Annotated in this window: 57 protein-coding genes, 1 tRNA gene and 1 pseudogene (2 of these 59 cut by a window edge); 38 read left to right on the top strand and 21 right to left on the bottom strand. The window is 66.6% G+C overall.

The window, feature by feature from the left end; all coding sequences use genetic code 11:
* Positions 1-519 carry the 5' end (the start) of an NAD(P)/FAD-dependent oxidoreductase gene (locus AC1DIN_RS08360; protein WP_476809353.1) on the bottom strand. Its footprint begins 768 nt before the window's first position, so only the first 519 of its 1,287 coding nucleotides appear in the window; the start codon lies at positions 517-519; the stop codon falls past the left edge of the window.
* Positions 520-618: 99 nt separating this feature from the next.
* Positions 619-2,967 carry a molybdopterin guanine dinucleotide-containing S/N-oxide reductase gene (locus AC1DIN_RS08355; protein WP_476809352.1) on the bottom strand — a complete coding sequence of 783 codons (2,349 nt, stop codon included), beginning with the start codon at positions 2,965-2,967 and terminating at the stop codon, positions 619-621.
* Between the two features lie 171 nt (positions 2,968-3,138).
* On the opposite strand from AC1DIN_RS08355, the gene AC1DIN_RS08350 reads away from it, so the two are divergent.
* On the top strand, positions 3,139-3,927 hold the full coding sequence (locus AC1DIN_RS08350; protein ID WP_476809351.1) for an enoyl-CoA hydratase/isomerase family protein: 789 nt from the start codon (positions 3,139-3,141) through the stop codon (positions 3,925-3,927).
* On the opposite strand, the gene AC1DIN_RS08345 is transcribed toward AC1DIN_RS08350, so the two are convergent.
* Complete coding sequence (locus AC1DIN_RS08345) at positions 3,891-4,370, bottom strand: MarR family winged helix-turn-helix transcriptional regulator (RefSeq protein ID WP_476809350.1); 480 nt, start codon at positions 4,368-4,370, stop codon at positions 3,891-3,893. The genes AC1DIN_RS08350 and AC1DIN_RS08345 overlap by 37 nt on opposite strands.
* A gap of 143 nt (positions 4,371-4,513) precedes the next feature.
* Here AC1DIN_RS08345 and hmgA point away from each other — a divergent pair, with 143 nt between their 5' ends.
* From hmgA to AC1DIN_RS08330, 3 genes are all read left to right on the top strand, one after another.
* Positions 4,514-5,872, top strand: a complete 1,359-nt coding sequence (gene hmgA / locus AC1DIN_RS08340; protein WP_476809349.1) for a homogentisate 1,2-dioxygenase — start codon at positions 4,514-4,516, stop codon at positions 5,870-5,872.
* 183 nt (positions 5,873-6,055) lie between these two features.
* Positions 6,056-6,361 carry a hypothetical protein gene (locus AC1DIN_RS08335; RefSeq protein WP_441471562.1) on the top strand — a complete coding sequence of 102 codons (306 nt, stop codon included), beginning with the start codon at positions 6,056-6,058 and terminating at the stop codon, positions 6,359-6,361.
* A gap of 86 nt (positions 6,362-6,447) precedes the next feature.
* Positions 6,448-6,624 carry a hypothetical protein gene (locus tag AC1DIN_RS08330; RefSeq protein ID WP_476809348.1) on the top strand — a complete coding sequence of 59 codons (177 nt, stop codon included), beginning with the start codon at positions 6,448-6,450 and terminating at the stop codon, positions 6,622-6,624.
* A gap of 386 nt (positions 6,625-7,010) precedes the next feature.
* Here the strand turns inward: AC1DIN_RS08330 and AC1DIN_RS08325 are convergent.
* A tRNA-Leu gene (locus AC1DIN_RS08325) sits at positions 7,011-7,097 on the bottom strand.
* 278 nt (positions 7,098-7,375) lie between these two features.
* Here AC1DIN_RS08325 and AC1DIN_RS08320 point away from each other — a divergent pair.
* Both AC1DIN_RS08320 and AC1DIN_RS08315 read left to right on the top strand, forming a co-directional pair.
* The gene (locus tag AC1DIN_RS08320; RefSeq protein WP_476809347.1) at positions 7,376-8,380 is read left to right on the top strand and encodes a complex I NDUFA9 subunit family protein; all 1,005 of its coding nucleotides are present in this window, start codon (positions 7,376-7,378) and stop codon (positions 8,378-8,380) included.
* Between the two features lie 22 nt (positions 8,381-8,402).
* Positions 8,403-9,083: an HAD family hydrolase gene (locus AC1DIN_RS08315; protein WP_476809346.1), complete on the top strand. Its 681-nt coding sequence runs from the start codon at positions 8,403-8,405 to the stop codon at positions 9,081-9,083.
* Between the two features lie 112 nt (positions 9,084-9,195).
* Here the strand turns inward: AC1DIN_RS08315 and AC1DIN_RS08310 are convergent, their stop codons facing one another.
* Complete coding sequence (locus AC1DIN_RS08310; RefSeq protein ID WP_441471559.1) at positions 9,196-10,191, bottom strand: 2-hydroxyacid dehydrogenase; 996 nt, start codon at positions 10,189-10,191, stop codon at positions 9,196-9,198.
* Between the two features lie 173 nt (positions 10,192-10,364).
* Between AC1DIN_RS08310 and AC1DIN_RS08305 the strand changes: the two genes are divergently transcribed.
* Entirely contained in the window at positions 10,365-10,895 is a 531-nt protein-coding gene (locus tag AC1DIN_RS08305; RefSeq protein WP_441471558.1) for an SH3 domain-containing protein, read from the top strand.
* Between the two features lie 19 nt (positions 10,896-10,914).
* On the opposite strand, the gene AC1DIN_RS08300 is transcribed toward AC1DIN_RS08305, so the two are convergent.
* Both AC1DIN_RS08300 and irrA read right to left on the bottom strand, forming a co-directional pair.
* Positions 10,915-11,691: an META domain-containing protein gene (locus tag AC1DIN_RS08300; protein ID WP_476809345.1), complete on the bottom strand. Its 777-nt coding sequence runs from the start codon at positions 11,689-11,691 to the stop codon at positions 10,915-10,917.
* Positions 11,692-11,718: 27 nt separating this feature from the next.
* Entirely contained in the window at positions 11,719-12,183 is a 465-nt protein-coding gene (gene irrA, locus AC1DIN_RS08295) for an iron response transcriptional regulator IrrA (RefSeq protein ID WP_441471556.1), read from the bottom strand.
* A gap of 292 nt (positions 12,184-12,475) precedes the next feature.
* On the opposite strand from irrA, the gene fabA reads away from it, so the two are divergent.
* The 5 genes from fabA (at position 12,476) to AC1DIN_RS08270 (ending at position 15,879) form a co-directional block, all read left to right on the top strand.
* Positions 12,476-12,988 carry a 3-hydroxyacyl-[acyl-carrier-protein] dehydratase FabA gene (gene fabA, locus AC1DIN_RS08290; RefSeq protein WP_476809344.1) on the top strand — a complete coding sequence of 171 codons (513 nt, stop codon included), beginning with the start codon at positions 12,476-12,478 and terminating at the stop codon, positions 12,986-12,988.
* A 111-nt stretch (positions 12,989-13,099) separates the two neighbouring features.
* Entirely contained in the window at positions 13,100-14,326 is a 1,227-nt protein-coding gene (fabB, locus tag AC1DIN_RS08285; RefSeq protein ID WP_441471554.1) for a beta-ketoacyl-ACP synthase I, read from the top strand.
* Positions 14,327-14,333: 7 nt separating this feature from the next.
* Entirely contained in the window at positions 14,334-14,603 is a 270-nt protein-coding gene (locus tag AC1DIN_RS08280; RefSeq protein ID WP_476809343.1) for a DUF3303 domain-containing protein, read from the top strand.
* A 142-nt stretch (positions 14,604-14,745) separates the two neighbouring features.
* Positions 14,746-15,579, top strand: coding sequence for an enoyl-ACP reductase FabI (gene fabI, locus AC1DIN_RS08275; RefSeq protein WP_476809342.1), 834 nt, complete (start codon positions 14,746-14,748; stop codon positions 15,577-15,579).
* A gap of 54 nt (positions 15,580-15,633) precedes the next feature.
* On the top strand, positions 15,634-15,879 hold the full coding sequence (locus AC1DIN_RS08270; protein ID WP_441471551.1) for a DUF2188 domain-containing protein: 246 nt from the start codon (positions 15,634-15,636) through the stop codon (positions 15,877-15,879).
* Positions 15,880-15,972: 93 nt separating this feature from the next.
* Here the strand turns inward: AC1DIN_RS08270 and AC1DIN_RS08265 are convergent, their stop codons facing one another.
* Entirely contained in the window at positions 15,973-16,323 is a 351-nt protein-coding gene (locus AC1DIN_RS08265; protein ID WP_476809341.1) for a hypothetical protein, read from the bottom strand.
* 102 nt (positions 16,324-16,425) lie between these two features.
* Entirely contained in the window at positions 16,426-17,658 is a 1,233-nt protein-coding gene (locus AC1DIN_RS08260; protein ID WP_441471549.1) for an argininosuccinate synthase, read from the bottom strand.
* Positions 17,659-17,902: 244 nt separating this feature from the next.
* On the opposite strand from AC1DIN_RS08260, the gene AC1DIN_RS08255 reads away from it, so the two are divergent.
* Complete coding sequence (locus tag AC1DIN_RS08255) at positions 17,903-18,511, top strand: DsbA family protein (RefSeq protein ID WP_476809340.1); 609 nt, start codon at positions 17,903-17,905, stop codon at positions 18,509-18,511.
* A 10-nt stretch (positions 18,512-18,521) separates the two neighbouring features.
* A complete protein-coding gene (locus tag AC1DIN_RS08250) occupies positions 18,522-19,424 on the top strand; it encodes an NHL repeat-containing protein (protein WP_476809339.1) in 903 nt (300 codons plus the stop codon).
* On the opposite strand, the gene AC1DIN_RS08245 is transcribed toward AC1DIN_RS08250, so the two are convergent.
* Together AC1DIN_RS08245 and AC1DIN_RS08240 are read right to left on the bottom strand one after the other, a co-directional pair.
* Positions 19,425-20,498 (bottom strand): M48 family metallopeptidase, encoded by a 1,074-nt coding sequence (locus AC1DIN_RS08245; RefSeq protein WP_476809338.1) that lies wholly within the window; start codon positions 20,496-20,498, stop codon positions 19,425-19,427.
* A 38-nt stretch (positions 20,499-20,536) separates the two neighbouring features.
* Positions 20,537-21,089, bottom strand: a pseudogene (locus AC1DIN_RS08240) (LemA family protein).
* 352 nt (positions 21,090-21,441) lie between these two features.
* Here AC1DIN_RS08240 and rpsA point away from each other — a divergent pair.
* The 6 genes from rpsA to lhpI all read left to right on the top strand — a co-directional run bounded on the left by rpsA (position 21,442) and on the right by lhpI (position 27,438).
* Positions 21,442-23,145, top strand: coding sequence for a 30S ribosomal protein S1 (gene rpsA, locus AC1DIN_RS08235; protein ID WP_441471544.1), 1,704 nt, complete (start codon positions 21,442-21,444; stop codon positions 23,143-23,145).
* Between the two features lie 221 nt (positions 23,146-23,366).
* Complete coding sequence (locus AC1DIN_RS08230) at positions 23,367-24,656, top strand: Hsp70 family protein (RefSeq protein ID WP_476809337.1); 1,290 nt, start codon at positions 23,367-23,369, stop codon at positions 24,654-24,656.
* A 173-nt stretch (positions 24,657-24,829) separates the two neighbouring features.
* Positions 24,830-25,801, top strand: a complete 972-nt coding sequence (gene sppA / locus AC1DIN_RS08225) for a signal peptide peptidase SppA (RefSeq protein ID WP_476809336.1) — start codon at positions 24,830-24,832, stop codon at positions 25,799-25,801.
* A gap of 28 nt (positions 25,802-25,829) precedes the next feature.
* Entirely contained in the window at positions 25,830-26,114 is a 285-nt protein-coding gene (gene ihfB / locus AC1DIN_RS08220; RefSeq protein WP_149133844.1) for an integration host factor subunit beta, read from the top strand.
* A 38-nt stretch (positions 26,115-26,152) separates the two neighbouring features.
* Positions 26,153-26,491, top strand: a complete 339-nt coding sequence (locus AC1DIN_RS08215) for a LapA family protein (RefSeq protein WP_476809335.1) — start codon at positions 26,153-26,155, stop codon at positions 26,489-26,491.
* Positions 26,491-27,438, top strand: a complete 948-nt coding sequence (gene lhpI / locus AC1DIN_RS08210) for a bifunctional Delta(1)-pyrroline-2-carboxylate/Delta(1)-piperideine-2-carboxylate reductase (RefSeq protein WP_476809334.1) — start codon at positions 26,491-26,493, stop codon at positions 27,436-27,438. Before AC1DIN_RS08215 ends, lhpI begins: the two co-directional genes overlap by 1 nt.
* Positions 27,439-27,481: 43 nt before the next feature.
* On the opposite strand, the gene AC1DIN_RS08205 is transcribed toward lhpI, so the two are convergent.
* Complete coding sequence (locus AC1DIN_RS08205) at positions 27,482-27,652, bottom strand: DUF3309 family protein (protein WP_441471539.1); 171 nt, start codon at positions 27,650-27,652, stop codon at positions 27,482-27,484.
* Between the two features lie 263 nt (positions 27,653-27,915).
* Between AC1DIN_RS08205 and mepA the strand changes: the two genes are divergently transcribed.
* Positions 27,916-28,854 (top strand): penicillin-insensitive murein endopeptidase, encoded by a 939-nt coding sequence (gene mepA, locus AC1DIN_RS08200; RefSeq protein WP_476809333.1) that lies wholly within the window; start codon positions 27,916-27,918, stop codon positions 28,852-28,854.
* Between the two features lie 9 nt (positions 28,855-28,863).
* On the opposite strand, the gene AC1DIN_RS08195 is transcribed toward mepA, so the two are convergent.
* Entirely contained in the window at positions 28,864-30,015 is a 1,152-nt protein-coding gene (locus AC1DIN_RS08195; protein WP_476809332.1) for an extensin-like domain-containing protein, read from the bottom strand.
* Positions 30,016-30,599: 584 nt separating this feature from the next.
* Complete coding sequence (locus AC1DIN_RS08190) at positions 30,600-30,899, bottom strand: hypothetical protein (protein ID WP_441471536.1); 300 nt, start codon at positions 30,897-30,899, stop codon at positions 30,600-30,602.
* A gap of 194 nt (positions 30,900-31,093) precedes the next feature.
* Between AC1DIN_RS08190 and AC1DIN_RS08185 the strand changes: the two genes are divergently transcribed.
* The 3 genes from AC1DIN_RS08185 (at position 31,094) to AC1DIN_RS08175 (ending at position 33,770) form a co-directional block, all read left to right on the top strand.
* Complete coding sequence (locus AC1DIN_RS08185) at positions 31,094-32,080, top strand: Tim44 domain-containing protein (RefSeq protein ID WP_476766831.1); 987 nt, start codon at positions 31,094-31,096, stop codon at positions 32,078-32,080.
* A gap of 263 nt (positions 32,081-32,343) precedes the next feature.
* Positions 32,344-33,150, top strand: coding sequence for a 4-hydroxy-tetrahydrodipicolinate reductase (gene dapB, locus AC1DIN_RS08180; RefSeq protein ID WP_476809390.1), 807 nt, complete (start codon positions 32,344-32,346; stop codon positions 33,148-33,150).
* Between the two features lie 2 nt (positions 33,151-33,152).
* Positions 33,153-33,770, top strand: a complete 618-nt coding sequence (locus AC1DIN_RS08175; RefSeq protein WP_476809331.1) for an alpha-ketoglutarate-dependent dioxygenase AlkB family protein — start codon at positions 33,153-33,155, stop codon at positions 33,768-33,770.
* 9 nt (positions 33,771-33,779) lie between these two features.
* On the opposite strand, the gene AC1DIN_RS08170 is transcribed toward AC1DIN_RS08175, so the two are convergent.
* The 3 genes from AC1DIN_RS08170 to AC1DIN_RS08160 form a co-directional block, all read right to left on the bottom strand.
* Positions 33,780-34,394: a trimeric intracellular cation channel family protein gene (locus AC1DIN_RS08170; protein WP_441471533.1), complete on the bottom strand. Its 615-nt coding sequence runs from the start codon at positions 34,392-34,394 to the stop codon at positions 33,780-33,782.
* Positions 34,395-34,398: 4 nt separating this feature from the next.
* Complete coding sequence (grpE, locus tag AC1DIN_RS08165; RefSeq protein ID WP_476809330.1) at positions 34,399-34,998, bottom strand: nucleotide exchange factor GrpE; 600 nt, start codon at positions 34,996-34,998, stop codon at positions 34,399-34,401.
* A 114-nt stretch (positions 34,999-35,112) separates the two neighbouring features.
* Positions 35,113-37,881, bottom strand: coding sequence for a [protein-PII] uridylyltransferase (locus AC1DIN_RS08160; protein WP_476809389.1), 2,769 nt, complete (start codon positions 37,879-37,881; stop codon positions 35,113-35,115).
* 588 nt (positions 37,882-38,469) lie between these two features.
* Between AC1DIN_RS08160 and AC1DIN_RS08155 the strand changes: the two genes are divergently transcribed.
* Positions 38,470-39,180: an ATP-binding cassette domain-containing protein gene (locus tag AC1DIN_RS08155; RefSeq protein ID WP_476809329.1), complete on the top strand. Its 711-nt coding sequence runs from the start codon at positions 38,470-38,472 to the stop codon at positions 39,178-39,180.
* Positions 39,181-39,222: 42 nt separating this feature from the next.
* Positions 39,223-39,732 (top strand): OsmC family protein, encoded by a 510-nt coding sequence (locus AC1DIN_RS08150; RefSeq protein WP_476809328.1) that lies wholly within the window; start codon positions 39,223-39,225, stop codon positions 39,730-39,732.
* Here the strand turns inward: AC1DIN_RS08150 and AC1DIN_RS08145 are convergent, their stop codons facing one another.
* Positions 39,733-40,917, bottom strand: a complete 1,185-nt coding sequence (locus AC1DIN_RS08145; protein ID WP_441471529.1) for a DNA recombination protein RmuC — start codon at positions 40,915-40,917, stop codon at positions 39,733-39,735. It lies immediately after the preceding gene.
* Positions 40,918-41,030: 113 nt separating this feature from the next.
* On the opposite strand from AC1DIN_RS08145, the gene def reads away from it, so the two are divergent.
* The 3 genes from def (at position 41,031) to truA (ending at position 43,571) form a co-directional block, all read left to right on the top strand.
* Positions 41,031-41,570, top strand: coding sequence for a peptide deformylase (gene def / locus AC1DIN_RS08140; protein WP_476809327.1), 540 nt, complete (start codon positions 41,031-41,033; stop codon positions 41,568-41,570).
* Positions 41,571-41,744: 174 nt separating this feature from the next.
* Entirely contained in the window at positions 41,745-42,674 is a 930-nt protein-coding gene (gene fmt / locus AC1DIN_RS08135; protein ID WP_476809326.1) for a methionyl-tRNA formyltransferase, read from the top strand.
* 156 nt (positions 42,675-42,830) lie between these two features.
* The gene (truA, locus tag AC1DIN_RS08130; protein WP_476809325.1) at positions 42,831-43,571 is read left to right on the top strand and encodes a tRNA pseudouridine(38-40) synthase TruA; all 741 of its coding nucleotides are present in this window, start codon (positions 42,831-42,833) and stop codon (positions 43,569-43,571) included.
* Between the two features lie 7 nt (positions 43,572-43,578).
* Here truA and AC1DIN_RS08125 read toward each other — a convergent pair whose 3' ends face one another.
* From AC1DIN_RS08125 to AC1DIN_RS08115, 3 genes are all read right to left on the bottom strand, one after another.
* Positions 43,579-44,163, bottom strand: a complete 585-nt coding sequence (locus AC1DIN_RS08125; RefSeq protein ID WP_476809324.1) for a hypothetical protein — start codon at positions 44,161-44,163, stop codon at positions 43,579-43,581.
* 68 nt (positions 44,164-44,231) lie between these two features.
* Entirely contained in the window at positions 44,232-45,443 is a 1,212-nt protein-coding gene (gene dapE, locus AC1DIN_RS08120; protein ID WP_476809323.1) for a succinyl-diaminopimelate desuccinylase, read from the bottom strand.
* A 25-nt stretch (positions 45,444-45,468) separates the two neighbouring features.
* Positions 45,469-45,894, bottom strand: coding sequence for a DUF805 domain-containing protein (locus AC1DIN_RS08115; protein WP_476809322.1), 426 nt, complete (start codon positions 45,892-45,894; stop codon positions 45,469-45,471).
* Between the two features lie 234 nt (positions 45,895-46,128).
* Between AC1DIN_RS08115 and AC1DIN_RS08110 the strand changes: the two genes are divergently transcribed.
* From AC1DIN_RS08110 to AC1DIN_RS08070, 9 genes are all read left to right on the top strand, one after another.
* Entirely contained in the window at positions 46,129-46,743 is a 615-nt protein-coding gene (locus tag AC1DIN_RS08110; RefSeq protein ID WP_476809321.1) for a ribonuclease D, read from the top strand.
* Positions 46,744-46,900: 157 nt separating this feature from the next.
* Complete coding sequence (gene lptC / locus AC1DIN_RS08105) at positions 46,901-47,677, top strand: LPS export ABC transporter periplasmic protein LptC (RefSeq protein ID WP_476803959.1); 777 nt, start codon at positions 46,901-46,903, stop codon at positions 47,675-47,677.
* 1 nt (position 47,678) lies between these two features.
* The gene (locus tag AC1DIN_RS08100) at positions 47,679-48,377 is read left to right on the top strand and encodes an LptA/OstA family protein (protein WP_441471520.1); all 699 of its coding nucleotides are present in this window, start codon (positions 47,679-47,681) and stop codon (positions 48,375-48,377) included.
* Between the two features lie 55 nt (positions 48,378-48,432).
* A complete protein-coding gene (gene lptB, locus AC1DIN_RS08095; protein WP_441471519.1) occupies positions 48,433-49,281 on the top strand; it encodes an LPS export ABC transporter ATP-binding protein in 849 nt (282 codons plus the stop codon).
* A 162-nt stretch (positions 49,282-49,443) separates the two neighbouring features.
* The gene (gene rpoN, locus AC1DIN_RS08090) at positions 49,444-50,976 is read left to right on the top strand and encodes an RNA polymerase factor sigma-54 (RefSeq protein WP_476809320.1); all 1,533 of its coding nucleotides are present in this window, start codon (positions 49,444-49,446) and stop codon (positions 50,974-50,976) included.
* 88 nt (positions 50,977-51,064) lie between these two features.
* Complete coding sequence (hpf, locus tag AC1DIN_RS08085; protein WP_441471517.1) at positions 51,065-51,691, top strand: ribosome hibernation-promoting factor, HPF/YfiA family; 627 nt, start codon at positions 51,065-51,067, stop codon at positions 51,689-51,691.
* Positions 51,692-51,777: 86 nt separating this feature from the next.
* Positions 51,778-52,245: a PTS IIA-like nitrogen regulatory protein PtsN gene (gene ptsN / locus AC1DIN_RS08080; protein WP_441471516.1), complete on the top strand. Its 468-nt coding sequence runs from the start codon at positions 51,778-51,780 to the stop codon at positions 52,243-52,245.
* Positions 52,246-52,412: 167 nt separating this feature from the next.
* Positions 52,413-54,029: a fumarate hydratase gene (locus AC1DIN_RS08075; RefSeq protein ID WP_476809319.1), complete on the top strand. Its 1,617-nt coding sequence runs from the start codon at positions 52,413-52,415 to the stop codon at positions 54,027-54,029.
* A protein-coding gene (locus AC1DIN_RS08070) for a hypothetical protein (RefSeq protein WP_476766822.1) crosses the window boundary here: on the top strand, positions 54,026-54,122 show its start. 233 nt of this gene lie beyond the right edge of the window; only the first 97 of its 330 coding nucleotides appear in the window; its start codon is at positions 54,026-54,028; the stop codon falls past the right edge of the window. The genes AC1DIN_RS08075 and AC1DIN_RS08070 overlap by 4 nt, the downstream gene beginning before the upstream one ends.

The following is a 54,122-nucleotide window of genomic DNA, read 5'->3' as shown; positions in this document are numbered from 1 at the left end:
CGCCGCGTGGTATTTCGGCGAGCGCAGCAGCGCGCGCGTCTCCTCCCGGTCGAGATAGCGCAGATTGCGGCCGAACCGCTTTTTCTGCGCGTCGCGCTCCTTCTGCAGCGCCGCGCCGCCATCGTAGCGCACGACCCGCATGATGCCGGGCGATGGCGCTGCATCGTCGATGCCGAGGCTTTCGATGTTGCGCCGGACGATGCCGACGCCTTCGAGCGTCAGCCGATAGAGTTCCTCGGCCTGCTCGCGTCCCGCCTGGCGTTCGATGGCCGAGAGCGAGGTCGCATAGCCGGCGCTGACGAAGCCGCCATTGCGTCCCGAAGCGCCCCAGGCGACACGCTGCGCCTCCAGCAGCACGACCGAGCGGCCGGACCGTGCCAGTTCGAGCGCGGCGGTCAGTCCTGCCAGTCCGCCACCGACGATGCAGATCTCCGCTTTGATCTGCCCCTCGGCAGGCGGGTAGCCGTCCGCCGAAGCGAGGGTACGGCGGTAGTAGGTATCGATATAGGAGGGGGACATCAGGGCTCGCGGCAGGCGGAAGACGACTTCGGTGGACAGCTATCGCGCGATCCGCCGGCGCTCTTCAGCACAGCGGATCGCGCTTCAAGCCGCGATAGCTTATTCCGCCGCTTCGGCGGTCGATGCGCCCGGCGGATCATAGGCCTGGATCGGCGGCAGATTGCCGTCGAAGCGCTCGACCTGCACCGTCGTCAACTGCCCCGTGCAACCCTGCGCCAGGGCCGAGGTGCCGATATCGCGCGTCAGGACATTCGGATTGCCGTGGACGCAGAGCGGCTTGTCCTCGTCCGGGTCGGCGGGATCGTACCAGGCACCGGTCGGCAGCTGGACGACACCTTTGCGGATGCCGTCGGTGACGATGACGCCAGCAAGGCAGGCGCCGCGTTCGTTCGAGATGCGGATGATATCGCCATCGACGATGTCGCGTGCGGCGGCATCCTCCGGATGCATGCGCGCGACCTCGCGGCCGCGAAGCTTGCCCTCGCCGCTATGACCGCCGAAATCGAACTGGCTGTGCAGCCGGGTTCGCGGCTGATTGGCGACGAGGACGTAGGGGTTGGCCGCATCGGGAACGTTCGTCGCGCCGAGCCAGGCTGGGTGACCCAGGCAATCGGTTTCGCCGAAGCTCGCAATGGTCTCTGAAAAAATCTCGAGCTTGCCGCTCGGGGTCGGCAGAGGCGAAGCGGCCGGATCCTGCCGGAAGGCGCGCAGCTTGCCGCCATCGTCGGGCTGTTGCGGCAGCTCATAGCCTTCGCTCGCCCAGAATTCGGCGAAGGTGGGCGCCGGCAGCCCCTTCTCGGCGAGGCCGGCGCGGGTCGGCTCGTAGAGATACTCCAGCCACTGCCGCACGCTGCGGCCTTCGGTGAAGGCTTCGGCCGTGCCCAGCCGCTCCGCAAGATCGGCGAAGATGGCGTAGTCGTCGCGGGCCTCGCCATAGGGCGCGACGACCGGGTGCATCGGCACCAGCAGCGGATCGTTGGAATTGCCGCCGATATCCTCGCGCTCCAGCGTCATCGTGCAGGGCAGCACGATGTCCGCATGGCGTGCCGTCGCCGTCCAGGCGAGTTCATGAACGACAAGCGTGTCCAGGCGGGCGAAGGCCTGCCGCAGCCGGTTGAGATCCTGATGGTGATGGAACGGGTTGCCGCCGGCCCAGTAGACCAGCTTGATCTCAGGGTAGGTCCGGGTCTGGCCGTTGTAGCGATAGGTCGTTCCCGGATTGAGCAGCATGTCGGAGATGCGTGCGACCGGGATGTAATCGCTGATCGGGTTCTTGCCCTGCGAGAAGGTCGGCATCGGCACGGCATTGTAGCGCCGGCCGTAATAGGCGATGGCGCCGAGCCCGTAGCCGTAGCCGCCGCCGGGCAGGCCGATCTGGCCGAGCGCCGCCGCCAGCACCATGCCCATCCAGACCGGCTGCTCGCCATGCTCGGCGCGCTGCAGGGCGTGCGCCACGACGATCAGCGCGCGCTTGCCGTGCAGGCGCTTCGCCAGCGCCACGATGTCCTCAGCCGGCATGCCGGTGATGGGAGCGGCCCAGGCCGCATCCTTGGGCTGCCCGTCGTTTTCGCCGAGCAGATAGCGCTCGAAGACCGGCCAGCCGACCGTGTAACGCTCGAGGAAGGCGCGGTCATGCAGCCCGTTGACGACGAGCGTGTGGACGAGCGCCAGCATCAGCGCCGCATCGCTGCCCGGGATGTTCGCGACCCATTCCGCGCCTGCCTCGGCCGGGAGATCGCCCCGCAGCGGGCTGACCAGCACGAACTCGCAGCCGCGCTCCTGCGCGCGCTCCATCGCGCCACGCTCGACGTGGCGGCTGATGCTGCCGCCGGCGACCATGCTGTTCTTGAGCGCCATCCCACCGAAGGCGAGCACGATCTCGCTGTGCTCGGCGATCTGCTCCCAGGAGACGTTGCGCTTCACCAGATCCTCGTAGTCGCCGATGATGTGCGGCACGAGGACGGAGGAAGCCCCCGAGGAGTAGCTGTTGACCGACTTCACATAGCCGCCGGTCGAGGTGTTGAGGAAGCGGTGGATCTGGCTCTGGGCGTGGTGAAAGCGTCCGGCGCTCGCCCAGCCATAGGAGCCGCCGAAGATCGCGCCCGGGCCATGGTCGTCGCGCACGCGGCGCAGTTCCGCGGCGAGCTTGTCGAGCACCGCCGACCACGACATCGGCACGTATTCGTCGCGCCCGCGGCGATCGTCCGGGCCCGGCCCGTTCTCCAGCCAGCCGCGGCGCACCATCGGCTGCGCAATGCGGGCGCGGTGGCGCAGCGCCCCGGGGAAATTCTGGATGATGTCGTTCGGATCGGGATCGCCCGGATGCGGCCGCACCTCGAGCTCCCCGTCCTTCATCCGGGCCGAAAATACGCCCCAGTGCGAAGTATGCGGACGAAAGGCTTCGTTTTCGGTCGAAGCCTCGGGTGCCTGGCCGGCAGGGCTCGTCATCGCCGCGATCCTTGGAATGTTAGCTGGGAACGACGATCCGTCATCCGCCGGTCCATGGCGGATCGCAAGAAAAATCCACGATCGAGCGATGCGTTGGGAGCAGACCCCTTCTGCTGGTCTTCACGAGCCTGGCGGGGCAGAGTTGGCGGCGCATCATCTGGAAGGTGTACAATGCAGGATTCCTCCGGCGACGTGGTGGTCGTTGACAGAAAGGGCGCCGTGCTGACGGTGACCATGAACCGGCCGAAGGCGCTGAATGTTCTCGACGAGACGCTGGCGGACGCGCTGATCGCGGCATTCGAGCCGATCGCCGCGGATTCAAGCATCAGGGCGGTCGTTCTGGCCGGTGCCGGCCGTTCTTTCATGGCGGGCGGGGATCTTTCCCGCTTCCATGCCGATCTCGCGGCCGCAGCGGCGACGGCTGGCCAGCTCATCGGCCGCTTTCATGCCCTGATGCGCCTGATCAAGGCCTTGCCGCAGCCGGTGGTCGCCGCGGTGCAGGGGCCGGTCGCGGGTGGCGGCGTCGGTCTGGCGCTGGCCTGCGACTTCGTCATTGCCGCACAGGGCGCGAGCTTCCTGTCAGCCTACACCAGGCTCGGAACCAACCCGGATGGCGGAACGACATGGTCGCTCGCGAGGCTGCTCGGCCCGCGGCGTGCGCTCGAATTCGTGCTGCTGAACGAGGCGATGGACGCCGAGACCGCGCTGCGCCTCGGCCTCGTCAACCGGGTGGTGCCGGACGGCGAGCTCGCGGAGGCGGTGCAGGCGATGGCCGAGCGGCTGAGCCAGTGCAGCTTCGGCGCCAACAGGGCGAGCAAGGCGCTCGTTCAGGCCGCGATGGAGGGCTCCTTCGACGCACAGCTCGATCTGGAGAAGCAGGCCTTTATTGCCAATGCCGGGACAGCCGACTTCAAGGAAGGAATTCAGGCCTTCTTCCAGAAGCGCGCCCCGCGGTTCTGACGGGCTTCCTCAGGCGGCGACAATCGCGCCTCCAGCCGGTCCAGCCCCTGCAGCAACAAGGCGGCGTCGGGGCCGAGCGCGGTCAGGATCTCCGCCTCGAAGGCGAGCGCACGCGGCACGATCTCGCCATAGGCGCGCAGGCCCGCCGCCGTCAGGGTGAGGCTCTCCTCGCGCCGGTCCGCCTCGTTCTCGCGCCGTGTCAGCCAGCGACGCTCCTCGAGCGCGCGCACGGCGCGACTGACCTTGGTCTTGTGCATTGCCGAATGCGCGCCGATCGCTTTTGCGGTCATCGCGCCGAACTGGCCGATTGTCGCCAGCACCCGCCATTCAGGCACGGTCAGGTCATGGTGCGTCCCGTAGACCGCTCGGAATCTCAGCGATAGCGCCGTGCTCAGCCGGTTGAACCGATAGGGAAGGAAGCGTTCGAGCGCGAGCGTCGTCATGCCTTGTTGGTTACAAAATCAACAGTTACGAAAGCAACGGCTTTTGCCGAGGGCATCGCCGGGACCCACCGGCGACGCGCGGGATGGGGACGCCGGCCGCCGTCGATTGCCTTGCCGCGGACCGGCACCGGGAGGTCGCGATCATGAACGTCCAGAATTCCGCCACGCCGACTGCCGGGGAACGCAAGATCGAAAGCGCCATCCAGTCGGGCTACATGTCCGGCTTCGGCAACGGCTTCGAGACCGAGGCTCTGCCGGGCGCCCTGCCGCTCGGGCGCAACTCGCCGCAGCGCTGCGCTTACGGCCTCTACGCCGAGCAGCTTTCAGGCTCGCCCTTCACCGCGCCGCGCACCACCAATGAGCGCTCCTGGCTCTACCGCATCCGGCCGACGGTGGCGCATTGGAACCGGTTCCGAAAGGCCGATATCGGGCTGTGGCGCACCGCTCCCGCCCGCGAGGTCGACCTGCCGCTCGCCCCGATGCGCTGGAGTCCGCTCCCCATCCCGTCGCAGCCGCTGTCCTTCGTCGAGGGCATCCACAGCATGACCACGGCCGGCGACGCCGGCAGCCAGGGCGGCATGGGCGCACATGTCTATCTCGCCACGCGCTCGATGGTGGACGAGTACTTCTACAATGCCGATGGTGAGATGCTGTTCGTGCCGCAGCAGGGCGCCTTACGCCTGTGGACCGAGTTCGGCATCATCGACATCGAGCCGGGCGAGATTGCAGTGATCCCGCGCGGGGTGAAGATCCGCGTCGAGCTGCCCGGCGGGCCGGCGCGCGGCTACATCTGCGAAAACTATGGCGGCGCCTTCAGCCTGCCGGAGCGGGGGCCCATCGGCGCCAACTGTCTCGCCAATCCCCGCGACTTCCTCACGCCCGTCGCAGCTTTTGAGGACCGCGACGCAGCTTCCAGAATGTTCGTAAAATGGGGCGGCAATCTCTGGGTCGCCGACATCGCGCATTCGCCCCTCGACGTCGTCGCCTGGCACGGCAATTACGCGCCCTACAAATATGACCTGCGCAAATATTCGCCGGTCGGGCCGGTTCTATACGACCATGCCGATCCGTCGATCTTCACGGTGCTGACCTCGCCATCCGAGACCCCCGGCACCGCCAATATCGACTTCGTCATCTTCTCCGATCGCTGGCTGGTGGCCGAGAACACGTTCCGCCCGCCCTGGTACCACATGAACGTGATGAGCGAGTTCATGGGGCTGGTCTACGGCGTCTACGACGCCAAGACCGGGGGCGGCTTCGTGCCGGGCGGCATCTCGCTGCACAACATGATGCTGCCGCATGGGCCCGACGTCGACGCCTTCGAGCGCGCCAGCAATGTCGAGCTGAAGCCGCACAAGCTGGAGGGGACGCTCGCCTTCATGTTCGAGACCCGGTTTCCGCAGCAGGTCACGGCGTTCGCCGCCGGGGCCAATGCCTTTCAGAAAGACTACGGCGGCTACGGCCATAAGCTCACGAAACACTTCGATCCGAGCCGGCCATAGCAGATGTGCAGCGGATCAACGGCCCGTAAGGAACCGCCTCCGTTTCCTGGTCGGCGCGCTCGGCCGGGCAAGCTGCCGTCGCTTGACATCGCCCATGCCCAAGCGCCTGATCGACTCAGGCCGACTACCCCCGACTTGGGCGGTTAGCACCCTCAGTTTCCGCGCCGCGCGCGGACGATCGGCTTGGATGTGAAACCGACGGTGGAAGAGTACACGGTGGCGATGCCGTGGTACGAACCTGAGGATTTTCCTGTCCTTTGGGAGCTTGCCCAGGACCGCTCCGAGATGCCGCCGCGCTATGAGGACTGGCGGCGGAGTGCGGAGACCGTGATGAATGCTTGGCTTGCCAGAGGGCGGGCCTTGCAGATCGTCACGATTCGGCCGGGGCCTTTCGTGGCCTGGCTCGAGGCGCGGCACCTTCCGAACACGGCCGAGATCCGCCGCCGCTATGTCGAGGATCTCGCGACCCGCGATCACGACGCGGCTTGATATCCTTGGCCTCCGAGCGGCCAGCGGCGTGCATGCTGTGATCGCCTTCGCGCAGCTCGGTGTGGCGGCGGTGAGAATATCGGCACATGGGTATCGAGATTCGCCCGCTCAGGCCGCGGGTCTTCTTCGAGATGGCCATCATCTGGGGGGCCGGCCGCTTCCGTTCGGCAGTGGCGGTGGATTTCGCCGAACAGGTACGGTCCGCGGCGCCCGTCTATGCCGATGAAGCTTCTGTCGCTTCAGCGCGATCCGCCAAGGAGTAGGCCGGGAGCCAAGCGGCCGCTTGTTTGTCGGCTACGCGATTTGCCGGTTTGCGATGGGGCGCTCGCGGCATCCACCGCCCGTGTTTCGCTATTCGTGCGACACGGGTCACATGATCTTTGCTTCGAGGGCGCATCATTGCGGCTCGGCACCTTGGGGGGCGGCAAGATAAGCCGGCCTTGCTCATGAAGGGCAATGCGCAGCTTGCGCTCGTCGGCTCCGGTCTGACGGAATGCGCTGGACGATGTAGACGATGGAAAAGGAGTTCCGGCTGATGGGGGCGCCGAAGCGCACCACCATCGGCGCTCGCCATCGTTCACGACAACGGCGAGGCATAGCCCCATCATGTCAGCTAAGGTGCTGACAAACCACCACTCTGGTAGATGAGTGGTGCCCAGGAGAGGACTCGAACCTCCACGCCCTTGCAGGCGCCAGCACCTGAAGCTGGTGCGTCTACCAATTCCGCCACCTGGGCAACGGCGGTTCGTTTACGGGGGCCGAGTCGTCCTGTCAACGGGCCTGCATCAACGAAATGCATTCGGCTGGCCGCAGCCTGTGGAAAGCGTCTCGGCCCGGAATATCGGGTTACCCGGAAAGCCACGCGGAAAGCGGGAAGGAATGCCCGAAGAACTGAACCGGCCTAGGGCGAAAGGCCGCATCTTCCGGACCAGTGCGTGTTCGGCGCAAAAGGGATTTCCACTTTGGCGGAACATGATCTAGGAGGGCAGAAGCATTCTAAACGGAGCTCCCGCGATGGCCCTTCAAGCCCCGGCTCAGCAACTCGTCACGGTTTTCGGTGGTTCCGGATTCGTCGGCCGCCACGTCGTGCGGGCGCTCGTCAAGCGCGGCTATCGGGTGCGGGTCGCGGTGCGCCGCCCGGACCTCGCAGGTTTCCTGCAGCCGATCGGCACTGTCGGCCAGATCCATGCCGTGCAGGCCAATCTGCGCTATCCCGCCTCGGTTGCCGCTGCCGTGAAGGGCGCTGACGCCGTCATCAACCTCGTCGGCATCATGCAGGAGCAGGGGCGCCAGAGCTTCCTGGCCGTGCAGGCGAACGGTGCTCGCGCCGTGGCCCAGGCCTGCGCCGCCGCAGGCATCACCCGGCTGGTCCATGTCTCGGCGCTCGGCGCGGTTGCCGAATCGGCCTCGACCTACGCCCGCACCAAGGCCGAGGGCGAGGCCGCCGTGTTCGCCGCCGTGCCAGGCGCGGTCGTGCTGCGGCCTTCCGTGATGTTCGGACCGGAGGACACCTTCTTCAACCGCTTCGCCTCGATGGCGCGGATGCTGCCGGTGCTGCCGCTGGTCGGCGATGGCGCGACGAAGTTCCAGCCGGCCTTCGTCGGCGACGTCGCCGAGGTGGCGGCGCGTGCGGTCGATGGCACGGTGCAGAGCGGGCGCGTCTACGAGCTTGGCGGCCCGGAGGTCATGAGCCTGCGCCAGGTCCTCGAGGAGGTCTGCCGCGTGACTGGCCGCAAGCGCCTGCTGGCGCCGCTGCCTTTCCCGCTGGCGCGGATCATGGGCAGCGTGCTGCAGGTGCTGGACGCGCTGACGCTCGGGCTGATTCCCGACGAGCTGGTCCTGACCCGTGATCAGGTGACGCTGCTCCAAAGCGACAACGTCGTCTCCTCGGCCGCGGCCAAGGAAGGCCGGGACTTCGCCGGGATCGGCATTGCCCCGACTTCGGTCGAGGCGATCATCTCCTCCTATCTCTGGCGCTTCCGCAAGGCCGGCCAGTTCGACACTGCCCGGGCGAGCTGAGCGGCAGCGCCGGGAGGCGAGGATGCCGTTCGATCTCGTCATCTACGATTGCGACGGCACGCTGATCGATAGCGAGACGCTCTACAGCGAGGTCAGTCTCGTGCTTTGCCACGAGATCGGCCTGACGCAGTGGACGATCGAGGATTACAACGCGCATCTTGTCGGCATTCCGCTTGCCGACGGCTTCAAGGTGATCGAAGCGGCGCTCGGCCGCCGGCTGCCGGCCGATTTCGAGAGCAGAATCGAGAACGGTGTGGCTGCCCGGCTCGAACGCGAGCTGCGGGCGCTGCCGGGGGTGCGGGAGGCGTTGCCTCTGCTCGCCGGGCGCCGTTGCGTCGCTTCCTCGACCAGCCTCGAACCGTTGCGGCGCAACCTTGGCCTCGCCGGCCTTCTCGACCTGTTCGATCCGCATGTCTTTTCGGTGTCGCAGGTCGCCCGCGGCAAGCCGGCGCCTGACGTCTTCCTCTTCGCCGCCGCGCAGATGGTTGTTCAGCCGGCAAATTGCCTTGTCCTGGAGGATTCCGTGCCGGGCGTGCAGGCTGCCCGGGCGGCGGGCATGCAGGTGGTGGGCTTCACCGGAACGGCCCATGACAAGCCGCGTATGCGTGATCGCCTGCTGGCTGCAGGGGCCACCGGCGTGATCGACACCTATCGGGACTGGCCGGGCGAGGCGGCGCGGCTCGCGGAGCTCCACGCCGCCTGAGGCGCCCGGCTTTCAGGTCGTCATGCGTCCCACCGGACGCATGGTGGCGATCTATCCCTTTGTCGGAACATCGGATTCTGCCGAAAAGTGGATTCCGCTTTTCGGTCCGCTGCTAGAGCATGCTCGGCAGCACGCGATCCGGCGGCTTGTGGCCGTCCATGAAGGTCTTGATGTTGACGATGACCTTCTCGCCCATGTCGGCGCGGCCTTCATGCGTGGCCGAGCCCATATGCGGGAGCACCACGACCTTGTGCTGGCGGGCGAGCTTGAGCAGTCGCGGATTGACCGCGGGCTCGCTCTCGAACACGTCGAGGCCAGCGCCGGCGAGTTCTCCGGCTTCCAGCATGCGGGCGAGCGCCGTCTCGTCGACGATCTCGCCGCGTGCGGTGTTCACCAGGATCGCGTCCGGCTTCATCAGCTTGAGGCGGCGCGCCGAGAGCAGGTGATAGGTCGCCGGCGTATGCGGGCAGTTCACCGAGACGATATCCATCCGCGCCAGCATCTGGTCGAGCGAATCCCAGTAGGTTGCATCGAGCCTCTCCTCGGTGCGGGGATCGACCCGGCGGCGGTTGTGATAGTGGATCGACAGCCCGAAGGCGGCGGCGCGCTTCGCCACGGCCTGGCCGATGCGCCCCATGCCGACGATCCCGAGGCGCTTGCCGGTGATGCGCCGGCCAAGCATCCAGGTCGGCGACCAGCCGGCCCAGTCGTCGTCGGGGATGACGCGGGCGCCCTCGGCGATCCGGCGCGCCACGGCGAGGATCAGCGCGATCGTCATGTCGGCGGTGTCGTCGGTGAGCACGCCCGGCGTGTTGGTGACGGTGATGCCGCGCTGCACGGCGCTGGCGACGTCGATATTGTCGACGCCGTTGCCGAAATTGGCGATGAGCCGGAGCTGGTCCCCGGCCTGCGCGATGATGGCGGCGTCGATCTTGTCGGTGACTGTTGGGACCAGCACGTCGGCGGTCTTCACGGCTTCGACGAGGGCGGCCTGCGACATCGGCTTGTCATCGATGTTGAGCCTGGCGTCGAACAGCTCGCGCATTCGGGTTTCCACCACCGCGGGCAGCTTGCGCGTCACCACGACCAGGGGTTTCTTCTTCGACATGCCGGTCACCCTTCCGTCATCCGTATTCGCCGCGGCCTTCAACCAGCCATTAACCCTGCTGGCCCAGGAATGGAGCGGTTGCGCAGCCCCGTATGAGTTGTCTATGCGGCGGCGCAGCGGAAGACAACTTGACCCTTCGCCGGGGGCAGGGTGCCGAACAGGGAGAACGGCGGATGAAGGTTACGACGATGCGCCAAATCGCCCTGATCGGCGCACTCTTCATCGGTTCGTCGCTCACCGCCGCCGCGCAGGACATGCAAGCGGGCTCCGTCACGGGCCTGCCGGTGCCGCGCTATGTCAGCCTAAAGACGGACCGGGTGAATTTGCGCGAGGGGCCGTCGAAGGAGCATCGCACCCGCTGGGTCTATCAGCGCGCCGGGCTGCCGGTCGAGGTGACGGCGGAATTCGAGACCTGGCGCCGCGTGCGCGATGCGGACGGCACCGAGGGCTGGGTGCTGCACAGCCTGCTTTCCGGACGCCGCACTGCGCTCGTGGCGCCGTGGTCCCGGAACAAGGACGAGGTGTTCCCGATGCGTAGCAGCGCATCGGAGGACGCGAACGTGGTCGCCCGGCTGCAGGCGGGGGTCGTCACGAATGTCAACTCCTGCGCCAATGCCTGGTGCCGCGTCAGCGTCGGCAACATCATCGGCTTTATCCGCCAGGAGCGCCTCTGGGGCGTCTATCCGAACGAAAAGGTTGACTGAGACGGGCGGGCAGTCGGGGCTACTGCCGGGTTAGCGTCATCAGCGGCCGGCCGCCCCGGTCGAGCAAGGCGAGCCGCCCCGTGCGACGCTCGATGCTCCAGCGATGTACCCGCTCGAGAGTCTTCAGGAAGCGCTGCTCCTGATTCATCACGTCGGGTGCGCAGGCCATCATCGTCGAGACCATGCGCGAGAACCGGATCGTCCGTCCCCGGACGGTCGCGTTGCCGCCAAACCCGTTGCAGCCGCCGCGGCCGGACACTCTGCCATCGTCGGCGATGGTGATGGCGGTCGTGATCGAAGCCGGTGTCTCGGCGCCACCGAGACTGGCGAGGCGCCAGCTCCCGATAGGGGAGGAGGCCGGTGTGGCCGGCTGATCCTGCGCCGCCACGCGCTGGACCCAGATTTCGGTCTGGTCCGGCCCGCCTGCAAAGACGCTGTGTCGTTCCATGGTGGTGAAGAGCAGCTGTCTCCGATCGAGGATGCGTGCCTGCAGCGCGTAGCTGCGCCGCGGTTCGATCTGCTGCGAATCGAAATGCAAGGTCCAGGGCGCGGGGATGCGCCGTCCGGAGACACGGGTTTCGGCGATGGTGCGCGCCGGCGCGTCGGCGAGGGAGACATCGAGGAGCTTGACCTCAACGGTCGCGCTCGGTGGCAGCAGCATGCGCTCGCGATAGGACACGGTGCCGCTCAGCGTCCGCGGCGCCGCGACAGCGGGAATGGAGGGAAGAGCCGCGGCGAAAGCCAGCCCCGCGAAGGTCCGCCGCGAGATCAGGGGGCGGCGAGAGCGCATCGTCATCGACCTTTCAAGCGAAAGGAGGCCGGTTCAGCCGTCAATCTTGCGCAGCCGCACCACGACGTCGACGCGGGCGATTTGGTAGCCCTCGGGCGGTGTCGGCAGGCTGGCGACGTCGATCTCCTGCGCCGGAATATCGATGACGCGGTTCTCGCCTTCCACGACGAAATGGTGATGCTCGTGATCGGCCGTGTCGAAATAGGCCTTGGCGCCGTCGAGCGTCAGTTCGCGCAGGAGGCCTGCCTCGGTGAACTGGCGCAGCGTGTTGTAGATCGTCGCGAGCGAAACCGGGATCCGCTCCTTCATCGCCTCTTCATAGAGCATCTCGGCGCTGACATGGCGCTGGCCCTTGGCGAAGAGCACCCAGCCGAGCGAAACGCGCTGGCGGGTTGGCCGCAGGCCGACACGCCGCAACTTCTGCCGGACATCGTGGAAGGGGCAGCCCTGCCGCACAACCAAGCCGTCGCCCTGGTTTTGCGAAGTCAGATCGCTCATGCCAATTCTCGTTCTCGTGTCTTTGTTCGCAACGGGCGCCCGCAGCTCCGCCGGTTTATTGAAATCATCCTAAAGAAATGTAGGACCTCAGCTTCACCGTCGCAAGCACGACACCGACTTCCTAGCGGATGAAGGCCCTGTCCGCTTTGATCTGGCGCATGGCTGCGGCTGTTTTTGACGTTGGCGTGTGGGTCGGCGCGCCTGCGCCCTTTCGTTTCAGGTTCCCGCTGTGTTAGGCACGGCGCAGAATATGCCGTGCCGAATCCAGCCGGCGCAAAGGAGCGGAACGGGAATGCAGCGTCAGTCGTCTTTCAGCTACGAGGAGATCCTCGCCTGTGGCCGCGGGGAACTGTTCGGGCCGGGCAACGCGCAGCTGCCGCTGCCGCCGATGCTGATGTTCGACCGCATCACCGAGATCGCCGAAGAGGGCGGTGAGCACGGCAAGGGCCTCGTCCGCGCCGAGTTCGACATCAAGCCCGACCTCTGGTTCTTCGATTGCCATTTCAAGGGTGATCCGGTGATGCCGGGCTGCCTCGGCCTCGATGCGCTCTGGCAGCTCACCGGCTTCTTTCTCGGCTGGCTCGGCCTGCCCGGCCGCGGCCGCGCGCTCGGCGTCGGCGAGGTGAAGTTCGCCGATCAGGTGCTGCCGACGGTCAAGCAGGTCGTCTATGGCGTCGACTTCAAGCGCGTCTTCAAGTCGAAGCTCGTGCTCGGCATTGCCGATGGCTGGCTCGAGGCGGACGGTAAGCGGATCTATACGGTCAGCGATATGCGCGTCGGCCTGTTCAAGCCGGAATCGGCCTGAGGAAAAACGCACCGCGACCTTGCGCGCTTCTGCTGCGAGGTCCATTTGCGCGGTACGAATCCAGAGCGGCGGGCCAGCCCGCCGCGTGCTCACAGCTGGAGTGAAGCGAGCATGAGACGCGTCGTCGTCACCGGGATGGGCATCGTCTCGTCCATCGGCAACAACACGCAGGAGGTCCTGGCCTCGCTGCACGAAGCGAAATCGGGCATTTCCCATGTCGCCGACTTCGCCGCGCACGGCTTCCGCAGCCAGGTCGCGGGCGTTCCCACGCTCGATCCTGCGACCGTGCTCGACCGGCGTGCCATGCGCTTCCACGGCGGCGGTTCGGCCTGGAATCAGGTCGCGATGGAGCAGGCGATCGTCGATGCCGGGCTCGAACCGGCCGAAGTCAGCAACGAGCGGACCGGCATCGTCATGGGCTCGGGCGGTCCCTCGACCCGCGCGCTGATCGACGCCTACGACAAGGCCCGCGAGAGCGGCTCCTCCAAGAAGGTCGGCCCCTTCGCCGTGCCGAAGGGCATGTCCTCGACCGCCTCGGCCACGCTCGCGACCTGGTTCAAGATCAAGGGCGTCAACTATTCGATCTCCTCGGCCTGCGCGACCTCCAACCACTGCATCGGCAACGCCTATGAGCTGATCCAGTGGGGCAAGCAGGACATGATCTTCGCCGGTGGCTGCGAGGAGCTGGACTGGACGCTCTCCGTCCTCTTCGACGCCATGGGCGCGATGTCCTCCGACTTCAACGATCGGCCGTCGGTCGCCTCCCGTGCCTATGACGTCCGGCGCGACGGCTTCGTCATCGCCGGCGGCGCCGGCGTCGTCGTGCTGGAAGAGCTGGAGCACGCCAAGGCGCGCGGCGCCAAGATCTATGGCGAGATCGTCGGTTATGGCGCGACCTCGGACGGCTACGACATGGTCGCCCCCTCGGGCGAGGGCGCGGAGCGCTGCATGCGCATGGCGCTGCAGGGTGTGAAGGCCAAGGTCGACTACATCAATCCGCACGGCACCTCGACCCCGGTCGGCGATGCCAAGGAAATCGAGGCGATCCGCGCCGTGTTCGGCGCCGGCGAGAAGAGCCCGCCGATCTCCGCGACAAAGTCGCTCACCGGCCACTCGCTCGGCGCGACCGGCGTGCAGGAGGCGATCTACTCGCTGCTGATGCTCAACAATGATTTCATCTGCGAGAGCGCCCATATCGAGGAACTCGACCCTGCCTTTGCCGACATGCCGATCGTGCGCAAGCGCATCGACAATGCCGGACTCGGCTGCGTCCTCTCCAACTCCTTCGGTTTCGGCGGCACCAACGCCACCATCGTGATGAAGCGCCTGGAGGCCTGAGGCCGCCATGCTCTTCATGGTGATCGAGCATTTCGATCAGGCCCGCGTGAAGGATGTCTACGCCCGCTTCCAGGAGCGCGGGCGTATGGCGCCGGAAGGCTTGCGCTACGTCGAAAGCTGGGTCGCCGCCGATCTGGGGCGCTGCTTCCAGATCATGGAATGCGACGATGTCGCTCTGCTGCAGGAATGGGTTCTGCGGTGGAGCGATCTTGCCCGCTTCGAGATCGTCCCTGTAGCGGCGTCGAAGGCGGCGGCTGCCGCGGTGCTGAAATCCTAGTTGTGCTGCGTCACGTTCGCCGCCCGTGCAACGGGCGTGCAATCCGCAGATGCCGTTCAGGCTTGACGAGCCAGAGTTGCCGAGCGTTTTCCTCTTCTCCCGCCATCCGACCAGTTCCTGAAGATCTCTTTCAGAGTGTGCCATGCTCCCGCTGATGCATAACAAGCGCGGCCTCATCATGGGCGTCGCCAACCAGAACTCGATTGCCTGGGGCATTGCCCGCACCCTTCACGCGCATGGTGCCGAGGTCGCTTTCACCTATCAGGGCGATGCGCTGGGCAAGCGCGTCCGCCCGCTGGCGGAAAGCCTCGGCTCGAATCTGGTCATCCCCTGCGACGTCGAGGACATCGCCTCCGTCGACGCGGCCTTTGCGGCTCTCGACGAGGCCTGGGGTGGCGATCCCGAGCGCAACACGTTCGACTTCGTCGTCCACGCCATCGGCTTCTCCGACAAGAACGAGCTCAAGGGGCTCTATGCCGACACCTCGCGCGAGAACTTCTCGCGCACCATGGTGATCTCCTGCTTCTCCTTCACCGAGATCGCCAAGCGCGCCGCGGACCGCATGCCGAAGGGCGGCAGCATGATCACGCTGACCTATGGCGGCTCGACCCGGATCATGCCGAACTACAATGTCATGGGCGTGGCCAAGGCAGCGCTCGAGGCGAGCGTGCGTTATCTCGCCGGTGACTACGGCCCGCGCGGCATCCGCGTGAACGCTCTCTCGCCCGGGCCGGTGCGGACGCTGGCCGGTGCCGGCATCTCGGATGCGCGCGCCATGCTGTCCTGGCAGCGGGCCAACTCGCCGCTGCGCAAATCGGTCTCGCTAGATGAGATCGGCGGCTCGGCTCTATACTATCTTTCTGACCTGTCGGGCGGTGTCACAGGCGACGTCCACCACATCGACGCCGGCTATCACATCACTTCGATGCCGACGCTCGACAGCCTGCGCGCCGCCGACAGCGGCAACGGGGAGTAGACGGAACCCTGCGGCGGGACCATCGTTCTCCCCGGATCGGAAGGAGGACGTGCGATGGCCCTGGTCAAGTACGAGATCGTCGAGCACGATGGCGGGTGGGCCTATAAGGTCGGCGACGTGTTGTCGGAAACCTTCCGTTCGCATGAGGCGGCGCTGAAGGCCGCCACGCGGGCGGCGGCACGTCAGATGGTCGCCGGCCACACCGATGGCATCGTCTATCAGGACAAGGACGGCCAGTGGCACCAGGAACTGGCCGATGGCCACGACCGGCCCGCGACCGAGGTCATCGACGAGCCCTAGAGGCGGTGCGCTTCGCCTCCGATCCAAGCCGATCAGGCCGGGAGCGTCTCTGGGGCACGCGCCGATCGAACCGAAACGCGATCGGATTCGGCTTCAGCGCGCGGTGAAGAAGGTCAGCAGCACCTTGCTGTTCTCGCCGAGGAGGCAGAGAAAACGGCGGGGCTTGTCGGAGCGGTCGGTCCGGAGATAGGCCTCTCCCATCAGGATGCGCGTAACCGGAATGGTCTCGATCTTCGATTCCGACACTGCGACCGTGGTGCCGTCCTCGTCGATATAGATGTCCTTGATCTCCGGCTCCCTGGCGTGGAGCGTCTGGAGCGCCGCTGCCTTGCAGGTCGCGATTTCCGGCGTCGCCGGCTTCTCGCTCTTCGGTGGGACTTCTTGTGCGAAGGCGGAAGCCGATAGCGCGGTGGAGATCAGAACGGCGGCGAGGCAGCGGAGCATGCAGAAGCACTCACATCGATAATGGAGAGTGCTGAACGCTTCAGGAGGCCGTCGGTTCAAAAAAGAAAGCCCGCCGATAGGCGGGCTTTCGTAGGAGAGGGCTCAGAGACCGAGCTTCTTCTTGCGCTGGCCCAGCGTGCGCAGGCGCAGAGCGTTGAGCTTGATGAAGCCTGCCGCGTCGCGGTGGTCATAGGCCACGGCGCCTTCCTCGAAGGTGACGAGGTCCTGATCGTAGAGCGAGTAGTCGCTAGAGCGGCCGATGACGTGGACGCCGCCCTTGTAGAGCTTGAGGCGGACGTCGCCGGTGACGAACTCCTGGCTCTTGTCGATCAGCGCCTGCAGCATCTCGCGCTCCGGCGAGAACCAGAAGCCGTTATAGATCAGCTCGGCATATTGCGGCATGATCTGGTCCTTGAGATGCGCCGCGCCGCGGTCGAGCGTGATCGATTCGATGGCGCGATGGGCCGCATGCAGGATCGTGCCGCCGGGCGTCTCGTACATGCCGCGGCTCTTCATGCCGACGAAGCGGTTCTCGACGAGGTCGAGCCGGCCGATGCCGTTGTCGCGGCCGAGATCGTTGAGCTTGGCGAGCAGCGTCGCCGGCGAGAGCTTCTCGCCGTCGATCGCGACCGCGTCGCCCTTCTCGAAGGAGACCGTGACGATCGTCGGGGTGTCCGGCGCGTCCTCCGGCGAGATCGTGCGCGAATAGACGTAATCGGGCACCTCGACCGCCGGATCCTCCAGCACACGGCCTTCCGAGGAGGCGTGCAGCAGGTTGGCGTCGACGGAGAAGGGGGCCTCGCCGCGCTTGTTCTTCGCGATCGGAATCTGGTGCTGCTCGGCGAAGGCGATGAGCTGCTCGCGCGAGCGCAGATCCCATTCGCGCCAGGGCGCGATCACCACGACGTCGGGCTTCAGCGCATAGGCGGTGAGCTCGAAGCGGACCTGGTCGTTGCCCTTGCCGGTGGCGCCGTGGGAGACGGCGTCGGCGCCGGTCTTCTCGGCGATCTCGATCAGCTTCTTGGCGATCAGCGGCCGCGCGATCGAGGTTCCCAGCAGATAGACGCCTTCATAGGCGGCATTCGCCCGGAACATCGGGAAGACGTAGTCGCGCACGAATTCCTCGCGCAGGTCCTCGATATAGATGTTCTCCGGCTTGATACCGAGCAGCAGCGCCTTGTCGCGGGCAGGGCCGAGCTCCTCACCCTGACCGAGATCGGCCGTGAAGGTCACGACCTCGCATCGATAGGTGGTCTGCAGCCATTTGAGGATGATCGAGGTGTCGAGTCCGCCGGAGTAGGCGAGGACGACCTTCTTCACGCTGCTGTCAGCCATCTGATCAATTTCCTGCTGGCGGCCCGCGGGCCGCGTTTCGGACGCAATGGCGCACTATCGCAGGGTTCGGGGCGAAGCAATCGGAACCTTCTGATCGATCCCGCGTCGTCCTGTGATGGGTCGGCGTTGGCGACGGCGTCGTCCCACTTTCCGATAGCGCCCGTTTGCGGCGCTTGCGGTCGTGCTTCGGAGGGCGCAGGCTCACCGATGCGCGACACGAGATGACGACCTGTTCGGAGGCTGAATGCCGAATCGTCCCGTTCTGGACTTCTGGTATGAGTTCGCGTCGCCCTATTCCTGCCTGAGTGCACTCAGAATCGAGAAGCTGGCCGAGGAGGCCGGTGTCTCCTTGCGCTGGCGGCCTTTCCTGTTGGGGCCGATCTTTGCTGCGCAGGGTTGGAACAGCTCGCCCTTCGCACTCTTCCCCAGCAAGGGCCGTTACATGTGGCGCGACACGGCTCGGCGCGCCCGGCGGCAGGGGTTCAGCTTCATCAAGCCCGACAATTTTCCCCACAATTCGCTGACCGCGACGCGGTTGGCGCTGGCCGGCCGCGAAGCGGGGTGGACGCCGGTCTTTTCGCGGGCTCTGTTCCGGGCGCAGTTCTGCGAAGGCAAGAACATCGCGGAGGAAGCCGTATTGACGGCGGCGCTGAAGGAGGCCGGCAGCGATCCCAATGTCGCGCTGCCGCTGTCACGCAGCGAGGAGGTCAAGGGCCGGCTCAAAGCCGAGATCGAATATGCCAAGTCCATCGGCATCTTCGGCGCGCCCTTCTTCGTCGCCGGCGATGGTGAATTGTTCTGGGGCGACGATCGGCTGGAGGAAGCGCTCGAATGGGCGCAGGACGGGCGCTGAAATCGTGATCGTGGATCGCCGCCGTCTCCTGGCGGCGGGCGCAGGTCTCTTCCTGGCTCCCGCTGCGCTGGCGCGCCCGTCCCTGTCCGGCGACGCGCCCGGCTACGATATGCGCGAACTCAGCGCCGTGCCCAATGAGCCTGCCATCGGCCGCCGCTATTGGTCTCCGGGTCTGAACGAAGGCTACATTCCCCAGGGCCTGACGGTCTATCGCGACGAGATCCTGATCGCCGCCTATCGCAGCAGCGAGCGTGATCAGGACAATGGTCCGTCCCAGCTCTTTCGCCTGTCCCGCACCGATGGGCGTTTGCTCGGCAGCTTCGCCTTGCCGGCGACCTACGGCCATCCGGGTGGCCTCGCCATGGTCAAGGACACGCTGTTCGTTGCCAATTCGGGACGTCTGCTCGCGCTCGATTTTAAGGAATCCTGCCGCGTTGGCGAATGCGTGCCGCTGAAGGAGGCGCGCGTCGACAAAGCGATGGGACCTTCGTTCCTTGCTGCATCCGGCGACAGGCTCTGGTTCGGTCCCTTCCGCCGCGAGGGCATGCCTAGCCTCCATGCCGTGCCGGTCGCCCGGGTGCTGTCCGGGAGCGAGGTGGCGATCAGCCTCGCGGATGCGGCGGCGACCATCCCGCTGCCGCTCCTCGCGCAGGGCGCGACCTTCGGCGATGACGGGAGCATCTGGATATCGCAGAGCGCCGGCAATCGGCCCGCATACCTGTCGAGGCTCGACAGCCGCACCGGCGCGGTCCTGGCGCGTTACGGAGCTCCCGGCGGCATCGAAGACCTCGGCCGTGCGCCGGACGGCAAGCTCTGGGCGGTCAGCGAGGCCGGGACGCAGCGCTGGAACCGCTGGAGCACCTTCTATCCGCTCGTTTTCGAGATCGACTCCGCGAAGCTGGTCGTTGCCTGATCAGCCTTGGCCGGGCGCTTGCGGCGGGCGGGACCAGGGGCCGCGCGCCGCCGTCTCCTCGACCATGGTCTGCAGGTCCTGACGCTCAGCGAGCCTGGGCGGGTGCGGCGGCATCTCCGGCATGCGTCCGCCCGCTGTCTCGATCAGCGCCTGCACGCGCTTGGTGACGGAAGGGTGGGTCGAGAACAGATCGGCGAAATCGTCGGGGTCGTTCTCGAAGCACATGTCCATCACGCCGGAGGGAATGCCGTCGATGTCGGCCCGGCCGGAAATCTTGAGCAGGGCCGAGATCATCGCATCCGGGTTCTTGGTCAGCTCGACCGCTCCGGCATCGGCCAGATATTCGCGCGACCGCGACAGAGACAGCCGGATCAGTACGGCCAGGAACCAGGAAATCGCGATCACCGCGACGCCGATGACGATCGCCAGCCCGTTGCCCTTCTTGGAATCGTCCGACGAAACCCTGATCCTGCTGCGGCCGAAACCGCGGAACACGATCTCGCCGATGAAGGAGACCACGCCGGCGATCACCACCGCGACCACCATCAGCCGGACATCGCCGTTGCGGATATGGGTCAGCTCATGGGCGAGCACCGCCTCGACCTCGGCGTCGTTGAGCTGTGCCAGCAAGCCGCTGGTGACGGTCACGGTGAACTGCTTGTCGTTCACGCCGCTGGCGAAGGCGTTGAGCGCATCGCTCTCCATGATGGCGAGCCTGGGCATCGACAGGCCGCGCGAGATGCAGAGATTCTCCAGCATCCGGTAGAGCTTGGGGTTGTCCGCCTGCGTGATGCCCCTGGCGCCGGTCACCGCGCCGATCAGCGCGACATTGATGCGGAAGCCGACGAAGATCCAGAGGATCGTCGCCAGCGTGATGAAGGGAAACCAGGAGCGGAAGATGCGGTTCGCCTCGCCGAAGACGGTTTGCCCGCGCGGCACGCCGCCATAGCCATACGCGATCAGCAGCAGGCCCCAGGCGGTGAGGTAGACGAGCAGGAAGAGCCCGGCGATCAGGAGGTTGGACCTGATCCGGTTGTTGCGCTGATGGGTATAGAGCCCGAAGGCCTGAGCCATCGCTCGCGCTCCCCCTGCCTGCCGCCGGCAGTCTTGCGCTAGAACTTCACGCTCGGCGCGACCTCGATCTGGGCGCGCGCGGTCTCGCCGACATCGAAGAATTCGCGCTGCGTGAAGCCCATCTGCGGGGCGAACAGCACGGCCGGGAAGGCCTGGATCGCCGCGTTGAACTCGCCGACCGCATTGTTGAAGAAGCGCCGCGCCGCCGCGAGCTTGTCCTCGACATTGCCGAGATCGACCTGCAGCTGCTGGAAATTCGCGCTGGCCTTGAGGTCGGGATAAGCCTCGCCCAACGCCAGCAGCCGCCCGACGGCGCCGGAAAGCTGCTGCTCGGCGGCGGCCTTGTCGTGCACGCCGCTGGCGCCCTGCGCGGCGTTGCGGGCGGCGATCACCGCGTCGAGCGTCGACTTCTCATGTGTCGCATACCCCTTCACCGTCTCGACGAGGTTGGGGATCAGGTCGTGGCGCTGCTTGAGCTGGACGTCGATGTCGGCGAAGGCCTGGTTGCTGCCGCATCGTCACGAGCCCGTTATAGGTCATGATCGCATAGACGACGAGGGCCACGATCAGCCCGAGTATGACCCAGCCCATGCAAAGCTCCCCTTGTGCCGGCCCTAGAGCATGCACACTGGCACGGCCGGAGACCTCGGAAAAGCGGCAGAAAGCTTGCTCTGACGACCGGAGTGGATTACATCGCCCTTGTCCGAAGGGCCGTGATCGATCATGCGCCGGGGGCGGTCTTCGAGACCTGCTCCCGTTTCGTGCTGGAAGCGGGCTCTTTGGATACGGATCGAACCGGCGGCATGGCGCCTCCGGCCCCGAGCATATCGGGGCGGGATTCCTCCGAGAGGAGAAGCTGACGGTAGCGGTCCGGAACGCAACACCAGCCCAGGCGCCCAAGCCGGACATCCGCGGGATACGCGGCCGGCTCCCAGGAGATTACATGTCTGCAGTTGAAAGCTACAGCGCGGGTCGCGAGGATTTCGCCGCCCTGCTCGAAGAGTCCTTCACCCGGAACGAGGCCCTCGAAGGCTCCGTCATCAAGGGCAAGGTCGTCGCCATCGAGAAGGATATGGCGATCATCGACGTCGGTCTGAAGACCGAAGGTCGCGTCGCGCTCAAGGAATTCACCGGCCCCGGCCGTGAGCAGGAACTGAACGTCGGCGACGAGGTCGAGGTCTATCTGGACCGGATCGAGAACGCGCTCGGCGAAGCCGTCATCTCGCGTGACAAGGCTCGTCGCGAAGAGAGCTGGGTCAAGCTCGAGAAGGCCTTCGAGGCCCGCGAGAAGGTCACCGGCATGATCTTCAACACCGTCAAGGGCGGCTACACCGTCGACCTCGACGGCGCCGTGGCCTTCCTGCCGCGCTCGCAGGTCGACATCCGCCCGATCCGCGACGTTGGCCCGCTGATGGGCCAGCCGCAGCCCTTCGAGATCCTCAAGATGGATCGTCGCCGCGGCAACATCGTCGTGTCGCGCCGCACCGTCCTCGAAGAGACCCGCGCCGAGGCTCGTTCCGAGCTCGTCGCCTCGCTCGAAGAGGGCCAGGTCATCGACGGCGTCGTCAAGAACATCACCGAGTACGGTGCGTTCGTTGACCTCGGCGGCATCGACGGCCTGCTGCACGTCACCGACATGGCGTGGCGCCGCGTGAACCACCCGTCCGAGGTCGTGACCATCGGCCAGACGGTCAAGGTCAAGATCATCAAGATCAACCAGGACACGCACCGCATCTCGCTCGGCATCAAGCAGCTGCTGGCCGATCCGTGGGATGGCATCGCCGAGCGTTACCCGGTCGGCACCCGCCTCAAGGGTCGCGTGACCAACATCACGGACTACGGCGCGTTCGTCGAAGTGGAGCCGGGCATCGAAGGCCTGATCCACGTCTCCGAGATGTCCTGGACCAAGAAGAACGTCCACCCCGGCAAGATCGTCTCGACCTCGCAGGAAGTCGACGTCGCGATCCTCGAGGTCGATCCGGTCAAGCGCCGCATCTCGCTCGGCCTCAAGCAGACCCTGCGCAACCCGTGGGAGCTCTTCGCGGAGCAGCACCCGTCGGGCTCGACTGTCGAGGGCGAGGTCAAGAACAAGACCGAGTTCGGCCTGTTCCTGGGTCTCGAAGGCGATATCGACGGCATGATCCATCTCTCGGATCTCGACTGGAACCGTCCGGGCGAGCAGGTCATCGAGGAATACAAGAAGGGCGACGTCCTGCAGGCCGTCGTTCTCGATGTGGACGTCGAGAAGGAGCGTATCTCGCTCGGCCTGAAGCAGCTCGGCGGCGATCCCTTCGTGGATGCCGGCGAGTTCAAGAAGGGTCAGATCGTCACCTGTGAGGTGGTTGAGGTGAAGGAGTCGGGTCTCGACGTGAAGATCGCCGACACCGACATGATGACCTTCATCAAGCGCGCCGAGCTGGCCCGCGATCGCTCCGAGCAGCGCCCCGAGCGCTTCGCGGCCGGCGAGCGCATCGACGCCCGCGTCGTGCTCTTCGACAAGAAGGCCCGCAAGATCCAGGTGTCGGTCAAGGCTCTGGAGATGGCTGAGGAGAAGGAGGCGATCGCCCAGTTCGGTTCGTCCGACTCCGGCGCCTCGCTCGGCGACATTCTGGGCGCCGCGCTCAAGAAGGCCACCGACAAGAAGTGAGGTTTCGGCCGCGGAAGCGGCCGGCCTTCGAATTCGGCCCGCGCGGAGAAATCCGCGCGGGCTTTTGTTTCGGCTGATTATCCTCAGCCCTCATCCTGAGGAGCCGCGCAGCGGCGTCTCGAAGGAGGCTCCAGTGCGCTCTGGAACATCCGTCGAGACGCGGGCTGCGCCCGCTCCTCAGGATGAGGGCTGGCCTGTCCATCTCGCGAAAGGAGCCCGCCATGACCCCCGCCGCTATCGGCATCGACTTCGGCACCACCAACAGCGTCGTCGCGTTGGCGGGAGCGGACGGCTCGGTCATGACACGCTCCTTCGTCACCAGGCAGGGCGCGGTCGACGCCTATCGCTCGGCGCTGATGTTCTGGCGCGAGGGGCGCCCGCCCGAGACCCGCGTCACCCATGTCAGCGGCCCCGATGCGCTTGACATGGCGCTGGGAATGACCGCCGAGCACCGCTTCCTGCAGTCGCTCAAGACCCATCTTTCCAGCCGCGCCTTCCAGGAAACCCGGCTGTTCGGCAAGCTTTTCCGGCTGGAGGATCTGATCGGCGTCTTCCTGGCCGATCTCTCGGCGGGCCTCGCCGGTCATGACGCGCTGCCGCTGATATCCGGCCGCCCGGTCGTCTTCGCCGGCGAGCGGCCCGACGAGGAGCTCGCGGTCGCCCGCCTCAAGGCCTCCTACGGCAAGGCCGGGATGAGACAAGTCGATTTCGCCTATGAGCCGCTAGGCGCCGCCTATTGGTACGCACGCGATCTCAAGGAGCCGCAGACCATGCTGGTCGCCGACTTCGGCGGCGGCACCAGCGACTTCTCGGTGATGCGCTTTGAGCCGGGGGAGGGCGGCAGGCTTGAGGCCATCCCGCTTTCCCATGCCGGTGTCGGCGTCGCCGGCGACACCTTCGACTACCGCATCATCGAGCACGCCGTTTCGCCGGCGCTCGGCAAGGGCACGGATTATCGCTCCTTCGGCAAGCTCCTGCCGGTCCCCGCGCATTATCACGCCGCCTTCGCGCAATGGCACAAGCTCTCGCTGATGAAGAGCCGCGAGACCATGGCGGAGCTCAATGCCCTGATCCGCGAGGCGGTCGAGCCCGGCAAGCTCGAGGACCTGCTGACGGTGATCGAATACGATCTCGGCTACGAGCTCTATCGCGCCGTTTCCGCCGCCAAGGTCGCGCTCTCCGACAATGAGGCGACCACGCTGAGCTTCGGCCAGATGGGCGTCACCATCGAGAAGCAAATCCGCCGCACCGATTTCGAGCGCTGGATCGCCGACGACGTCGGCGCGATCGAAGCCGCGCTCGACCGCGCTCTGGCGGAGGCCGGTCTCGGCGGGGATCGCATCGAGGCGGTTTTCATGACCGGCGGAACCTCCTATGTCCCGGCGGTGCGCAGCCTGTTCGATCGACGTTTCGGCGCCGGGAAGGTGCATATCGGCGATGCCTTCCGCTCGGTCGCGAGTGGCCTCGCGCTGCTCGCGCTCGACCGGGCGCGCGTCTCGGTCGCGGCCTGAAGGCAAGCTCGCGCCTTGCCGGCCCGGCATGTCGGGTCTACATCACGGACCCGCAGCCGCCGCTCGCTTTCCGTTCGGCCGGGATCGGTCGAGCGAAAAGAATTCGCGCCAAATCAAAAAGTTGAGCATGCTCTGATCGCCAAGTCGGTTGGAACATGCTCCAGGAGTGCCCGATGTCGTCCGATGCCGACTTGCTCGCCGATCGCCGCAGCCTGCGGCGCAAGCTGACGCTCTGGCGTGTGCTTGCCGTGCTCGGTGTGATCGTCGCCGCAGTGGTCGGCGGCCTCGCCTGGAGGGGCGATAGCCCCGTGAGCCTGTCGAGCGCGCATATCGCGCGCGTCACCGTCTCCGGCTTCATCTCCGGCGATCGTCGCACGCTCGACCTGATCAAGTCGGTCGAGGACAGCAGCGCCGTCTCGGCCGTCGTTCTCAGGGTCGACAGCCCTGGCGGCACCACCTCCGGCTCGGAGGCGTTGCACACGGCGCTGCGCCAGCTCGCGGCCAAGAAGCCGATGGTCACCGTGGTCGACGGCGTCGCTGCTTCCGGCGGCTATATCGCTGCCATGGGCGCGGACCGCATCGTCGCGCGCCAGACCTCACTCGTCGGTTCGATCGGCGTGCTCTTCCAGTTCCCCAATGTCTCGCATCTGCTCGATACGGTCGGCGTCAAGGTCGAGTCGATCAAGTCGAGCCCGCTCAAGGCCGCGCCGAGCGGCTTCGAGCCGACCTCTCCGGAGGCGCGCGAGGCGCTCCAGCGCGTCGTCGACGACAACTACGCCTGGTTCAAGCAGATGGTGCGCGACCGACGTCACCTCGCCGACGCCGAACTGGCCACCGTCTCGGACGGGCGGGTCCATTCCGGCCGCCAGGCACAGGCGCTGAAGCTGGTCGACCAGATCGGCGGCGAGACCGAGGCGATCGCCTGGCTCGAAAGCGAGAGGGGCGTCGCCAAGGATCTCAAGGTGCGGGACTGGCGTCGCCGCAGCGAATCCTCCTCCTTTGGCCTATGGAGCTTGGCCGAGGCGATGGCGCGCGGCGCGGGGCTCGAGGCACTGGCCGCGACGATCGCGCGGGCCGCGGACCAGCCGGTCGGCTTGCGGCTTGACGCGCCCTTGGCGCTCTGGCAGCCTGCCGCTGAAAAGTGATGTTGATACAAATGGTTATACTCCGGCGATGATTAAATCCGAACTCGTTCAGCGGATCGCTGATCAGAACACCCACCTTTATCAGCGCGACATCGAGAACATCGTCTCGGCCATCCTGGACGAGGTCGTGAAGGCTCTCGCGCGCGGTGACAGGGTGGAGTTGCGTGGCTTCGGCGCTTTCTCGCGCAAGGCGCGCTCCGCCCGCGTCGGCCGCAACCCCCGCACGGGCGATGCGGTGGAGGTCGAGGAGAAGTTCGTCCCCGTCTTCAAGACGGGCAAGGAGCTGCGGCTGCGCCTCAACGGCAAGTCGTAAGCCGAGAGCCGGCCGTTCCTGCCGGCACGGAGAACGTGATGAAGGCCTTTCTCAAGGCGTTGGTGCTGGTTCCGGTCGCGCTGCTGGTCGTGCTGTTTTCGGTGGCGAACCGTGCGCCGGTGCGGGTTTCTCTCGATCCCTTCAGCCGGGACCTGCCGGCGCTTTCTTATGAGCTGCCGCTCTTCGCCGTGGTGCTGGCGGCGATCGCCGTCGGCGTCCTTGTCGGCGGCCTGGCGTCCTGGGTCGCCCAGGGCAAGCACCGCAAGGCTGCGCGCCGCAATCGTCGCGAGGTCGAGGCCCTGCGCTCCGAGACGCAGGCCCTGCGTTCCGCCGTTCCCGATTCTGCCCTGCCGGCCCTGACCAGCGGACGTAATTGATGCGCCTTTTCGATGCGGCCGAGATCGACGCGGCCCTGAGCTATCCCGCCCTGATCGACATCCTCGACGACGCGTTCCGCAGCGAGGTCATCGCCCCCAAGCGCGGGCAATACGCGATCGAGCGCCCGGGCGAGGAGAACGCCATTCTGCTCACCATGCCGGCCTGGAGCGGGCCGGATGTCGACAAGCCCTATATCGGCACGAAGATCGTCTCGGTCTTCTTCGGCAATGGCCGCCGCAACTTGCCCGGCGTGATGGGCGCCTATCTGCTGATGGATGGCGAAACCGGCGCGCCGCTCGCGGTGATGGACGGCAACCGCCTGACGACCTGGCGCACCGCCGCTGCCTCGGCCCTGGCTTCGCGCTACATGTCCAATCCGGAAGCCAGTCGCATGCTGATGGTCGGGGCCGGCGCGCTTTCGCCCTTCATCATCAAGGCGCATCGCTCGGTCCGGCCGCTGACCGAGATCGCGATCTGGGCCCGCCGTCCGGAGGCGGCCGAGGCTGTCGTCGCCGAACTGGCGAAGGATGGCATCGAAGCCCGTGCCACCATCGATCTCGAAGGCGAGGCGCGCACCGCCGACATCATCTCCTGCGCCACCAATGCGACCGAACCGCTCATCCACGGCCATTGGCTGAAGCGCGAGGCGCATCTCGACCTCATCGGCGGCTTCACCATGCAGATGCGCGAGGCCGATGCCGATGCGCTGCATCGTGCCCGTGTCGTGGTCGATTCCAGCAAGGCGATCGACGAGGGCGGCGATGTCGCCGTCGCGATTGCCGAGGGCAGCTACAGCGCTGACCAGGTCTCAGGCACCTTGGCCGATCTCTGCCATGGCAGGATCGCCGGCCAGATCGAGGGCGGCGGCATCACGCTGTTCAAGTCGGTCGGCGTCGCGCTCGAGGATCTGGCGGCTGCCATCGCGGTCTGGGACAACCGCGCCTGACGCCTGAGCCGTAGCGCGATCCCTGCCGATCAACTGCGCGCGGCTACGCCATAGGCGCGCCGCCGATGGCTCCGAGCAGCCACAGGATCAGCACGATGACGAGGACAAGGCCGAGCACGCCGCCGAGGCCGGCAGTGCCGTAGCTGCGGTGGCCGTAATACCCGCCGCCGCCAAGCAGCAGGATGACGAGCAGGACGATCAGGACGGTGGACATGGTAAGCTCCCGTAAATCGGTGCCCCTGTGGGGCGCGTTCTAACGGGAAACGCCGTCCGGAAATGGTCGGTTCCGAGGAAAGGCCTTCGGGATCATTCGAGCTTGATGCGGGCACCCCGGATCAGGTCGCCTCATTTCCTCATTTCGGATTGCAGGAAGAGCTGGCCGCTTTGCGTCGCCTCGGCTCGAGGCTGCAATTCGTCGCGCCGCCTGCCCAGCCGTCGCGCTTGACCGCCGCCGAAGGTCGCGGCGATTCTGCCGTCATGCGCAATACCTCCCGAATCGCCGCCCTTCTCGCGTCGCTGGCTCTCCTGCCGACCGCTGCCCTGGCACAGTCGACCGCCGAGCAGGAGGCGAAGACGCGGGCCGCCAACATCGCCGCCTATCCTGATGCCGCCCGTGCGCTGTTCGGCCAGAAGACGACGCCGGCGAGCATGGAGCCGCGCGCCATCGGCTCCTATGCCCGCGGCTGCCTTGCCGGCGCCGAGGCGCTGCCGGTCGACGGGCCGAGCTGGCAGGTGATGCGGCTCAACCGCAATCGCAACTGGGGCCATCCGGTCCTGATCGATTACCTCGAAAAGCTCGCCCGCGACGTGCCTCGCATCACCGGCTGGCCGGGCCTTCTCGTCGGCGACATGTCGCAGCCGCGCGGCGGTCCGATGCTCACCGGCCACGCCTCGCATCAGATCGGGCTCGATGCCGATGTCTGGCTCACGCCGATGCCGAAGGGCCGGATCGACCGCGAGGGGCGCGAGAACATGCCGGCGGTCAACATGGCCCGCGCCGACTGGCGTGACGTCGACCCGCGCAACTGGACCCCGGCCCATACGCGCCTGATCAAGGCCGTTGCGGCCGAACCCCGCGTCGAGCGCATTTTCGTCAATCCGGCGCTGAAGGTTGCGCTTTGCCGGGAGGCCGGGGCGGACAAGAGCTGGCTGGATAAGGTGCGGCCGATCTGGGGCCACAACTATCACTTCCACATCCGCATGGCCTGCCCGGCCGGCATGGCGAGCTGCCAGGGCCAGGAGCCGCCGAATTTCGGCGATGGTTGCGGGGCGGAGCTGAGCGGCTGGGTCGAGCGCCAGTATCAGGCGATCTTCAATCCGCCCAAGCCCAAGCCGGGTCCGAAGCCGAAGCCCAAGCCGCCGATGTCGCTCGATGCCCTGCCGCCGGAATGCCGCCAGGTGCTCGTTTCGCACTGAGGTCTCGCCTCAGCGCCTCCGCGGTACGCGCCCTGAGCTGTAGGCGAAGGGGTCGTGCTCGGGGTTGATCGGCATCGCCTCCTCGGAGCCCTGCTGGTCGACGACGCCCGAGCCGCCGCCATCGCCGAGGGCGGCCTCCTCCTCCGAGGGCTCGACCGCGCCGGGCAGGGCGAGCGGCCCGCGCGTTTCGCTTGGCAAGGGCTGAGGCTGGAAGCGTCCCTGGCGCTGGCGCGCGTCATATTGCTCCAGGAAGCGCTGCTGTGCGTCGAGGCTGTTGTCCTGGCCTCGCCCGTTGTTCGCGACCGGATAGCCGCCCTGCACGGCGCCGGGCGGACGCAGGCCTTCGTTCGGCTGGCGCAGCAGCGGCCCGCCGGCATAGGCCGTGGCAGCCGGCGCACTGCCGCGCGGAGATGCCGGGGCGTTCTGAGCCGAGGAATAGGGCCGGGCCGGGTCCGGCGGAGGCAGGTTGTAGTTCGGCGTGTATTTGATGATCGGCTTGCAGATATGCCGGCCCTTTGCGTGGCGGGCGAGGTCGATGTGGAGGTGGTCGTAATGCATCGGATCGGCGCCGGGGCCGAGCACGGTGCCGAAATAGGTGCAGGCGCCGACGAAGATCTCGCGCAGGAAGTTCTGTTCCTCCGGCGAGCCCCGCCAGCCGTCCTTGACGGTGACGACGCGGTTGTCGTTCAGCCGGAAGGAGAAGACGTCGACGGCATTGCCATAGGCATGCTCCGACGTGCGCGTCGTGTAGGTGCCGTTGTTCATCGCGCGGCAGGAATAGGAGCCGGACCGGATCTCGATCACCTGTGCGCCAAGGATGTTCATCGCGGCGGGCTGCACGACCTCGGCGAACCACTGGTCGGTCGTCGCCACGACCGGGCAGGCGAGCAGGGCCGGGCTCGTCAGGCTGACGCTGCCGTTCTGCAGGGCCGTGACCTTCAGCGGCTGCTGCATGCCGCAGATTCCGGGGCCGTCGATCGCCTTGCCACGCAGGCTGACATAACTCGAGATCTGCACTTGGCCGGAGGCCATGCAGGTTGCTTCGGCCTGGTCGCGCCAGGGAGCGCGCTGCGGCTTCTGGAATTTGCCGCAGCCGGCCAGGCCGGCGGCGCCGACCAGACCAAGTGCGAAGAGGGCGAGTTTTGCGCGTCGCATACCCATCAAATGCGAAGCGTTTGGTGAACGGTTTCTCAACCGACTGCGCCCCGGCCGCCACAGCCGGATTAACTTTGACGTGGTGGTGAACCGGCCCTTAATTCGGGCTGGGCGCGCGTTAACCGTCGGTACCGGGCGCGACCGGGCAGCAGCTCCCAGTCGCGGTGAAGATCAGCCGGCGAAGCCCGGTGGAGAAACATGGCGGCGGCGAGGCGAGGGGTGTGAGAAGACGCTTCTGCGACGTTTTCTCTTTCGAAATATCCCCAAATCTAATCAGTGCTTTAAGCAAGTTTTAAGGATGATCTAGCCTCCGCCGTTGCGCCGCCACCGTCTCGCCCCCTTGCGGCCCCCGTCAGTTCTGCTAGCTTCCGCGACAGGTCAATGACAGGAGGAGGGTGTGATGAGTATCACGCTACGTCTCGACCGGTGGATCATGGGTGCGGCCTTCGTGTTCATGATGGCAATCGTTCTGGGAGCGTTCTGACGGGGTCAGTCTCGAAGTCGCTAGGACCACAAGAGTCATGAAAATGCAGCGCCGCCGGGACATCCCGGCGGCGCTTCTGTTTTGATGCAGGGTCGCTCGCTGCGCCTCAGCTTTCGGGGCAGGGTGTTTCGGTGATCTGCCAGGACATCATGTTCACGACACGTCCGCAGGTCGCCAGCCGGCGGCCCTGAGTGGTCCTGATGCAGGAGTTCGATCCTTCGGCGATCTTGCGGCCATCGTTCCAGCAGAAGCAGAGCGGCTCCGGCGCCTGCGCGAGACGCGGCGGGTCGAGCGCGACGGCCGTTTCGCCAGCCGCGGCGGCTTCGCTGATGAGGAACAGTACGGCGAGCGCGAGCAGCCAGCGCAGCGCCCGATGTCGGTGAGGCCTCGGTCCGGATCCGGTCATGGGCTCTCTCCCTGCCTTTAGCATGGCGAGGTCGACAAGCATTTTACCATGCGTGCCCGATCGCGACGAATGATTATGTACTGATTTGAAAGAGTAAGAGATTTCAGTCTGTTAGCCGGCCGAGGCCTTGCGTGGAATGCAATCGCTCTCCATATTCTGGGCCGGTGGGCCCATGGTGGGCTCCGGGAGGAACAATGTCTCTGATTTCGCTCGCCCGTCGTGGACGTGCCGTCGCCCTGGTCGCCGGGGCCCTGTTGCTCGTGCCGCTCGTTGCCGAAGCCCGTCCGGGCGGCGGCCGCAGCTCGGGCAGCCGCGGGTCGTTCACCAACAGCGCGCCGCCTGCGACCAACACGACGCCGGGTGGCGCCCAGACCTTCCAGCGCACGGCCCCCTCCTCGCCGTCGCCGTCCTTTGCCGGCCCTGCCGCCGGCGCGGCTGCGGCACAGGCGGCTCGCCCGTCCTTCGCCCGCAACATGATGATGGGCATCGGCGCGGGCCTGCTCGGCGCCGGCCTGTTCGGCATGCTCTCCGGCTCGGGTTTCTTCGGCGGCCTGGCTTCGCTTGCCGGCATGTTCGGCTTCCTGCTGCAGCTCGCGCTGATCGCTGGCATCGTGATGCTCGCCATCCGCTTCTTCCGCCGCCGGTCCGAGCCACAGCTCGCCGGTGCGGGCGCGCCCTATGCCCGCCAGGGCTATGACGGGCCGCAGCCGGCCGCGGCCCGCATGGGCGGCTTCGGTGGCGGTGGCGCCGCGGCTGCCGCCGCCCAGCCCCAGCCGATCGAGCTCGCCGGCGATGACTTCAACAGCTTCGAGCGCCTGCTTGGGGAGATCAACACCGCCTATTCGAACGAAGACGAGGCCGGTCTGCGCCAGCGCACCACGCCGGAGATGTTCGGGTATTTCGACGAGGACCTGACGGCGAACGCCCGCCGCGGCGTTGCCGACCGCGTCTCCGACGTCAAGCTGCTCCAGGGCGATCTGTCGCAGGCCTGGCGCGAGGGCGACAACGACTACGCCACCGTCGCGATGCGCTTCAGCCTGACGAACGCGCTCTACGATCGCAAGAGCGGCCAGGTTGTCGACGGCAACCCGACGCAGTCCCAGGAGGTCAAGGAATACTGGACCTTCCTGCGCGAGCGCGGCGGCGCCTGGAAGCTCTCGGGCATCCAGCAGGCGGCCTGATCCGCCATCGTGAGAAACGAGAGCGGCCGGGGCATCCCGGCCGTTTTGTTTTGTCCGGCTTTCGCGGGGGGCGCCACAGGACCGGATCGAAAGGTGGAATCCACTTTTCGGAACAATCCGTTGCGATAACAGATAGATAGGTCGCCGTTGCCGCGCCCGGCCGGATGCGCGGCGATCTAGCGAAAACCGGCCTATTGCGATACTGGCCAAGCCATGGCGTCTTTGCCGTCGAAAGAGCCCGGAGCCTGCCTGCCATGAGTGATATGCGTCTCGTCGTCGTTGGAGCCGCCGGGCGCATGGGGCGGATGCTGATCCGCGCCATCGATCAGGCAGAGGGGTGCCGGCTGGTGGCGGCGATCGAGCGCGCAGGCTCCGCTGCCCTTGGTGTCGATGCGGGCGTGCTCGCCGGTCTGCCCTCGCTCGGCGTCGCCGTGACGAGCGATACCGCCGCTGCCTTCGCCGCGGCGGATGCCGTGCTCGATTTCACCGCACCGGAGGCGACGATCGCTTTCGCCGATCTCGCAGCCGAGGCTGGTATCCTGCATGTCGTCGGCACGACCGGGCTAGAGCCCGCGCATCTCGCTCGGCTGGCCGAGGCGGCGCGCCGCACCCCGATCATCCGCTCCGGCAATATGAGCCTGGGCGTCAACCTGCTGGCGGCGCTGGTGCGCAAGGTCGCCGCGACTTTGGGCACGGACTGGGACATCGAGATCGTCGAGATGCATCACCGCATGAAGGTCGATGCCCCCTCGGGCACCGCGGTGCTTCTGGGCGAGGCGGCGGCGCAAGGGCGCGCCGTCGATCTGGCGCAGCATCGCGTTGCCGTGCGAGACGGCATCACCGGCGCGCGCGAGCCCGGTACGATCGGCTTTGCCGCCCTGCGCGGTGGCACGGTCGTCGGCGACCACAAGGTGATCTTCGCCGGTGCGGGCGAGCGGCTCGAGCTTGCCCATGTCGCCGAGGATCGCAGTCTGTTCGCACAGGGGGCGGTCAAGGCGGCGCTCTGGGGGCGAGGCAGGGCGCCTGGGCTCTACTCCATGGCCGACGTGCTCGGCCTCGATACGCTCTGACCATGACCCGCCTCGTCGTCGCGCCGGGTGTCGTCCACTGGCCGGGCCGGCTTGCGCCGATGGAGCAGGCCGCGCTGCTGGCGGAACTGCGCGCGGTCGCCCGCAAGGCGCCGTTCTTCCAACCGCGCATGCCGAAGACGGGCAAGCCGTTCTCGGTGCGGATGACCAATTGCGGCCCGCTCGGCTGGGTCTCCGACGAGCGGGGTTATCGCTATCAGCCTGAACACCCGGAGACAGGCGAGCCCTGGCCGATCATGCCCGCGCCCTTGCTCGATCTTTGGAGCGAGCTTTCCGGCTATCCGCATCCGCCGGAGGCCTGCCTCGTCAACTTCTATGCCGGTGGCGCGAAGATGGGCCTGCACCAGGACCGCGACGAGCAGGAGTTCGATGCCCCGGTCCTCTCGGTTTCGCTTGGTGACGCTGCGATCTTCCGCATCGGCGGGGCGGAGCGCGGCGGCAAGACGACCTCGCTCAAGCTCTCTTCCGGCGATGTGCTGCTCTTCGGCGGCGAGGCGCGGTTGGCCTATCACGGCATCGACCGGATCCTCTCCGGTTCCTCGACGCTGCTGCCGGAAGGCGGGCGGATCAATCTGACGCTCAGGCGCGTGATGAAGCCCTGAGTTCGGACCCTAGAGCTTTCCGGGCAGGCCGGGGAATGCCCAGCCCCACAGCAGCGAGCCGGCCCTGAGCCCGAAGCCGGCGGTCAGGCCGCCCAGCATGACGATCGCGGTCGGAAGGCCGAGCCCGACCAGCAGGGCAGTGACGGCCGCTCCCGCGGTCGCCGCGGTGACATAGAAATCGCGGCTCCAGAGCACCATCGGCCTGTCGCCGGCCAGAATGTCGCGCAGAATGCCGCCGAAACTTGCGGTCATGGCCCCGAGCGCCACGGCGGAAAGAACCGGCGCGCCGGCCGAAAGGCCCTTGAACGTGCCGATGACGGCGAAAAGCGAGAGCCCGGCCGCGTCGGCCCAGATCAGGACCTTGCGGCCGGCCCAGCCTTCGAGGAGGCCGGGCCGGAAATAGGCCGTCGTCCAGGCGCTGAGCGCCACCACGACGCAGACCGCGACATCGGATGGGTCATTCACCCAGAACGCGCTGTTCCCGAGCAGAACGTCCCGCAACGTGCCGCCGCCGGCACCGGTGACGGTTGCCAGCAGGATGAAACCGAACGGGTCCATCCCCTTGCGGGCCGCGACGATCGCGCCGGTCAGCGCGAAGATGGCGACGCCGGCGGCTTCGAACACGGCGTCAGTGCTTGGGCGCGTCGCCGGCCGGCGGTTCCGCCGCCTTTGGCGCGCCGGCGGAGACACCGACCAGCGCCGGGCGCAGAACGCGCTCGCCGATCTTATAACCGACCTGAATCACCTTCGAGACGAGTCCCTTGGCGATCGCGGCGTCGGGCGCCTCGAACATCGCCTGGTGCAGGTTCGGGTCGAACTTCTCGCCCTGCGGATCGATCCGGCGTACGCCGTGACGCTCCAGCGTCTTCAGCAGCTCGCGCTCGGTCAGCTCGACGCCTTCGTAGAGCGTCTTCACGTCGCCTTCGGCACTGTTGCGGGCCGTCTCGGGCAAGCTCTCCAGCGCCCGGCGCAGATTGTCCGAGGAGCCGAGCATGTCGCGCGCGAAGCTCGTCACCGCATAGGCCTTGGCATCGGCGATCTCGCGCTCTGTGCGGCGGCGCAGATTCTCCATCTCGGCCAGGGTGCGCAGCAGCTTGTCCTTGAGGTCGTCGCGCTCGGCCTGGAGCTTCGCGACCAGGGCTTCGGTGCCCTCGGCGGCCGTGGCCTGCTCGGCTGCATCGGCCGCGGCTTCGAGATTGGGGTCTTGCGTCGCAGGGTTCTGCGTCATCGTATCTTCAGGTCCCTTTGTCTGGCTGGCTGCGCCGCTCCTTGCAGAGCCGGGGCCGATCATATCGGGGCGCAGCCGCGTTCGTGCCGGATATCGGCCTTATAGCCCGTTAAATCAAGCGCGGGCTGGCACTTTCACCTTGGCCGGCGCCGGCTTCTCGGCCTCGAGCTTGAAGACGTCGAGCAGCGCCTTGCGGATCGAGAGCTGTCGTCCGGTCGAGACGATCTTCGCATGGGTCAGGTCGGTGACGTAGAAAACGTCGACCGCCTTTTCGCCGAAGGTCGCGATATGGGCCGAGGCGATATTGAGGTTGAGCTTCCCGATCGCGGTGGTGAGATCGTAGAGCAGGCCTGGCCGGTCGAGGCCGGAGACCTCGAGCACGGTGTGGCGCGTCGACAGCACGTTGTCGATGATGACTTCCGGCTGCACCTGGAAGGTCTGGCCGCGTGGCGGCGGCGCCCGGCGCTGGGCCACCAGATCGGCGATCTTGATCTCGCCCTTCAGCGCCCGCTCGATCGCGGCCGCGATCCGCTCGGCCCGGCGCAGCTCGTCGTCGTCGCGGTCGAAAGCGCGCGAGACCGAGATGGTATCGAGCACGAGCCCGTCGCTGGTGGTGAAGATCTGGGCGTCGACGATGTTGCCGCCGGCCGCCGCGCAGGCTCCGGTGACGATGGCGAGCAGGCGCGGATGGTCCGGCGCCAGCACGGTGAGCTCGGTCACCCCGCGGAACTTGTCCGTCTCGACGATGGTCGCGGTCGTCCGCCCTGCCTGTTCGGCCTCGCGCAGGAAGCGGGCGTGCTTTTCCTGCCGGTCGGGATCGACCTTGATCCAGTAGGCCGGGTAGTGGCGCGCGATATAGGCGTCGCGCTCCTCCCCGCTCCAATCCGCCAGGCGCTGGCGCAGCGCGTCCTGCTTCATGGCGACGCGCGCCTTGCGCTCGACGGCCGAATGGCCGCCTGCCAGCACGAGCTCGGTCTCGAAATAGAGCGTGCGCAGCAGCTGGCCCTTCCAGCCGTTCCAGACGCCGGGACCGACTGCCTTGATGTCCGCCACGGTGAGAATGAGCAGCAGCTTCAGCCGCTCCAGGGTCTGCACCGTCGCGGCGAAGCTCTCGATCGTCTTGGGGTCGCCCAGGTCGCGGCTCTGCGCCACGGTCGACATATCGAGATGGTGCTCGACCAGCCAGGCCACGGTTTCGGTCTGCGCGCTGGTCAGGCCGAAGCGCGGGCCGAGCTTGCGGGCAATGCGGGCGCCGGCGAGCGAATGGTCCTCCGGCCGGCCCTTGGCGATGTCGTGCAGGAACAGGGCGACATAGAGCGCACGCCGGTTGGCGACGGTCGGCATGATGTCGTTGGCGAGCGGGTGTTCGGCCTGGAGCACGCCAGCGTCGATCTCGGCCAGCACGCCGATCGCCCGGATCAGATGCTCGTCCACCGTATAGTGATGGTACATGTTGAACTGCATCATCGCCACGACCCGGCCGAAATCCGGGATGAAGCGGCCGAGCAGGCCGGATTCATTCATGCGGCGGAGCACCACCTCCGGCGAGCGCCGGGCGGTGAGGATTTCGAGGAAGATGCGGTTGGCTTCCGGGTCGTTGCGCAGGCCCGGCGTCACCAGTCTGAGCGACTGCGTCACCAGGCGGCTTGCCCCGGGGTGGATCGCGAGATCCTCGCGGCTGGCGATTTCGTAGAGCCGCAGCAGATTGACCGGGTCGCGCTCGAAGGCGCTGTCGTCGACGACGTTGAGCCGCTGGCTCGTCAGCTTGAAGTCGCGATGGCCGAGGGAGCGCTCGCGCTTGCGCTTCGCCAGGGTGTCGAAAAGCCGGGAGAGCGTCGCGCGCGGCTTCTGCTGGCGCGCTTCCAGCGCCGCGCAGACGATGGCGGTGAGGTCGCCGACATCCTTGGCGATCAGGAAGTAGGCCTTCATGAAGCGCTCGACGGGGGCCTGGCCGCTGCGGCCGACATAGCCGATTGCGGCGGCGACCTGGCGCTGCAGGTCGAAGGAGAGCCGCTCCTCGGCGCGTCCGGTGATGAAATGCAGCCAGCAGCGTACGCGCCAGAGGAACTCCTCCGAGCGCTGGAACATCTGCAGCTCGTCCTCGTCGAAGAGCCCGGCCGCGACCAGTTCGCGCACGTCATCGACGCGGTAGGAATATTTGGCGATCCAGAACAGCGTATTGAGGTCGCGCAAGCCGCCCTTGCCGTCCTTGACGTTGGGCTCGACCAGATAGCGCGACGCGCCGGCCCGTTGCACCCGCGTCTCGCGCTCGGCGAGCTTGGCCTCGGTGAAGGCGGCGGCTGTGCCCTCTACCACCTCGGCATTGAAGCGGCGGGTCATCTCGTCGAACAGCGCCCGGTCGCCCACCAGGAAGCGTGCCTCCAGCAGGGCGGTGCGGATCGTCATGTCCGCCCGCGCCTCGCGCACGCAATCATCGACCGAGCGCACGGAATGGCCGACCTTCAACTTCAGGTCCCAGAGCGGATAGAGCATGGATTCGACCACGCTCTCGCCCCAGGCGGTCTGCTTATGCGGGAAGAGGAAGAGAAGATCGACGTCCGATCCGGGCGCCAGCGTGCCGCGGCCATAGCCGCCGACGGCGACGACCGCGATCCGCTCCGATTGCGAGGGGTTGTCGGCCGGATAGAAATACGAGGTCGCGGCCTTGTGCAGCCCGATGACGACCGCATCCATCACGGCCGAGAGCCGGTGCGCGCAGGAAAGCCCGCCGCGCGGACCGGTCAGGATCGCCTTGGCCGAAACCCGGCCATCGTCGAGCAGCTGCCGCAGCGCCGCCACCAGCAGTTGCCGCTTCTCCGCCTTGTCCTTGCGCCGCGCCGCCTCGAACAGTCTCGCGATGCCCGCCTCCGGATCGTGCAGCATGTCGGAGAGGGCAAGTGCGGGCGCTGTCGAGGAGGCTGTCACGTGGGCACGGTTCCGTCGTCTGCCATTTGTTCTAGCACGCGGGGAAAGGGGACGAGAGAACTAAATTCTACAGCCTGTATACGGTAATGATGCAGTTACCGATCACGATTGTGTTGTTTGGTAAACAGAACGATTGGACCTGAAAGACGGATATACGCCGATTTGAGCCACCAGCTTGCGGGCGCGAAATAAGTGCAGCTAAAGCGTGGGGCCAAGGACGCCACCCGTCCCGATCCCTCGCGTCGTCGAAATGAGGGATCGCATCCATGACAAGCATCGCCCGCCGCCTCGCGAAACGCGAGCCGCTGCGCGCGCTCGACCGCTCCCTGCGCGACGAGGCGCCGCATCAGGAAAGGACGGCCGAGACGGCCGGCATGTGGTGGTGAACGTCGTTTGACAAAGCGGACGTTCGGACCTTAGAAAAGGACACGCGCCGATTTGAGCCTCAGCTTGCGGGCGCGAAACAAATGCAGCTAAAGCGCGGGACGACGGGACGGCCTGCTGCCGTCCGCGCTCCTTCCGCCTTGTTCATGGATGGAGCCAGCAATGTCGGCCGCTCTTCACACTCTCTCCCGCTCTCCCGAGACCGTTCCGCCGCGCCCTGCTGCCGGCGAGATCGTCGCCCTGCTAGGCGCGTCCGAGGTGCGGCGGGCGGCGCTGCGTGCGCTTGCCAGTTTGCGGACCGATGAGGGTGAGGTGCCGACGGCCGAAATCGGCCTGCTCTGCGCGCGGCCGCGCTTCTTCCCTTGGCTCGATCTCACCGAGAACCTGGCTTTCGTCCTGCCGAAGGCGACGCCGTTCGAGCGCGAGGGCCTGATCGCCAATGTGCTGGTGCGCCTTGGCCTCGCGGGGCAGGCGACGCAGCGGCCGGGCGCGCTCTCGCCCGAAGGGCTGCTGCGGCTCGCCATTGCCCGCCTTCTGTTGGTCAGGCCGCGGCTGCTGCTGGTCGATGAGCCCTTTGCGGCGCTCGATGCCGAAACCCGCAGCCGGCTCGCCGCCTTTCTGCCGGAGCTCTGTACGCAAGCGCGACCCGCCGTCGCCATCGCCACCGGTTCCGTCGAGGAGGCCTTGCGGTTGGCCGATCGCATCCTCGTCCTGCCACGGCAGCCGGGGCCGCCCGCCTTCAGCCTCGAGAATCTGCTGGCCCGTCCGCGCGAGGAGGGCTCCGTCGGCTTCGTCACCCTGCGGCGCGAATTGCGCCGGGCGCTCGACAAGGAAAACCGGCATGCCGCGCCGGAGGTGGAGGCGGCGGCCTGAAGCGGCTACAAGCCGGCGGACCGCTTCACGAGGATCACGATCATGGACGTCACCGCTCTGCGCGCCCTGCAGGCGCCGCTCAAGGACGAGTATCGGACCAATCCCGAGGCCGCCGTCATCACGCTCAAGGCCCATGGCGAGCTCGACGACCAGCATATCGCCTGCAAGGTCGAGACCGGCCGCGCCATCGCGCTTGCGGGCCTGCATCCGGCGACCGGCGGTTCGGGTGCGGAGCTCTGCTCGGGCGATATGCTGCTGGAGGCGCTGGTCGCCTGCGCCGGCGTGACCCTGAAGGCGGTGGCGACCGCGCTCGAAATCGAGCTGAAGAAGGGCGTGGTGCGCGCCGAGGGCGATCTCGACTTCCGCGGCACGCTCGGCGTCGCAAAGGATGCAGCCGTCGGCTTCAAGGCGATCCGCCTCTCCTTCGACGTCGAGACCGATGCGCCGCAGGAGAAGCTCGACACCCTGCTCAAGCTCACCGAGCGCTACTGCGTCGTCTTCCAGACGCTGAACGTGAAGCCCGAACTGTCGGCGGTGCTCAACCGCGGCTGATCACTCCGCCGCGGCCTTCAGCTCCAGCCCCTTGGCGAAGGGCAGCTTCGGCTCGCTCTTCTCGTCGTCGAAATCGAGCGCGCCGATCTTCTCGGCGCGGCTCGTGACCTTGCCGGCCGAGGTCTTGATCTGGCCGACATCGTCCTGCGCCTGGCGGAAATGATTGTCGAGCTTATCGACGCGTTCGCCGAGCCGGCGCACATCGTCAAGCAGCTTGCCGACTTCGGTCTGGATGACCTGCGCCTCCTCCCGCATTCGCGCGTCGCGCACCAGCGACTGCATCAGCTGGATCGCCAGCGCCAAGAGCGAGGGCGAAACGATCATGATGCGGGCCCGATGCGCCCGCTGCACGACATCGTCGAAATGCTCGTGCAGATCGGCGTAGATCGACTCGGACGGCACGAAGAGTAGCGCGACGTCCTGTGTTTCGCCGGGCAGGAAATAGCGCTCGGCGATGTCCTTCACATGCACGCCGACATCGCTGCGCACGCGCTGGCCGGCGGCCTTCTTCGCCTCCTCGCCACGCGCCTCGCGCAGGAGCGTGAAGCTCTCCAGCGGGAACTTGGCGTCGATCACAAGGCCGCGCCCGTCGCCGGGCAGGGTGACCAGGCAGTCCGGCCGACGCCCGTTCGAGAGCTGCGGCTGGAAGGCGAAGAAGGCGGCGGGCAGCCCGTCGCGGATGATCGCTTCCATCCGGCCTTGGCCATAGGCGCCGCGCGCCTGCTTGTTGGCGAGCACGTCCCGGAGTGTCACCACCTCGGAGGTCAGGTCTGTCAGGTTCTTCTGGGCGGTGTCGATCACCGCCAGCCGCTCCTGCAGCTTGCCGAGGCTCTCGGTTGTCTGGCGGACGTTCTGCTCCAGGCCTTGCCCGACCTTGTGGCTCAGCCCGTCCATCCTGTCGGCGACGAGCCGGGCGAGGTCGCCCTGCCTTGTCGAGAGGATTTCCGCCATCGACTGCATCCGGCCGGCGAGCTCGGCCTGCTGGCGGTTCATCTCCGCGACCTTGTCGTCCATCTCGCGGGCACGTTCCGCGGCCATCGCGGCCTCGATCGCGCGGTTCTTGCCGCCTCGCCAGCCAGCGATCACCGCCATGAACAGCAAGACGAGGCTCAAGCCCGCGAAGCCGAGGGCGGCCTCTGCCCATGTCACCGGGCGTTCAAGCAGGGTGAAGGCGATCTCGTTCATGCGCGGAGCCTAGCCGATTCGATGTAGAATAGCGAACGAAAGCGGAACAGTTTGACCGCTCTCTCACAAATGCTTATGTCCCGGGCTCAACAGCTCTTTCTCGTTGGAATCCCATGTCCGTTCGCCCGCTCGTCATCCTGCCCGACGCCCAGCTTCGCCTCGTTTCGAAGCCGGTCGCGGCTATCACGCCCGAGATCCGGACGCTGGTCGAGGACATGTTCGAGACGATGTACGACGCGCCCGGCATCGGGCTCGCCGCGATCCAGATCGGCGCGCCGCTGCGCGTCGTGACAATCGACCTGTCGAAGCCGGAGGCGAAGGAGGGCGAGGAGCCGGAGCCGAGGAAGCCGCAGGTCTTCATCAACCCGCAGATCACCTGGTCCTCGGAGGAACTCAGCGCCTACGAGGAGGGCTGCCTCTCGATCCCCGAGTATTACGAGGAGGTCGAGCGCCCGGCAGAGGTCAAGGTCCGCTACATGGACCTCGACGGCAAGACACATGAGATCGCGGCTGACGGTCTGCTCGCCACCTGCCTGCAGCACGAGATCGACCATCTCGACGGCGTGCTCTTCATCGATCATCTCTCGCGGTTGAAGCGCGAGCGCGTCACCAAGAAATTCGCCAAGGCGGCCAAGCGCGAGCGGGCCGCGTAATCGACAGGCATCATCCGGGCCCTCATCCTGAGGAGCCGCGGCACGCGGCGCCTCGAAGGATGCTTCAGGAGGTTACTGGACCATCCTTCGAGACGCAGCCTCCGGCTGCTCCTCAGGATGAGGGCTGTTTCATTCTTTCCGGTGCCATGCCGGAGCTGAGGTAAAGTCGAGCGTATGAGTTTGCGCGTCATTTTCATGGGCACGCCGGATTTCGCCGTGCCGGTGCTGACGGAGATCGTCGGCCAGGGGCATGAGGTCGTCTCCTGCTACACCCGCGCTCCGGCGCAGGCCGGCCGCGGCCTCGATCTCAAGCCCTCGCCGGTGCACAGGGCGGCCGAGCGCTTCGGCATCCCGGTCTTCACGCCCGCGACGCTGAAGACGCCGGAGCAGGCCGAGATCATCGCCTCGCATCAGGCCGATGTCGCCGTCGTCGTCGCCTATGGCATGATCCTGCCGCAGGCGATCCTCGATCTGCCCGAGCTCGGCTGCCTCAATCTTCATGCCTCGCTGCTCCCGCGCTGGCGCGGCGCCGCGCCGATCCAGCGCGCGATCATGGCCGGGGACGCCGAAACCGGCGTCTGCGTGATGAAGATGGAGGCCGGGCTCGATACCGGCCCCGTCGCCATGGTCGAGACATTGCCGATCGGCCCGGATCTGACCGCCGGCGAATTGCACGACCAGCTCAGCATCCTCGGCGCCGATCTGATGGTGCGGGCGCTCGCCGCCCTCGGTCGCGGCGGCCTGCAGTTCACGCCGCAGCCGGAAGAGGGCGTCACCTATGCCGCCAAGATCACCAATGCCGAGGCGAAGTTGAGCTGGACGCTGCCGGCACAGCAGGTGCATGACCGGGTGCGCGGCCTCTCGCCCTTCCCGGGCACCTTCGCCGAGATCGACCTCGGCAAGGGCCCGGAGCGGCTGAAGATCCTGCGTACCGCGCGCGCCGGCGGCGCGGCCGAGCCCGGCACGCTGCTTGACGACGAGGGCACGGTCGCCTGCGCCGTCGGTGCGGTGAAGCTGCTGCAGGTCCAGCGCGCCGGCAAGGCGCCGATGAGCGGGGCCGAGTTCCTGCGCGGCGCCCGGCTCGGGGCCGGCGACAAGCTCTGAATCGATGATCTCACCCTCCACGCCGTCATCCCGGGCGCAGCGAAGCGAAGACCCGGGATCCATGCCGAAACCTTCATCGGCAGCGCTCCGGCATGGATCCCGGATCGGTGCGGCTTCGCCGCTTGTCCGGGATGACGGTGCAGGGGAGAGCGTCTGATGCCGCGCTACAAGCTCGTCATCGAATATGACGGCACGCCGTTCTCGGGCTGGCAGCGCCAGCTCAACGGGCCTTCCGTGCAGCAGAGCGTCGAGGAGGCGGTCGAGGCCTTCTGCGGCCATCCCGTCAGGCTGCACTGCGCCGGCCGCACCGATGCCGGCGTCCACGCCACCCATCAGGTCGTGCATGTCGACATCGAGAAAGAATGGCGCACCGACGTCGTGCGCGACGCGACCAATGCCCGGCTGAAATCCAGCGTCCCGGTGAGCGTGCTGAGCGCGGAGCAGGTCTCCGGCGATTTCGATGCCCGCATCTCGGCGAAGCGCCGCTATTACATCTATCGCATCCTCGACCGGCGGGCGCCGCCGGCGCTCGATCGAGGACGCGTCTGGCACGTCCCCGTGAAGCTCGACCATGAGGCTATGGACCGGGCCGCCAAGGCGCTGCTCGGCCACCACGACTTCACCACCTTCCGCGCCGCCGAATGCCAGGCCAACAGCCCGATGCGTACGCTCGACCGGCTCGATGTCCGGCGCGAGGGCGCGGAGATCGTGGTCTACGCCCATGCGCGCTCCTTCCTGCATCATCAGGTCCGCTCGATCGTCGGCAGCCTGAAGATGGTCGGGGCGGGGCGCTGGCCGGAAGCGAAGCTCGGCCAGATCCTGGTGGCGCGCGACCGGGCGCAGTGCGCGGCGCTGGCGCCGTCCTGCGGGCTCTATCTCGCCGGGGTCGACTACTGAGGCCGGCTCAGAACAGGTCGAACAGCCGGATCACGCCATAGTCGAGCACGACGCTGGCGATGACCAGCGGCAGCGCGATGGCGCGTCCCTCCGGGCCGAAGGCGGCGCGCGCCACGCAATAGCGCAGCCTGAGCACGATCGCGGCGAAGAAGGTGGACTGCACCATCGCGAGCTGCGGTGTCGACCAGCCGAGTGCGAAGACGGCAGCCGGAACCGCCATCAGGCTGGCCGAGACGATGCCGGCCCAATTCCAGGCGATGACGAAGCTGGTGAAGCGCGGCGCCTGCGCCAGTTCGGGCCGCAGCGCGATCAGCAGGGCCGGCACGGCGAGGATCGCGAGACAGAGCGCGCCGATGACCGCCAGCACGAGCGCGGGGGCGGTGAAGAGGCCGGCGCTGTTCGGCAGCCCGGCCATCAGGCGCGTCGCGGCGAGGATTGCGATCGTTGCCGGCAGCATCAATGCGAAGGCGAGATAGGAGCGCCAGAATCCGTCCCGGCTGAGGTCGAGTTCGGAAAGCGCCTCTGTGCCGCGGGTCATCAAGTGCCAGGAACCGCGCAGCGAGCGCGCGATGTCGTCGGCGGCGAGCCTCATCACGGTCTCCATCATCTGCGATCTTAGACTTTCGTCTAAGGCGGATAATGACCCGTGGTTCCGGCGCGTCAAGCCTTGTGTTGCGCTGCAAAATAGCTGGCGAGTAACCGATGCGTGATCCGCTCCAGCGCAACGAGGTCCGCGACGGCAACGCATTCGTCGATCTGGTGCATCGTCTTGCCGACGACACCGTATTCGACAACGGGGCAATAGCTCTTGATGAACCGGGCGTCGGAGGTGCCGCCGGTCGTCGAAAGCTGCGGCCGCTTGCCGGTCTCGGCGGCGACGGCATCCGCGACCATGGCTACGAAGGGGCCGGGTTCGGTCAGGAAGGCGACGGCATTGGTCGGCTGGAAGTCGATCTCGTAGCGCACGGTGTTGCCCGCCGCCTCCCGCAGGCGCCGGTCAAGCTCTGCCGCGAGGGTCTCCGGCGTCCAGACGTCGTTGAAGCGGATGTTGAAGACGGCCCTGGCCTGGGCGGGGATGACGTTCGTCGCGGGGTTGCCGACATCGAGCGTCGTCACTTCGAGGTTGCTCGGGTCGAAATGCTCGGTACCGGCGTCGAGAGGGGTGGCGTCGAGCGCCGCCAGCAGCCGGACCATGCCGCGGATCGGATTGTCGGCGAGATGCGGGTAGCCGACATGGCCCTGGATGCCGTGGACGGTGAGCTTGCCGGTCAGCGAGCCGCGACGGCCGATCTTGATCATGTCGCTCATCGTCGCCGGATTTGTCGGCTCGCCGAGGATACAGTGGTCGAAGCGCTCGCCGCGCTCATGCGCCCATTGCAGCAGCTTCACCGTGCCGTTGACGGCTGGTCCCTCTTCGTCGCCGGTGACGAGAAAGGCGATCGAGCCGGGCGCATCGGGATTCTCGCGGCGATAACGGATCGCAGCCGAGACCATGGCGGCGAGCCCGCCCTTCATGTCGCAGGCGCCGCGTCCATAAAGGATGCCGTTCTCGATCGCGCCATCGAAGGGCGCGCGTGTCCAGGCGGCCTCATCGCCGACGGGCACGACGTCGGTATGCCCGGCGATGACGAAGACCGGGGCCCGGTTACCGATGCGGGCGTAGAGATTCTCGACATCCGGCGTGCCCGGCTCGCTGAAAACCGGGCGCTGCACCTCATAGCCCTCGGCCACCAGAACCGAGGCGAGCACGGCGAGCGCGCCGCCTTCCTGCGGCGTGACGGAGGGGCAGCGTACGAGCGCCTGCGTGAGCGCAGCCGGATCGGCCGGGTCGAAGGAAAGGGCAGGGGCTGAAGCGGCAGGTGCGTTCGTCATGCCGCCGCTTTAGCGCGCTTTCGGCCTAGCGGGAACCGGCCTCGACCGCGACCAGCGCCTCTGCCCGCTCGTCCCGGGCTGAAGGCATCAGACCGAGGTCGATGAAGGCGACGACCCACGCGATGGTCGAGATCGCTTCCAGCGAAGGGCGCCAGCCGAATGGCATGTAGAACCGCAGGTACTCCGGCAGCACGATCGCGCAGACCAGCAGGACGCCGAAGAGCGAGCTGCCGCCCCGGTCGGTGGCGCGCTTGGCGGCCAGCGCCGCCCAGGGAAACAGCGCGAAGGCGTTCGCGAAGGCGAGGACGGTTCGCGCGGTCTGAGGAACCATCAGCTGGGGCAGGATCCTTTGCAGCGCAAACAGCGTGAGCGCCACGACGGCACTGCCGAGCCAGAAGGCGCGCAAACCGATGCGGCCATCGAGATCGCAGAAAAGGCGAATCGGGGACATGCGTCGCGCTCCGTTGCCACCCCTTTTCGCATGTCTTAACGAAAGCTTGAAGCTTATAGTGAATAAAAGGTTAACGGTGTGGTCAGCCAGTTGTGCCAAATCAGAAAAGGCTTGAACCGGCGATACGGGGTCGCTAGCTGCGGAAGGCGCGTCGTTCCGGCGCGGTCTGCCGCCGTTCCATTCCGTGGGTACCGTTGAAGGGCGCCTCAGCGCGGCCCGAGTGAGGTTTCGAGCATGACCATCCATTTTCATCGCGGCGATCTGCCTGACGGTTATGAGGCCGGCTCGAGCGTCGCGATCGACACCGAGACGCTCGGCCTCAACCCGCATCGCGATCGGCTTTGCGTGGTCCAGCTGTCGCGTGGAGACGGCACGGCGGACGTCGTCCAGATCCTGAAGGGTGGCGAGCGGCCCAAGAACCTCATCCGCCTGCTCGAAGACCCGGCCGTGCTGAAGCTCTTCCACTTCGCGCGCTTCGACGTTGCGGTGTTGCGCCACGCTTTCGGAGTGGTCACGACTCCGGTCTACTGCACCAAGATCGCCTCGAAGCTGACCCGCACCTACACGGATCGTCACGGTCTGAAGGATCTGGTGCGCGAGCTGCTCGGCGTCGAGCTCTCGAAACAGCAGCAATCTTCCGATTGGGGGGCGGATACGCTCAGCGAGGCCCAGCTCGCCTACGCAGCCTCCGACGTGCTGCACCTGCACGCGCTCCATGCAAAGCTCGAGGCGATGCTGGCGCGCGAGGGCCGCGGCGATCTCGCCCGGGCCTGCTTCAAGTTCCTGCCTTACCGTGCGGAGCTCGACCTGGCCGGCTGGAGCGAGACGGACATCTTCGCTCACACTTGACAATTTCGAAGGGTTCTTGCGTCAGTCTGCCGCGAAGATTGGCGCAAGGGGCGCGCCCGTCCGGTCTGGAGCGAGCGGCGCGGGGGCGCGTTGCGGTTCGCCCGGCGACACGAAAAAGCCGTGAGCGGCTGCCATTGCGCGGGGCATGACTGTGGCAATGACCTTGAACGACCCGGCGGGGAGGATTTCCGCGCAGGCGCTGCGCCGCCGTGCAGCCTTTGCTGCCGCGCGCCGTCACACCCGGGCCGTTCACATCCTGCGCAAGCTGATCCCTGTGACCGCCGTGACGCTGGTGGTTGCGCTGGTCGTCGTCCCCTTCCTCAATCCTCTCCGCGGCAAGCTCGCCAATGTCTCGGTCAGTTCGGTCGGCATCACCGGTGGCAAGGTCCGGATGGAGACGCCGAAGCTCTCCGGCTACCGCAAGAATAACCGGCCCTATCAGGTGACGGCCGAGAACGCCTTTCAAGAGATCAAGAATCCGACGCAGATCGAGCTGCAGATCTTGACCGCGCGCATCCAGATGGAGCGCGAGGGCTGGGTGACGGTCAATGCGAAGACCGGACTGTTCGATACGCAGAAGGAAAAGCTCAAGCTCGTCGACGACGTGAAGGTTCGTACCGAGAGCGGCCACGACATGCAGATGAAGACGGCCGATATCGACTTCAAATCCGGCGCCGTGACTTCGCAGGAGCCGGTCAAGGTCTCTCTCGGCGAGACGACGGTGGACGCCAACACGCTTGACGTGAAGAACAATGGCGAGTTGATCGTCTTCGAGGGGCGAGTCCGGGTCTTCATCAGGAACGCGCCAGCAGGTACGATCGCCGGGCCCGAGCGCGAGGGCAGCACGCCGATGCCGGAACTGCTGAACGCGAATCGGGTGGCTCCGGCAGGCGACACGCCCGCCAACGATGCTGGCAACGGGAAGAGACAGTGACATGAGCACGGCAAGCCACAGTTTCCGTTTCGCCAAGGAATTCCGCGCCGCCGCCTTGCTGTTGGCCGCGGGCTTCGCCATGGCAGCAGCCCCGCAGGCGGCTCTTGCGCAGGCCGCGCAGGGCAAGGCGCGCGGCGGCAATGCCTCTTCTCCGCTCGGCGGTCTCGGCGGCGACAGCAAGGAGCCGATCAAGATCGATGCCGACAAGCTCGATGTGCTCGACAAGGAGAACAAGGCCGTCTTCACCGGCAATGTCGTGGCGGTTCAGGGCGAGACCACGGTTCGCTGTTCGGTGATGACCGTGCTCTACGAAGGGCGTGCCGGCGGCCAGGGCGGCGCTGGCGCTGCCAAGCCCGCTGCCGCGACTCCGGCCGCGCCGAACAGCAATGACAGCTCGATCAAGCGCATCCTCTGCAAGGGGCCGGTGACGGTCGTGTCCAAGACCCAGGCCGCGACCTCCGACAATGCCGAGTTCGACCGCGCCAACAATGTCGTGATCATGACTGGCAACGTCGCCCTGAACGATGGCCCGAACATCACTCGCGGCGAGAAGCTGACCTACAACACGGTCACCGGCGTCGCGAATGTCGAGACCAACAAGGGCGGCCGCGTCCAGGGCTTCTTCGTGCCGAACTCGGATACGAACAAGCCCGACGCGAACAAGCCGGGCGCCAAGCCGGCCCCCAAGCCGACCAACTGAGCCCCCAACCGATCGTGCCGCAGTGACTGTCTCCGAAGCACCTCGCCCCGCCACCATGCCCGCACGGACCCAGGCCCCGAGCCCGGGCGGAGTGTTCGGCCGCCTGCGCGGGCTTTTTGGCGGCGGAAACCGCGCCGCAGGCGAGGGCGCGTTTGGCGCCACGGCTGCTGCGATCGGCGGGCCGGGAATCCTCGCCGTCAGCAATCTGCGCAAGAGCTATGGCGGCCGCACCGTGGTGTCGGATGCCAGCCTCTCTCTGCGCCAGGGAGAAGCCGTCGGCCTGCTCGGCCCGAACGGCGCCGGCAAGACCACGATCTTCTACATGATCACCGGCCTGGTCGGTGCCGATTTCGGTGTCATTTCGCTCGAAGGCAACGACATCACCGGGCTGCCGATGTACCAGCGCGCCCGCCTCGGTATCGGCTATCTGCCGCAGGAGGCCTCGATCTTCCGCGGACTGTCGGTGGAGGACAACATCCGTTCCGTGCTCGAGGTGGTCGAGCCCGACCGCAAGGCGCGCGAGCGCCAGCTCGACCAACTGCTCGAGGAGTTCACCATTTCGCGGCTGCGCAAGGCGCCGTCGATCGCGCTCTCCGGTGGTGAGCGTCGTCGCTGCGAGATCGCCCGCGCGCTTGCCGGAAAGCCCTCCTTCATCCTGCTCGACGAGCCCTTCGCCGGCATCGATCCGATCGCGGTCGGCGACATTCAGGCGCTGGTGCGCCAGTTGACCGACCGCGGCATCGGCGTGCTCATCACCGATCACAACGTCCGCGAAACGCTCGGCCTCGTCGACCGCGCCTACATCATCCATTCCGGCCGCGTGCTGACGGAAGGCTCGCCGGCCGAGATCATCGCCAATCCCGATGTCCGCCGTGTCTATCTCGGCGAGGATTTCCGCCTTTAACCTGGGGCGCCTGCTTCGATTTGCGTCGTTTTGCTGCGGTGCATCAAATTTCCTGCCCACGAATGGGGCATGGGCTTTGACGCGGCGGTGAGCAGACGCTAGGGTCCTCTCGCAAGCAAGAAGCGTGCCGTACGGTGCGTGATCGAGAAGGGCTTTTCGCGCATGGCAATGATGCCGCGCATGGAGTTGCGTCAGGGTCAGTCCCTGGTGATGACGCCGCAGTTGCTGCAGGCGATCAAGCTCCTGCAGCTCTCTCATCTGGAACTCCAGAACTTCGTCGACGGCGAGCTTGAGCGGAATCCGTTGCTGGAGCGGGACGACGGCCCGGAAGCCCCGCTGCGTAGCGGCGTGGAGGCCGAGAGCCTGCATGCCGCCGATCCCGAGAGCTTTGCCCGTGCCGAAAGCCTGCATACCCAGGAGGGGATGGAGGGCCGGCTCGGCACCGGTCTCGACAATGTCTTTCAGAGCGAGCAGCCGAGCGCGGCCCGCAGCGATTCAGGCGGCGCCGACAGCCTTCCGGTGATCGGTGGCGCCTATGGCTCGCGCGGCGGCTCCTTCGAGGACGGGCCGGAAGGCTTCGAGAGCGGGCTGACGGCCGAAGCCTCGCTGCACGACCATCTCAGCGCCCAGCTCGACCTCGCCGTTGCCGATCAGGCTGAGCGCATCATCGGCCGCCACCTCATCGATGCGGTCGATGACAGCGGCTATCTCGCCGAGCCCGTCCCGGACATTGCCGAACGTCTCGGCGTCGGCGCGGAGCGGGTGGAAGCCGTGCTGCGCATCGTCCAGAGCTTCGATCCCTCGGGCGTCGCGGCACGCGACGTTGCCGAATGTCTCGCGATCCAGCTGCGCGACCGCAACCGCTTCGATCCGGCGATGCAGGCTCTGCTGGCGAACCTCCACCTCGTCGCCAAGCGCGATTTTGCAGCGCTGAAGCGCGTCTGCGGCGTCGATGACGAGGATATCGCCGACATGGTCGCCGAGATCCGCCGGCTCGATCCCAAGCCCGGCCGGGCCTTCGGCGGCTCGGCGGCGGAGACGGTCGTTCCGGATGTCTTCATCCGCGCCGCGCCCGATGGCTCCTGGCTGATCGACCTCAACCCGGACACGCTGCCGCGCCTGCTCGTCAATCAGACTTATCATGCCCGCGTTTCCAAGGCGGCGCGCAACGACGAGGACAAGGCCTTCATCGCCGAATGTCTGCAGACGGCGAACTGGCTGACGCGTTCGCTGGAGCAGCGCGCCCGTACGATCCTGAAGGTCGCCAGCGAAATCGTGCGCCAGCAGGACGGCTTTTTCGCCTATGGCGTCGAGCATCTGCGCCCGCTCAACCTGAAGACGGTCGCCGACGCCATCGGCATGCACGAATCGACCGTCTCGCGCGTCACGTCGAACAAGTACCTGACCTGCTCGCGTGGCGTCTTCGAGATGAAGTACTTCTTCTCGGCGGCGATTGCGGCCACCGGCTATGGCGAGGCGCATTCGGCCGAGGCCGTGCGCTTCCGCATCAAGCAGATGATCGACGAGGAAAGTCCGCGCGACGTGCTCTCCGACGATGCCATCGTCACGAAGCTCAAGGCCACCGGCATCGACATCGCCCGGCGCACCGTCGCGAAATACCGGGAATCGCTGCGCATTCCCTCATCGATGGAGCGGCGGCGGGAGAAGGTTGCGATGGCGGCCGCAGGGCGTTGAGCAATTTGGTTCCAAAACGCCGGCGCATCGGCGCCATGCTGCCCTTGTCACATTGACATCCCGGACTCGCAGTTCTTAGCTCTTGGAGATGGCCAAGCACTGGCCATGGCTAAACAAGGGGAAGCAGTCCATGAGCTTGCGAATCTCCGGCAAGAATCTCGATGTCGGCGAGGCCCTGCGCGGCCAGGCCGAAGAGCGGGTCGCTGCAGCCGTCAGCAAATACTACGAGGGCGGCTATCAGGGACACGTCACGGTCGACAAGGACGGTACGGCCTTCCGTACCGACACCGTCATACACCTCTCTTCGGGGATCACGCTGGAAGCCTCCGCCACCGCCCACGATCCCTATGCCAGCCTCGACAAGATGGCTGAGCGCATCGAGAAGCGGCTGCGACGCTACAAGCGTCGGCTGAAGGACCGTTCGACCGCCAACGGACGCGACGCCGGAATCGAAATCCCCAGTTATGTGATTGCGGCTCCGGATGACGATATCGAGGAGTTCGACGGTGTTTCCGCAGGCGATCACCCGGTGACCGTGGCCGAAACCACCAAATCGCTGCATGTTCTGACAGTCAGCGATGCGGTCGCGGAGCTCGACCTGACTGGTTCGCCCGTCATCATCTTCCGCCATGCTGGCAATGGCCGGATGAACATCGTATACCGCCGCCGCGACGGTAATATCGGCTGGATCGACCCGCCGGCATCGCTGTCCTGAGGCCGGCGGGGCGACCGCTCCGGCCGTCGAACCTTGAACCGTGCCGACGGCGTTTCGGCCGGCACGGGACATGCATGGACGGGCGAATGACGCTGACCGATCTCCTGAGCCCCGCCGCGGTGATTTCGCCACTGCGGGCCAACAGCAAGAAGCAGGCTCTGCAGGAGCTTGCCCAGCATGCCGCCGCCCTCACGGGCTTGCCCGATCGAGAGATCTTCGAGGCGCTGCTCCAACGTGAGCGCCTCGGCTCGACCGGGATCGGCGACGGCATCGCTATCCCGCACGGCCGCATGCCCGGCATCGACCGCCTGGTTGGGCTGTTCGCCCGCACCGAGAAGCCGATCGATTTCGACGCGCTCGACGGCCAGCCCGTCGACATCATCTTCGTGCTGATCGCGCCGGAGGGGGCAGGGGCCGACCATCTCAAGGCGCTGGCTCGCGTTGCGCGCGTGCTGCGCAACCAGTCGGTGCTGGAGCAGGTTCGCAAGATTCGTGACCCGGCGGCGATCCACGCCATCCTTGCCGAGTCGGCCACTCAGGCCGCCTGCGCTTAAACTCATTAAAGACTGCTTGGACGATGCCGGTCGACGGGCTATGACGCCGGCCATACGGCGCCGCGCGTCCGGCTGGAGACCGTTCTGATCCACAGCGAGCCTGTCGGTGGAGCGGTCTTTGTCCCAAATCGAGAGCGCAGCGCTTCATCGCTTCGGAGCCGCTGATCATGGCCTACACGCATGTCGATCTCTTCCCGCTCGGTGAGGACAAGACGCCCTATCGCAAACTCGGAAGTGAAGGCGTCAGCGTCGAGAAGGTCGGTGATCGCGAGATCCTGAGCGTCTCCCGCGAGGCGATCCGCAAGCTCTCCGAACAAGCCTTCATCGACATCAACCATCTGCTGCGCCCGGGCCATCTGGCTCAGCTCGCCAAGATCCTCGACGACCCCGAGGCGACCTCGAACGACAAGTTCGTCGCCTATGACCTGCTGAAGAACGCCAATATCGCCGCTGGCGGCGTCCTGCCGATGTGTCAGGACACCGGCACGGCCATCGTCATGGGCAAGAAGGGCCGGAAGGTCTGGACTGACGGCGACGACGAATCGGCGCTCGGCGAGGGCGTCCATGACGCCTATCTCAAGCGCAACCTGCGCTATTCCCAGCTCGCGCCGCTTTCGATGTTCGAGGAGAAGAACACCGCGACCAACCTGCCGGCGCAGATCGACATCTACGCCGAGGGTGAGGACGCCTATAAGTTCCTCTTCGTCTGCAAGGGCGGTGGCTCCGCCAACAAGACCTTCCTCTACCAGGCGACGCCGTCGCTTCTCACCAAGGACCGCATGATGGCGTTCCTGAAGGAGAAGATCCTGACGCTCGGCACCGCGGCCTGCCCGCCCTACCACCTCGCCATCGTCATCGGTGGCACCTCGGCCGAGCAGAACCTCAAGACGGTGAAGCTCGCCTCGACCAAATATCTCGATGCGCTGCCGACGAAGGGTTCGCCCTCGGGCCATGCCTTCCGCGACCTTGAGATGGAGGAGGAGGTCCACAAGATGACGCAGGCGCTCGGCGTCGGTGCGCAGTTCGGCGGCAAGTATTTCTGCCACGACGTCCGCGTCATCCGCCTGCCGCGCCATGGCGCCTCGCTGCCGATCGGGCTCGGCGTCTCCTGCTCGGCGGACCGTCAGGCCAAGGGCAAGATCACCAAGGACGGCATCTTCCTCGAGGCGCTGGAGACGGACCCCTCGAAATACCTGCCGGATGTCGACGACGCGAAGCTCGGCGGCGATGTCGTGAAGATCGACCTCAATCAGCCGATGAGCGAGATCCTGGCGACGCTGAGCAAGCATCCCGTCAAGACCCGCCTGTCGCTGACCGGCACCATCGTCGTCGCCCGCGACCTCGCCCATGCCAAGATCCGCGAGCGGCTGGAGCGCGGCGAGGGCATGCCCGAGTATTTCAAGAACCACCCCGTCTACTATGCCGGCCCGGCCAAGACGCCGGAGGGTTTCGCCTCCGGTTCCTTCGGCCCGACCACGGCCGGCCGCATGGATTCCTTCGTCGACCAGTTCCAGTCCTTCGGCGGCTCCATGGTGATGCTGGCCAAGGGCAACAGGTCCGCAGCGGTCCGGGAAGCCTGCAAGGCCCATGGCGGCTTCTATCTCGGCTCGATCGGCGGCCCGGCGGCGCGCCTCGCGCAGGACTGCATTCGCAAGGTCGAGGTCCTGGAATATCCGGAACTCGGCATGGAAGCGGTCTGGAAGATCGAGGTCGAGGATTTCCCGGCCTTCATCGTCATCGACGACAAGGGCAACGACTTCTTCAAGGAGCTGAACCTCGGATGAGGACTGCGCTGATCCTGGCGCTGCTGTCGGCTCTGCTTGCCGGTCCGGCGCTCGCCCAGCAGCCGCGCCCGGCAACCTGCTCGCGCGACCTGT

The sequence above is a fragment of the Allobosea sp. 05T438 genome, from assembly GCF_056396025.1.
The sequence above is the reverse complement of the archived record's forward strand: the minus strand, read 5'-3'. Positions and strand labels throughout refer to the sequence as shown.

Bases quoted from the DNA above. Each gene is read 5' to 3' on its own strand.
- lhpI (WP_476809334.1), top strand. From the start codon at position 26,491: ATGCGCCTTTTCGATGCGGCCGAGATCGACGCGGCCCTGAGCTATCCC.
- rpsA (WP_441471544.1), top strand. From the start codon at position 21,442: ATGTCTGCAGTTGAAAGCTACAGCGCGGGTCGCGAGGATTTCGCCGCC.
- AC1DIN_RS08305 (WP_441471558.1), top strand. From the start codon at position 10,365: ATGAAGGTTACGACGATGCGCCAAATCGCCCTGATCGGCGCACTCTTC.
- ihfB (WP_149133844.1), top strand. From the start codon at position 25,830: ATGATTAAATCCGAACTCGTTCAGCGGATCGCTGATCAGAACACCCAC.
- AC1DIN_RS08150 (WP_476809328.1), top strand. From the start codon at position 39,223: ATGGACGTCACCGCTCTGCGCGCCCTGCAGGCGCCGCTCAAGGACGAG.
- lptC (WP_476803959.1), top strand. From the start codon at position 46,901: ATGACCTTGAACGACCCGGCGGGGAGGATTTCCGCGCAGGCGCTGCGC.
- AC1DIN_RS08310 (WP_441471559.1), bottom strand. From the start codon at position 10,191: ATGTCGAAGAAGAAACCCCTGGTCGTGGTGACGCGCAAGCTGCCCGCG.
- AC1DIN_RS08115 (WP_476809322.1), bottom strand. From the start codon at position 45,894: ATGTCCCCGATTCGCCTTTTCTGCGATCTCGATGGCCGCATCGGTTTG.
- AC1DIN_RS08270 (WP_441471551.1), top strand. From the start codon at position 15,634: ATGGCCCTGGTCAAGTACGAGATCGTCGAGCACGATGGCGGGTGGGCC.
- AC1DIN_RS08355 (WP_476809352.1), bottom strand. From the start codon at position 2,967: ATGACGAGCCCTGCCGGCCAGGCACCCGAGGCTTCGACCGAAAACGAA.
- AC1DIN_RS08205 (WP_441471539.1), bottom strand. From the start codon at position 27,652: ATGTCCACCGTCCTGATCGTCCTGCTCGTCATCCTGCTGCTTGGCGGC.
- fmt (WP_476809326.1), top strand. From the start codon at position 41,745: ATGAGTTTGCGCGTCATTTTCATGGGCACGCCGGATTTCGCCGTGCCG.
- grpE (WP_476809330.1), bottom strand. From the start codon at position 34,998: ATGACGCAGAACCCTGCGACGCAAGACCCCAATCTCGAAGCCGCGGCC.
- rpoN (WP_476809320.1), top strand. From the start codon at position 49,444: ATGGCAATGATGCCGCGCATGGAGTTGCGTCAGGGTCAGTCCCTGGTG.
- irrA (WP_441471556.1), bottom strand. From the start codon at position 12,183: ATGAGCGATCTGACTTCGCAAAACCAGGGCGACGGCTTGGTTGTGCGG.
- AC1DIN_RS08330 (WP_476809348.1), top strand. From the start codon at position 6,448: ATGGGTATCGAGATTCGCCCGCTCAGGCCGCGGGTCTTCTTCGAGATG.
- AC1DIN_RS08185 (WP_476766831.1), top strand. From the start codon at position 31,094: ATGTCTCTGATTTCGCTCGCCCGTCGTGGACGTGCCGTCGCCCTGGTC.
- AC1DIN_RS08230 (WP_476809337.1), top strand. From the start codon at position 23,367: ATGACCCCCGCCGCTATCGGCATCGACTTCGGCACCACCAACAGCGTC.
- AC1DIN_RS08315 (WP_476809346.1), top strand. From the start codon at position 8,403: ATGCCGTTCGATCTCGTCATCTACGATTGCGACGGCACGCTGATCGAT.
- hpf (WP_441471517.1), top strand. From the start codon at position 51,065: ATGGCCAAGCACTGGCCATGGCTAAACAAGGGGAAGCAGTCCATGAGC.
- truA (WP_476809325.1), top strand. From the start codon at position 42,831: ATGCCGCGCTACAAGCTCGTCATCGAATATGACGGCACGCCGTTCTCG.
- ptsN (WP_441471516.1), top strand. From the start codon at position 51,778: ATGACGCTGACCGATCTCCTGAGCCCCGCCGCGGTGATTTCGCCACTG.
- AC1DIN_RS08160 (WP_476809389.1), bottom strand. From the start codon at position 37,881: ATGCTGCACGATCCGGAGGCGGGCATCGCGAGACTGTTCGAGGCGGCG.
- def (WP_476809327.1), top strand. From the start codon at position 41,031: ATGTCCGTTCGCCCGCTCGTCATCCTGCCCGACGCCCAGCTTCGCCTC.
- AC1DIN_RS08255 (WP_476809340.1), top strand. From the start codon at position 17,903: ATGCCGAATCGTCCCGTTCTGGACTTCTGGTATGAGTTCGCGTCGCCC.
- AC1DIN_RS08215 (WP_476809335.1), top strand. From the start codon at position 26,153: ATGAAGGCCTTTCTCAAGGCGTTGGTGCTGGTTCCGGTCGCGCTGCTG.
- AC1DIN_RS08100 (WP_441471520.1), top strand. From the start codon at position 47,679: ATGAGCACGGCAAGCCACAGTTTCCGTTTCGCCAAGGAATTCCGCGCC.
- AC1DIN_RS08190 (WP_441471536.1), bottom strand. From the start codon at position 30,899: ATGACCGGATCCGGACCGAGGCCTCACCGACATCGGGCGCTGCGCTGG.
- AC1DIN_RS08075 (WP_476809319.1), top strand. From the start codon at position 52,413: ATGGCCTACACGCATGTCGATCTCTTCCCGCTCGGTGAGGACAAGACG.
- AC1DIN_RS08175 (WP_476809331.1), top strand. From the start codon at position 33,153: ATGACCCGCCTCGTCGTCGCGCCGGGTGTCGTCCACTGGCCGGGCCGG.
- hmgA (WP_476809349.1), top strand. From the start codon at position 4,514: ATGAACGTCCAGAATTCCGCCACGCCGACTGCCGGGGAACGCAAGATC.
- dapB (WP_476809390.1), top strand. From the start codon at position 32,344: ATGCGTCTCGTCGTCGTTGGAGCCGCCGGGCGCATGGGGCGGATGCTG.
- sppA (WP_476809336.1), top strand. From the start codon at position 24,830: ATGTCGTCCGATGCCGACTTGCTCGCCGATCGCCGCAGCCTGCGGCGC.
- fabA (WP_476809344.1), top strand. From the start codon at position 12,476: ATGCAGCGTCAGTCGTCTTTCAGCTACGAGGAGATCCTCGCCTGTGGC.
- AC1DIN_RS08345 (WP_476809350.1), bottom strand. From the start codon at position 4,370: ATGACGACGCTCGCGCTCGAACGCTTCCTTCCCTATCGGTTCAACCGG.
- AC1DIN_RS08245 (WP_476809338.1), bottom strand. From the start codon at position 20,498: ATGGCTCAGGCCTTCGGGCTCTATACCCATCAGCGCAACAACCGGATC.
- AC1DIN_RS08350 (WP_476809351.1), top strand. From the start codon at position 3,139: ATGCAGGATTCCTCCGGCGACGTGGTGGTCGTTGACAGAAAGGGCGCC.
- AC1DIN_RS08300 (WP_476809345.1), bottom strand. From the start codon at position 11,691: ATGACGATGCGCTCTCGCCGCCCCCTGATCTCGCGGCGGACCTTCGCG.
- AC1DIN_RS08110 (WP_476809321.1), top strand. From the start codon at position 46,129: ATGACCATCCATTTTCATCGCGGCGATCTGCCTGACGGTTATGAGGCC.
- AC1DIN_RS08195 (WP_476809332.1), bottom strand. From the start codon at position 30,015: ATGGGTATGCGACGCGCAAAACTCGCCCTCTTCGCACTTGGTCTGGTC.
- AC1DIN_RS08320 (WP_476809347.1), top strand. From the start codon at position 7,376: ATGGCCCTTCAAGCCCCGGCTCAGCAACTCGTCACGGTTTTCGGTGGT.
- fabI (WP_476809342.1), top strand. From the start codon at position 14,746: ATGCTCCCGCTGATGCATAACAAGCGCGGCCTCATCATGGGCGTCGCC.
- AC1DIN_RS08125 (WP_476809324.1), bottom strand. From the start codon at position 44,163: ATGAGGCTCGCCGCCGACGACATCGCGCGCTCGCTGCGCGGTTCCTGG.
- AC1DIN_RS08265 (WP_476809341.1), bottom strand. From the start codon at position 16,323: ATGCTCCGCTGCCTCGCCGCCGTTCTGATCTCCACCGCGCTATCGGCT.
- dapE (WP_476809323.1), bottom strand. From the start codon at position 45,443: ATGACGAACGCACCTGCCGCTTCAGCCCCTGCCCTTTCCTTCGACCCG.
- fabB (WP_441471554.1), top strand. From the start codon at position 13,100: ATGAGACGCGTCGTCGTCACCGGGATGGGCATCGTCTCGTCCATCGGC.
- mepA (WP_476809333.1), top strand. From the start codon at position 27,916: ATGCGCAATACCTCCCGAATCGCCGCCCTTCTCGCGTCGCTGGCTCTC.
- AC1DIN_RS08260 (WP_441471549.1), bottom strand. From the start codon at position 17,658: ATGGCTGACAGCAGCGTGAAGAAGGTCGTCCTCGCCTACTCCGGCGGA.
- AC1DIN_RS08145 (WP_441471529.1), bottom strand. From the start codon at position 40,917: ATGAACGAGATCGCCTTCACCCTGCTTGAACGCCCGGTGACATGGGCA.
- lptB (WP_441471519.1), top strand. From the start codon at position 48,433: ATGCCCGCACGGACCCAGGCCCCGAGCCCGGGCGGAGTGTTCGGCCGC.
- AC1DIN_RS08280 (WP_476809343.1), top strand. From the start codon at position 14,334: ATGCTCTTCATGGTGATCGAGCATTTCGATCAGGCCCGCGTGAAGGAT.
- AC1DIN_RS08155 (WP_476809329.1), top strand. From the start codon at position 38,470: ATGTCGGCCGCTCTTCACACTCTCTCCCGCTCTCCCGAGACCGTTCCG.